This is a genomic window from Chryseobacterium sp. HNCC26DJ240, from assembly GCF_057180485.1.
This window is the reverse complement of record NZ_JBXUGK010000011.1, coordinates 1-57,671: the sequence shown is the minus strand read 5'-3', so window position 1 is coordinate 57,671 and position 57,671 is coordinate 1. Positions and strand designations below refer to the sequence as shown.

The 57,671-nt window shown below is 36.6% G+C and carries 57 protein-coding genes and 1 tRNA gene (1 of these 58 running past the window's edge); 49 read left to right on the top strand and 9 right to left on the bottom strand.

What is annotated here, in order from left to right; genetic code table 11:
• Both AC2A1G_RS19710 and AC2A1G_RS19705 read left to right on the top strand, forming a co-directional pair.
• A protein-coding gene (locus AC2A1G_RS19710) for a RagB/SusD family nutrient uptake outer membrane protein (RefSeq protein WP_484048590.1) crosses the window boundary here: on the top strand, positions 1-954 show its 3' portion. Its footprint begins 423 nt before the window's first position; 954 of the gene's 1,377 nt are visible here — the last part of the coding sequence; its start codon lies off the left edge, out of view; the stop codon is at positions 952-954.
• Between the two features lies 1 nt (position 955).
• Positions 956-3,454 (top strand): alpha/beta hydrolase family protein, encoded by a 2,499-nt coding sequence (locus tag AC2A1G_RS19705; RefSeq protein WP_484048589.1) that lies wholly within the window; start codon positions 956-958, stop codon positions 3,452-3,454.
• A gap of 19 nt (positions 3,455-3,473) precedes the next feature.
• Here AC2A1G_RS19705 and AC2A1G_RS19700 read toward each other — a convergent pair whose 3' ends face one another.
• From AC2A1G_RS19700 to AC2A1G_RS19685, 4 genes are read right to left on the bottom strand one after another with little or no spacing between them, the layout of a single operon-like run.
• Positions 3,474-3,701 (bottom strand): DUF6520 family protein, encoded by a 228-nt coding sequence (locus tag AC2A1G_RS19700; protein WP_484048588.1) that lies wholly within the window; start codon positions 3,699-3,701, stop codon positions 3,474-3,476.
• A 55-nt stretch (positions 3,702-3,756) separates the two neighbouring features.
• Entirely contained in the window at positions 3,757-5,268 is a 1,512-nt protein-coding gene (locus AC2A1G_RS19695) for a MauE/DoxX family redox-associated membrane protein (protein ID WP_484048587.1), read from the bottom strand.
• Positions 5,265-5,456 (bottom strand): hypothetical protein, encoded by a 192-nt coding sequence (locus AC2A1G_RS19690; protein ID WP_484048586.1) that lies wholly within the window; start codon positions 5,454-5,456, stop codon positions 5,265-5,267. Before AC2A1G_RS19690 ends, AC2A1G_RS19695 begins: the two co-directional genes overlap by 4 nt.
• Before the next feature lie 22 nt (positions 5,457-5,478).
• A complete protein-coding gene (locus AC2A1G_RS19685) occupies positions 5,479-5,682 on the bottom strand; it encodes a hypothetical protein (protein ID WP_484048585.1) in 204 nt (67 codons plus the stop codon).
• 272 nt (positions 5,683-5,954) lie between these two features.
• On the opposite strand from AC2A1G_RS19685, the gene AC2A1G_RS19680 reads away from it, so the two are divergent.
• The 16 genes from AC2A1G_RS19680 (at position 5,955) to AC2A1G_RS19605 (ending at position 22,588) form a co-directional block, all read left to right on the top strand.
• A complete protein-coding gene (locus tag AC2A1G_RS19680) occupies positions 5,955-7,667 on the top strand; it encodes a helix-turn-helix domain-containing protein (protein WP_484048584.1) in 1,713 nt (570 codons plus the stop codon).
• A gap of 65 nt (positions 7,668-7,732) precedes the next feature.
• The gene (locus tag AC2A1G_RS19675) at positions 7,733-8,584 is read left to right on the top strand and encodes an RteC domain-containing protein (protein WP_484048583.1); all 852 of its coding nucleotides are present in this window, start codon (positions 7,733-7,735) and stop codon (positions 8,582-8,584) included.
• A gap of 305 nt (positions 8,585-8,889) precedes the next feature.
• Positions 8,890-9,648 (top strand): hypothetical protein, encoded by a 759-nt coding sequence (locus AC2A1G_RS19670; RefSeq protein WP_484048582.1) that lies wholly within the window; start codon positions 8,890-8,892, stop codon positions 9,646-9,648.
• Positions 9,648-10,043 (top strand): DUF5675 family protein, encoded by a 396-nt coding sequence (locus tag AC2A1G_RS19665; RefSeq protein WP_484048581.1) that lies wholly within the window; start codon positions 9,648-9,650, stop codon positions 10,041-10,043. Before AC2A1G_RS19670 ends, AC2A1G_RS19665 begins: the two co-directional genes overlap by 1 nt.
• 71 nt (positions 10,044-10,114) lie before the next feature.
• Positions 10,115-10,354 carry a hypothetical protein gene (locus tag AC2A1G_RS19660; RefSeq protein WP_484048580.1) on the top strand — a complete coding sequence of 80 codons (240 nt, stop codon included), beginning with the start codon at positions 10,115-10,117 and terminating at the stop codon, positions 10,352-10,354.
• On the top strand, positions 10,341-10,517 hold the full coding sequence (locus AC2A1G_RS19655; protein ID WP_484048579.1) for a hypothetical protein: 177 nt from the start codon (positions 10,341-10,343) through the stop codon (positions 10,515-10,517). The genes AC2A1G_RS19660 and AC2A1G_RS19655 overlap by 14 nt, the downstream gene beginning before the upstream one ends.
• Positions 10,518-11,179: 662 nt before the next feature.
• The gene (locus tag AC2A1G_RS19650; protein WP_484048578.1) at positions 11,180-12,409 is read left to right on the top strand and encodes a hypothetical protein; all 1,230 of its coding nucleotides are present in this window, start codon (positions 11,180-11,182) and stop codon (positions 12,407-12,409) included.
• 411 nt (positions 12,410-12,820) lie between these two features.
• Entirely contained in the window at positions 12,821-13,492 is a 672-nt protein-coding gene (locus tag AC2A1G_RS19645) for a hypothetical protein (protein ID WP_484048577.1), read from the top strand.
• A 309-nt stretch (positions 13,493-13,801) separates the two neighbouring features.
• The gene (locus tag AC2A1G_RS19640) at positions 13,802-16,300 is read left to right on the top strand and encodes a PIG-L family deacetylase (RefSeq protein WP_484048576.1); all 2,499 of its coding nucleotides are present in this window, start codon (positions 13,802-13,804) and stop codon (positions 16,298-16,300) included.
• A gap of 100 nt (positions 16,301-16,400) precedes the next feature.
• Positions 16,401-18,092, top strand: a complete 1,692-nt coding sequence (locus AC2A1G_RS19635) for a sodium:solute symporter family protein (RefSeq protein ID WP_484048575.1) — start codon at positions 16,401-16,403, stop codon at positions 18,090-18,092.
• Between the two features lie 32 nt (positions 18,093-18,124).
• Entirely contained in the window at positions 18,125-18,643 is a 519-nt protein-coding gene (locus AC2A1G_RS19630; protein WP_484048574.1) for a DUF2911 domain-containing protein, read from the top strand.
• Between the two features lie 133 nt (positions 18,644-18,776).
• A complete protein-coding gene (locus AC2A1G_RS19625; RefSeq protein ID WP_484048573.1) occupies positions 18,777-19,913 on the top strand; it encodes a sensor histidine kinase in 1,137 nt (378 codons plus the stop codon).
• A 2-nt stretch (positions 19,914-19,915) separates the two neighbouring features.
• A complete protein-coding gene (locus tag AC2A1G_RS19620) occupies positions 19,916-20,590 on the top strand; it encodes a LytR/AlgR family response regulator transcription factor (RefSeq protein ID WP_484048572.1) in 675 nt (224 codons plus the stop codon).
• A 255-nt stretch (positions 20,591-20,845) separates the two neighbouring features.
• Positions 20,846-21,577: a dioxygenase family protein gene (locus tag AC2A1G_RS19615; RefSeq protein ID WP_484048571.1), complete on the top strand. Its 732-nt coding sequence runs from the start codon at positions 20,846-20,848 to the stop codon at positions 21,575-21,577.
• A gap of 90 nt (positions 21,578-21,667) precedes the next feature.
• Complete coding sequence (locus tag AC2A1G_RS19610) at positions 21,668-22,312, top strand: pirin family protein (RefSeq protein WP_484048570.1); 645 nt, start codon at positions 21,668-21,670, stop codon at positions 22,310-22,312.
• 12 nt (positions 22,313-22,324) lie between these two features.
• Positions 22,325-22,588 carry an immunoglobulin domain-containing protein gene (locus AC2A1G_RS19605; RefSeq protein ID WP_484048569.1) on the top strand — a complete coding sequence of 88 codons (264 nt, stop codon included), beginning with the start codon at positions 22,325-22,327 and terminating at the stop codon, positions 22,586-22,588.
• Positions 22,589-23,051: 463 nt separating this feature from the next.
• On the opposite strand, the gene AC2A1G_RS19600 is transcribed toward AC2A1G_RS19605, so the two are convergent.
• Together AC2A1G_RS19600 and AC2A1G_RS19595 are read right to left on the bottom strand one after the other, a co-directional pair.
• Entirely contained in the window at positions 23,052-25,301 is a 2,250-nt protein-coding gene (locus tag AC2A1G_RS19600; RefSeq protein ID WP_484048568.1) for a carbohydrate-binding domain-containing protein, read from the bottom strand.
• Positions 25,298-25,789: a T9SS type A sorting domain-containing protein gene (locus tag AC2A1G_RS19595; RefSeq protein ID WP_484048567.1), complete on the bottom strand. Its 492-nt coding sequence runs from the start codon at positions 25,787-25,789 to the stop codon at positions 25,298-25,300. The genes AC2A1G_RS19600 and AC2A1G_RS19595 overlap by 4 nt, the downstream gene beginning before the upstream one ends.
• 353 nt (positions 25,790-26,142) lie before the next feature.
• Here AC2A1G_RS19595 and AC2A1G_RS19590 point away from each other — a divergent pair, with 353 nt between their 5' ends.
• From AC2A1G_RS19590 to AC2A1G_RS19565, 6 genes are all read left to right on the top strand, one after another.
• On the top strand, positions 26,143-26,880 hold the full coding sequence (locus AC2A1G_RS19590) for a hypothetical protein (RefSeq protein WP_484048566.1): 738 nt from the start codon (positions 26,143-26,145) through the stop codon (positions 26,878-26,880).
• Between the two features lie 201 nt (positions 26,881-27,081).
• Positions 27,082-27,621 carry a hypothetical protein gene (locus AC2A1G_RS19585; protein ID WP_484048565.1) on the top strand — a complete coding sequence of 180 codons (540 nt, stop codon included), beginning with the start codon at positions 27,082-27,084 and terminating at the stop codon, positions 27,619-27,621.
• A 76-nt stretch (positions 27,622-27,697) separates the two neighbouring features.
• A complete protein-coding gene (locus AC2A1G_RS19580; RefSeq protein ID WP_484048564.1) occupies positions 27,698-28,861 on the top strand; it encodes an outer membrane protein assembly factor BamB family protein in 1,164 nt (387 codons plus the stop codon).
• Between the two features lie 16 nt (positions 28,862-28,877).
• Positions 28,878-29,186, top strand: coding sequence for a hypothetical protein (locus AC2A1G_RS19575; RefSeq protein WP_484048563.1), 309 nt, complete (start codon positions 28,878-28,880; stop codon positions 29,184-29,186).
• Between the two features lie 28 nt (positions 29,187-29,214).
• On the top strand, positions 29,215-29,484 hold the full coding sequence (locus tag AC2A1G_RS19570) for a hypothetical protein (RefSeq protein ID WP_484048562.1): 270 nt from the start codon (positions 29,215-29,217) through the stop codon (positions 29,482-29,484).
• A gap of 35 nt (positions 29,485-29,519) precedes the next feature.
• Positions 29,520-30,056, top strand: a complete 537-nt coding sequence (locus AC2A1G_RS19565) for a hypothetical protein (protein ID WP_484048561.1) — start codon at positions 29,520-29,522, stop codon at positions 30,054-30,056.
• 304 nt (positions 30,057-30,360) lie between these two features.
• On the opposite strand, the gene AC2A1G_RS19560 is transcribed toward AC2A1G_RS19565, so the two are convergent.
• Positions 30,361-33,282, bottom strand: coding sequence for a reprolysin-like metallopeptidase (locus AC2A1G_RS19560; RefSeq protein WP_484048560.1), 2,922 nt, complete (start codon positions 33,280-33,282; stop codon positions 30,361-30,363).
• Between the two features lie 408 nt (positions 33,283-33,690).
• Here AC2A1G_RS19560 and AC2A1G_RS19555 point away from each other — a divergent pair, with 408 nt between their 5' ends.
• The 25 genes from AC2A1G_RS19555 to AC2A1G_RS19435 all read left to right on the top strand — a co-directional run bounded on the left by AC2A1G_RS19555 (position 33,691) and on the right by AC2A1G_RS19435 (position 57,186).
• Positions 33,691-34,500, top strand: coding sequence for a polysaccharide biosynthesis/export family protein (locus AC2A1G_RS19555; protein WP_484048559.1), 810 nt, complete (start codon positions 33,691-33,693; stop codon positions 34,498-34,500).
• Between the two features lie 63 nt (positions 34,501-34,563).
• Positions 34,564-36,930 (top strand): GumC family protein, encoded by a 2,367-nt coding sequence (locus AC2A1G_RS19550; protein WP_484048558.1) that lies wholly within the window; start codon positions 34,564-34,566, stop codon positions 36,928-36,930.
• A 138-nt stretch (positions 36,931-37,068) separates the two neighbouring features.
• Complete coding sequence (locus AC2A1G_RS19545) at positions 37,069-37,413, top strand: phosphomannose isomerase type II C-terminal cupin domain (protein ID WP_191736085.1); 345 nt, start codon at positions 37,069-37,071, stop codon at positions 37,411-37,413.
• Entirely contained in the window at positions 37,410-38,402 is a 993-nt protein-coding gene (locus AC2A1G_RS19540; protein WP_484048557.1) for a mannose-1-phosphate guanylyltransferase, read from the top strand. Before AC2A1G_RS19545 ends, AC2A1G_RS19540 begins: the two co-directional genes overlap by 4 nt.
• 80 nt (positions 38,403-38,482) lie before the next feature.
• On the top strand, positions 38,483-38,884 hold the full coding sequence (locus tag AC2A1G_RS19535; protein ID WP_484048556.1) for a sugar 3,4-ketoisomerase: 402 nt from the start codon (positions 38,483-38,485) through the stop codon (positions 38,882-38,884).
• Positions 38,877-39,302: a sugar 3,4-ketoisomerase gene (locus AC2A1G_RS19530; protein WP_484048555.1), complete on the top strand. Its 426-nt coding sequence runs from the start codon at positions 38,877-38,879 to the stop codon at positions 39,300-39,302. The genes AC2A1G_RS19535 and AC2A1G_RS19530 overlap by 8 nt, the downstream gene beginning before the upstream one ends.
• Positions 39,292-39,816, top strand: coding sequence for a GNAT family N-acetyltransferase (locus AC2A1G_RS19525; RefSeq protein WP_484048554.1), 525 nt, complete (start codon positions 39,292-39,294; stop codon positions 39,814-39,816). Before AC2A1G_RS19530 ends, AC2A1G_RS19525 begins: the two co-directional genes overlap by 11 nt.
• Positions 39,817-39,823: 7 nt before the next feature.
• Positions 39,824-40,051, top strand: a complete 228-nt coding sequence (locus tag AC2A1G_RS19520) for an acyl carrier protein (RefSeq protein ID WP_484048553.1) — start codon at positions 39,824-39,826, stop codon at positions 40,049-40,051.
• Positions 40,051-41,019, top strand: coding sequence for a 3-oxoacyl-ACP synthase III family protein (locus AC2A1G_RS19515; RefSeq protein WP_484048552.1), 969 nt, complete (start codon positions 40,051-40,053; stop codon positions 41,017-41,019). The genes AC2A1G_RS19520 and AC2A1G_RS19515 overlap by 1 nt, the downstream gene beginning before the upstream one ends.
• A gap of 52 nt (positions 41,020-41,071) precedes the next feature.
• A complete protein-coding gene (locus AC2A1G_RS19510; protein ID WP_484048551.1) occupies positions 41,072-41,881 on the top strand; it encodes a glycosyltransferase family 2 protein in 810 nt (269 codons plus the stop codon).
• Positions 41,882-41,933: 52 nt separating this feature from the next.
• The gene (locus AC2A1G_RS19505) at positions 41,934-43,037 is read left to right on the top strand and encodes a DegT/DnrJ/EryC1/StrS family aminotransferase (RefSeq protein ID WP_484048550.1); all 1,104 of its coding nucleotides are present in this window, start codon (positions 41,934-41,936) and stop codon (positions 43,035-43,037) included.
• A gap of 17 nt (positions 43,038-43,054) precedes the next feature.
• Complete coding sequence (locus AC2A1G_RS19500) at positions 43,055-44,005, top strand: hypothetical protein (protein WP_484048549.1); 951 nt, start codon at positions 43,055-43,057, stop codon at positions 44,003-44,005.
• Positions 43,995-45,479: an oligosaccharide flippase family protein gene (locus tag AC2A1G_RS19495; RefSeq protein ID WP_484048548.1), complete on the top strand. Its 1,485-nt coding sequence runs from the start codon at positions 43,995-43,997 to the stop codon at positions 45,477-45,479. The genes AC2A1G_RS19500 and AC2A1G_RS19495 overlap by 11 nt, the downstream gene beginning before the upstream one ends.
• A 12-nt stretch (positions 45,480-45,491) precedes the next feature.
• Entirely contained in the window at positions 45,492-46,439 is a 948-nt protein-coding gene (locus AC2A1G_RS19490) for a glycosyltransferase (protein WP_484048547.1), read from the top strand.
• A gap of 60 nt (positions 46,440-46,499) precedes the next feature.
• Complete coding sequence (locus AC2A1G_RS19485) at positions 46,500-47,570, top strand: EpsG family protein (RefSeq protein WP_484048546.1); 1,071 nt, start codon at positions 46,500-46,502, stop codon at positions 47,568-47,570.
• A 1-nt stretch (position 47,571) separates the two neighbouring features.
• Entirely contained in the window at positions 47,572-48,435 is an 864-nt protein-coding gene (locus tag AC2A1G_RS19480; RefSeq protein WP_484048545.1) for a glycosyltransferase family 2 protein, read from the top strand.
• Positions 48,436-48,482: 47 nt separating this feature from the next.
• Positions 48,483-49,490 carry a glycosyltransferase gene (locus AC2A1G_RS19475; protein ID WP_484048544.1) on the top strand — a complete coding sequence of 336 codons (1,008 nt, stop codon included), beginning with the start codon at positions 48,483-48,485 and terminating at the stop codon, positions 49,488-49,490.
• Positions 49,491-49,534: 44 nt separating this feature from the next.
• Entirely contained in the window at positions 49,535-50,671 is a 1,137-nt protein-coding gene (locus tag AC2A1G_RS19470; RefSeq protein ID WP_484048543.1) for an N-acetyl sugar amidotransferase, read from the top strand.
• A complete protein-coding gene (hisH, locus tag AC2A1G_RS19465; protein ID WP_484048542.1) occupies positions 50,668-51,282 on the top strand; it encodes an imidazole glycerol phosphate synthase subunit HisH in 615 nt (204 codons plus the stop codon). The genes AC2A1G_RS19470 and hisH overlap by 4 nt, the downstream gene beginning before the upstream one ends.
• A 4-nt stretch (positions 51,283-51,286) precedes the next feature.
• Positions 51,287-52,051 carry an AglZ/HisF2 family acetamidino modification protein gene (locus AC2A1G_RS19460; RefSeq protein WP_484048541.1) on the top strand — a complete coding sequence of 255 codons (765 nt, stop codon included), beginning with the start codon at positions 51,287-51,289 and terminating at the stop codon, positions 52,049-52,051.
• Positions 52,052-52,053: 2 nt separating this feature from the next.
• Positions 52,054-53,085 carry a polysaccharide biosynthesis protein gene (locus tag AC2A1G_RS19455; protein WP_484048540.1) on the top strand — a complete coding sequence of 344 codons (1,032 nt, stop codon included), beginning with the start codon at positions 52,054-52,056 and terminating at the stop codon, positions 53,083-53,085.
• Positions 53,086-53,115: 30 nt separating this feature from the next.
• The gene (gene wecB, locus AC2A1G_RS19450; protein ID WP_484048539.1) at positions 53,116-54,237 is read left to right on the top strand and encodes a non-hydrolyzing UDP-N-acetylglucosamine 2-epimerase; all 1,122 of its coding nucleotides are present in this window, start codon (positions 53,116-53,118) and stop codon (positions 54,235-54,237) included.
• Positions 54,222-55,082, top strand: coding sequence for a dTDP-4-dehydrorhamnose reductase family protein (locus tag AC2A1G_RS19445; RefSeq protein ID WP_484048538.1), 861 nt, complete (start codon positions 54,222-54,224; stop codon positions 55,080-55,082). The genes wecB and AC2A1G_RS19445 overlap by 16 nt, the downstream gene beginning before the upstream one ends.
• Positions 55,082-56,293: a glycosyltransferase family 4 protein gene (locus tag AC2A1G_RS19440; protein ID WP_484048537.1), complete on the top strand. Its 1,212-nt coding sequence runs from the start codon at positions 55,082-55,084 to the stop codon at positions 56,291-56,293. The genes AC2A1G_RS19445 and AC2A1G_RS19440 overlap by 1 nt, the downstream gene beginning before the upstream one ends.
• Complete coding sequence (locus AC2A1G_RS19435; protein WP_484048536.1) at positions 56,290-57,186, top strand: NAD-dependent epimerase/dehydratase family protein; 897 nt, start codon at positions 56,290-56,292, stop codon at positions 57,184-57,186. The genes AC2A1G_RS19440 and AC2A1G_RS19435 overlap by 4 nt, the downstream gene beginning before the upstream one ends.
• A gap of 216 nt (positions 57,187-57,402) precedes the next feature.
• Here the strand turns inward: AC2A1G_RS19435 and AC2A1G_RS19430 are convergent, their stop codons facing one another.
• On the bottom strand, positions 57,403-57,537 hold the full coding sequence (locus AC2A1G_RS19430; protein ID WP_484048535.1) for a GIY-YIG nuclease family protein: 135 nt from the start codon (positions 57,535-57,537) through the stop codon (positions 57,403-57,405).
• Positions 57,538-57,581: 44 nt separating this feature from the next.
• A tRNA-Arg gene (locus AC2A1G_RS19425) sits at positions 57,582-57,655 on the bottom strand.
• Between the last annotated feature and the right edge of the window lie 16 nt (positions 57,656-57,671).

Sequence of the window (57,671 nt, the reverse complement as noted above, 5' to 3'; positions counted from 1 at the left end):
ATCACAGCTGAGGCGCTGATGATAAGGTCGCTTCTCTTTCTTTGCCTTCAGCAGATCTATGGAGACATACCGTATCCTGTCACCACAAACTACATGATCAATCAGAAAATAGAAAAAACAGACTCCGATGAAGTTCTGTACAGGATTGAAAGTGATTTGAAAGATGTGATTCCGGTACTTAAAGACACCTACCGCAACACGGAAAGAATTTTCCCGAACAGAAAGACGGCGCAGATGATTTTGGCAAAGACGCTGATAACGGCAAAAAAATACGGTGAAGCAGAATTACTCCTGAAGGAAATTGTACAGAGCCCGCTGTACAGCATGCAGAACGATATCACAAAAGTATTTGACAAATCGGGAACGCACATCATCTGGCAGCTCAAACCACGCAATGCCGGAGATTCCACAAAGGAAATTCAGGCGTACTTTTTCAGTAATTCTGCTCCGCTCACGGTGGCCTTATCACCTGCGCTGATCAGCAGTTTTCCGGCAGGCGATCTCAGAAGACAGTACTGGATCACCACTGTAATAGTAGGAGCAAATACATGGTACAGACCAAACAAATACAAGGTGCAGAGTAGCAATACTTCAGAATATTCAATTGTCTTCAGGCTGGAGGAAGCATATCTGTTACTGGCGGAATCTCTTGCTCAGCAAAACAGGATTTCGGAAGCGGTGCCTTACATTAACGCCATAAAACAGCGGGCAAATGTCGCAGTGCTGTCTACATCCGTTTCTAAGGAAACACTGATGGATGAGATTATAAAGGAAAACAGAAGGGAATTTTTTACCGAAACGGGAAACCGCTTTTTTGTTTTGAAAAGATTCGGAAGGCTAGACACTTTACAGCCCCTGAAAACAAACTGGAAAACCCATTTTCAGAACTGGCCTTTGCCTCAGAAAGAACTACTGTTAAACCCGAAACTTAATCCTCAGAACAATGGCTATTAAGATGAAAAATAAATTGCTTTTACTGATCACGGTAATTCTTTCTGCGGCAGGTTGGGCTCAGAACGGTTCAGGTTCTTTTTACGACAGCATCAGCAGCCGGTATAAAAATTACTATACCCTGGGGAATCTTCAGGTTTCACCTGACGGAAGATACACATCGGTAAAAAAATGGTACATGACCTCAAGGGATACCATGCTGATAACAGACCGTACAAAACCGGGAATGCCAATCCTGACACTGATCAGAAAAAATTCGTACTTCTCTTTTCTCGGAAAAAACAGATTATTGGCTTTCGGCGATTCGGAAGCGGAACTGATCTCGTTGCCGGATTTAAAAAAAATACAGTTTTCGCAGGTAAAACAGGTAGCCGGTTTAAAGACTGCGGGACAATACTGCATTCTGCACAATAATGGGGAAATGAAAGTATATAATGCAGAAGACAGGCAGATCTTTGAATTTCAGAATGTTAAAAATCTTCTCACTGACAACAGACAGAAGGCATTTATGCTCTGTGAAAAAAACGGACTGAAGGAAATAATTTCCCTCACCGGAAACAGCGCAAAAACGGTTTACAAGACAGATGCCCAGATCAAAAGAATTCATATCTCGGAATCGGAAAAGCACCTCATCATTACAGAAATCCTGCAGGCCAGACAGGAAATAAGGATGACCTTCGTAGATTGGGCTAATGATAAGATATCTTCATTCAGTCTCGGCTCGGCAAACGGACTCAATCTCGTAAAAGTATGGGAAACAGGAAAAGGCGAAGCATATCTGATTGATGTAACGAAAAAATCAGAGGAAGAAAAAACACTGCCGGAACTATGGTACGCAGGTGACGGAAACCTGATGGCAAAGCAGGAGTTTCCGGTGCAGCACAAATACTACAGCTGGAATACCGATGGTTCAGTGCTTGATGATATTCCCGCAGACCGGTTTCCGTTTTTTGCACCGGTCAATGATAGAAAATTCTTACTGGCATTCGATCCGTATAAAAAATACCGTTATGCAACAAGATTCCCGGCACCTGACATATACCTTTACGATATAGCAAATAAAAAGTACACACAGATATTTGAAGATTCGGAAGACCTGATGATAGCACCGCAGGGCAGATACCTGCTGAGCTTCAGTTATAAATCAAAACAGTGGATAGGAAAGGATATATCGGGGAACAGATCATTTACAGTACCAAAGCATCTTACGGCAAGACCGATATACGACGAAACGGGTGATTATGCATGGTTTGAAAGCAAAAACGGATTGTGGAAGCTCGATCTTAACAGCGGGAAAACAACACTGGTCAAAGGAACCGAAAACCTGCACGCTGCGCTTCAGGATTACAAACGTCACCTCATAGTCGATGTTGGTAACATGAATTCATGGTACATGTACAATGGCAGTAAAACGTTGCTCAAACTCAGGGATGCGGAAAACAACGCATCGTGGCATATGTACAGCAACCGTAATTTTCAGAAGATAATCCCGATGTCACCCGAAAATATCACAGATCTGAAAACGGATGATCAGATGAAATATGCTTTTTTCACGGAAGAGAATTACAGTCTGCCCTCACGGCTGGCATACAGGAAGATCTCCTCCAAAATTGAAGATAAGGTCGTTTTGGATCCCGGTAATCCCAGAGACAAAACAGCGGAGAAGATCAGACAGCAGATCATTCAGTATACAGACAGTTCCGGAAATAAGCTCAAAGGTGTTCTTTATTATCCTTCAGATTTTAAGGAAAACATGAAATACCCGATGATAGTCAGTATTTATCAGGTACAGAGCTCTACCTCGAATGACTACAGATACCCTAAGCACAGCACCATTGGTTTTGATCTCAGAACACTCACAGAAAGAGGCTATTTTGTTTACCTGCCTGATATTGTGTACAGTGCTTCGGGGTCAGGTATTTCAGCACTCGACTGTGTCAACAGATCACTCGACGCACTCGCTTCAAACAAAAATATAGATATGGAGAGGGTAGGGCTCACAGGTCATTCAATGGGTGGCTACGAAACGGTTTTTATTGCCACACAGTCAAAACGTTTCAGAACCTATATCGCGGGTGCTGCACAAACTGATGTTGTGAGAGCGTATTTCTCATTCAACTACAATATGGGTACGCCTTACATGTGGCAGTATGAGAACGGTCAGCACTTTATGAATGTGCCGTTTTCTGCCGACACTGATCTCTATTTCAGTAACAATCCGATTCATTATGTGCATAGGGTAAGTGCACCGATGCTGATCTGGACAGGCAAAAAAGATGAAAATGTACATTGGGGGCACACCATGGAATTTTTCATGGGACTGGTCAGGAACGGTAAAAAAGCGGTGGCGCTCTTTTATCCTGAGGGATTCCACAATCTGGGGAAAGAAACCGAGGAGGCAAAAGACCTCAACAGAAGAGCAATCGAATGGTGGGACTACTTCCTTAAAGATAAAAAAGAAATCGACTGGATAGACAGGGAAATGAAAAAGGACGCTGATTAGGCGTCCTCTCTTTTTAATTTTATGGAATCTTATAAAGCGGTTCACCGCACATGGTCTCCCCAACGTTTCGGAGAGTGGAACCGTCTTCTGTCCATTCACAGACTTCATCCGTTTGAATGGTGCTGCAGCTTTGTCCTGCATCCACGCAAAGTCCTTGCACTGCATCAAAGTGATATCCTGAAACGATAGCACTTGTACTGTTGTTTGCCTTTTTTGATGCAAACGCTGCTCCTGTGCCAACAAGCACGATAAAAGCAGAGAAAAATAAATTTTTCATAATAAAAAAATTAATAATTGTGTGCCTACTCTGGGTCCAGGTTTTCGGCTTCCCCTGTTAAATCTTTCGTCAGCGGCTTTCGGTAAGAATAGCGTATTAGCTTTTTCCCGATCAGTGCATAGAAATATTCTTTCCCGGCCCTATAATCGATCAGCTGATTTTCTCCCTCGTTATACAGGTAAAAACTGCCAAGATATTCCTGCGCATTGAGCTTGTAGATATCGATAACTTTTGCTTTTTTAAAATTAGATGCTAATTCATTTTTGCCCATTAAGGCAGATTGAATGAAGACCAGATTGCCTTGGGCTGAAATATTTTCATTAACCTCCAGGGGTGGTGCAGTCATTTTATGACGCCCGTCAGATAATTTCCTGGTTTTTATCCGCGCAACGTTTACGGTATCTATAGTTTTTAGGTGATGTTGTATATTTAGTTTTCTGTCACTCACTGTAAATCGGTTCCTGTAGTTGTAGAGGTAGATAACCTGAAACGGAGAATCTGTACTGCTTAATTGTCCGTCACTTTCAAAAACCCCGTCTTTGTGCTTTTCTATGATTTCGGGATAAAATGTAACCTTCGGATGATCATGGAGTGACAAGGATGCAACAGTCAGACTTTTTGATCTACTGCTAATACTTCTGATGATAAAATGACTGGAATCCTGTACGGTCAGCTGTGAAAAAAAAGCATCCTGATAACTGATGACTTTTGCATTGGGATCTCCTGTTTTGCCTCTGAAGATCACAGGAACAGTACCATCCCAAAGATAATAATGAGAGTCTTTTACCGTAATCTGAAGTGATTTGAAAGGCAGGTTCATATTTTCCGGAACAATCTTCAGCGTTGAAACTTTGGAAAAGTCTTTGGACACTGTTGTCAGTAGTTGAGGGTACTGCTTGTTTCCGAGATAAATATTCTCCTGATCTTCACCTGCAAAATAGTAATCTGAATAATCAAGAATCTTGCTCTTATCTTCACTAACAGGGTAAAGCAGGAATCTTCTTGTAAAATTATTCTCTTTCTTTACTATGTGCTCGGATGAAATAAAAAGCAATATCACAATGGAAATACTTAGTATATTACTGCTTACAATAAAGACTGAAGATTTTTGCAGAGATATATTTCTACTGCCTTTTTCGCAAAGTATAGCACAGATACCGAGGATTACACAGACAATATTGAAAATCAGGTGTTCTGTCCATCCCAGTTTTTCGAGAATCCCACCGCACGAGCAGGGTACAAAATCACTGTAGTTAAGTATGAGATAGATATATACCGTAAAAGCAGACATCAGTGCGGTAGAAGAGTAAAGTCCCGCTGTTCTCAGTTTTTCCGTACTAAGTAAAATGACAATAAGAGTTTCAAAGGCAATCACTCCATAGGATACAATATTGGCATAGGCACTGAGCAGAGGAGATTGCCCGATCTGCACCTGAAAATTTTCAAAATCAACTGCCTTGCTGAGGCCTGCGTAGCTAAACAGAAGGATAAAGAAAGCAACGGTACCTGAAATAAAATAATATCTGATATTTTTCATGGCTTTTTATTTTGTTTTTTATCATCATCAGGAAATATAAGTATCCAGTCAATAGGGGTTCCGCAGTAGTCTGGCATTGCAGTTCCGGTTTTTACAGGAACTGTAGTTTTAAAATACCCCATACTCTGCCAAAGACCGCTGGCCGGACATGGTTGACCTGTTGTACTGATGGTGGTATGGGGCTTCATAATTGTTTTTTTTGATGATAAACTAATGTCCGTTCTTCCAGTCATGTCCGTCTCTTACTGGAGGATCAGGATATAATTCTTTACCTCGGGTGCTGTCATCTTCTTTTTTTGAAACTGTTCCCGGTTCTTGAGATGCGTCTTCTGTGCCTGTAAATTCTGAATTTCTGCATTGTTGCAGAATGACAAGAAAGAGCATCATGCTCATTGCATACATTGTTTTTTTCATTGTTTTGGAATTTGAGTTAGAAATTCCGGCCGGTTTATATGAGATTCTCGGGACAAATGTAGGAGGCTCTGGAGCCCAAAAAAAAATGATTGAGGGACTGTTTTGGAAATTAAGTCGACGTAATTTCCAAAAAAAGACTGCATATGAAACACGGTAAATAGCTATGGATAAAGGTTTTCTGTCAGAAAAAACTGACAGCAGCCGATAATTGCTGGGCCTCTTATCGGATGACGCTGTTTTTTTTCTAATTTTGATAAAACACACGACCTGAGATGACAACGAAATTTTTTTATTTATTGTTTTTTATTCACTGTACTTCTGTCTGCTCTTCACAGATAAAAGAAAATTCATTCAGGGAGATACGCAGCAACTATGAAAAATTGTATACCGATGATGAAACTGCATTACCTGCGGTCAGGAAATACATTAAAAAAGCAAAAGAGGAAAAAAATTACAGGCACTGGGTACAGGGGTACAGGGATGGTGTGCAGTTCTCAAAGAATGCCCCCGATAAATTGAAATTTGCAGATTCCACAATTACGGTAGCAATCCTGTCTAAGGAAAAAGATCTGATCGCCAACGCTTATCTGGGAAAAGGAATAATATATTATTTTAATTTTAAAGAATTTCAGCATGCTCTTGTCGAATACCTTAAAGCGCAGGAATTTGCTGAGGACACGAAAGATGAATACCTCAAAAATAAAATTGTTTATCACATAGGCGTTGTAAAAAGCTATCTGGGTTTTTATGAGCCGGCTTCAGAACATTTTTTGCAGTGCATTACTTTTTTCGAAAAGCAGATGTCAGAAATCACTGAACCAATTGAGCATTTTAATAATAAAAAAGCATACCTCAACAGTCTGCATCAGCTTACCGTTGTATACAGAAACCTGGAGCAGAGGCAACGGTCAGACAGTCTTATAAAAAGAGGTCTTTCTGTAATAGGAAACAGCAAAGATTTCCGGTTGGAAAAGGCATATTTTTATAAATGCAGGGGAATTGCAGAATATCAAAAGGAAAATTACAATTCAGCACTTTTTTATCTGGATAAAGCATTACCGGTTTTGTTGCAGAGAGATGATTTTTCATGGGCCTCGGTAATCTTTTTTTATAAGGGAAATATTCTGTGGAATACGGATCAGAAAGAAAAGGCAGTCCGAAACTTTGAAAATATCGATGCTATATTTGTAAAACGACATTTTATTTGGCCGGAACTGCGTCCGGTTTACGAAAAATTGATCATGCTTGCAGAAAAAAAAAATAATATTCAGAAAGAAAGATATTATACACGGCAACTACTCGCCGTAGACGCTTTTCTCAAAAAAGATTTTGCCTACCTCTCTTCAAAAATTTATAAAAGCTATGACAGGAAAAAAGAACTGCAGGAAAAAAAACAGTGGCAAACCATAAAATTTACAGGTTTGGGTTTTGTATTTTTTTTAGGGGTATCAGCTTCCGTGTTAGTGGTATTGCTGGTTTTGCACCGCAAAAAAAAACAGGACGTAATGAAGAAGTACATATTGCTTCAGGAAAAATGGGAAAAGCGGCAGATTCCTTTACAGACCGAAAAGACCTCTTCCCGTCGTTCTTCACTGCCTGAAGAAGTAGTGAAAGATTTAACGGCGAAATTATCTGCATTCGAAACCAAAGAGGGCTTCAGACAGGTAGGTCTCACTGTTGAAATCCTGGCAAAACGTTTCAGAACAAACTCAAACTATCTGTCTGTATTCATCCATGACACAAAAGGGTTATATTTCAAACCCTATCTGATGCACTTGCGAATAAACTACATCATCAGAAAGCTCAATGAAGATGAAAATTATCTCAAACTTAAAATTACGGTTCTGGCAGAAGAGGCGGGATTTTTATACAGACAGAACTTTTCCGATGCTTTTCTTGAAATTACAGGCATGCGTCCCATTGATTATGTGAAACAGAAAAAATTGGAGGCGGATAATAAAAAAGCAGATGGAGAGCAGGAGTAATTAAGAAGCTCTGATATTTCACATTTACAGGACGATTTTGTACATTTCTTTAAAATTTTAAGGACATGGTACAGAAAAATGTATTGGCAGAAATTCATGATCTGTCACAAAAACTTGAACACGTATTAGGGACAGTTGAAAATAACAGGGAAAATTGGATTGCGTGTTGCGAATCAGCGTTAATGAAAATTGATGAATCCGTGAGAACGGCAAAATCAATGATATCATCTTATGAATTTGAATCTACGGCAGATGAGGTGTATTTCTTTAAAGTGTTAAAACCTTCTCTGATATCGAAATTTATCCTCTATACAAAAATTCTGAGCATTGAATCTTTAAAACCGGCGACCGGTGCAGAAACTCTCGTAAAATATTATGAATCGGAGCAGAAAAAACTCCATACCTTCTACAAAGACAATGCAGAATTTTACAGCTATTATCGTCGCGGTGCCACTTATCTCGATCACAAATATTTCGTACGCGATTCTTTCGATATGAAGATGAGGTTATCTGCGGGGTTTTACAATCTTGATTCTTCGTTCACCACATCACATGATCATTTGGTAGCTCATATTCTCGCCAACGTTAAATTAGAGGCATACTTACAGGAAGAATTGTATGCTGTAAAAAATGACAGACCTGAAATTACGGAATATAGGTCGGTGTTGTCGTGGTCATCATCGAAAGTTTCACTGATTGAGCTGATATACAGTCTTTATCTGATGAAATGTTTCAATGCAGGAAATATGGAACTAAGTGAAGTGATCAGAACTTTCGAAAAAACGCTGGGTGTCGATCTTTCCAATTTTCACAAAATTCTGGGTGAAATAAAACTGCGCAAAATAAACCGTACCAAATTCCTCCAGTCTCTCCATGAAAACCTTGAACAACACTTCACCGACCTCGACGGCAAATAATCTTCCATTCCAAAAAAAACTCCATCAATCCAACCCTCGCACCCCGCATCCCGCACCCAGTATCTCACTCTCAAACCCTCACACCCCGAATCCCGTACCCCTCAAACCCTCCAACTCCCCACATACTCCCACTGAATGCCCTAAAAACATTATGTTAAATCAATCCATCAAAAAATCTTTCGGTACTACCGAATGACTACCGAATAACTATCGTAACAAACCCTAATCTTTGTCTCATCAATCAAAAGTTGCAACAAAAAAAGATTGACGGATTAAAAAAAGTGTTTAACTAAAAATTTAATACAATGGCACATCAGAAAGGGATCTTTAAGATCACGGGTACCATCGGGGATGTTACCTTTTACAAATCAAAAGACGGATATCTTGTTCGTGAAAAAGGAGGGATAGACGCAAAGAGAATTGCTACAGACCCTGCTTTTCAGAGAACACGTGAAAACGGAATGGAATTCGGCAGAGCAGGGAAGGCAGGGAAAATACTGAGGGCAGCTTTAAGGCCACTGCTTACCAACGTGAAATCTTCAGGGATGGCGAGCAGGATGACGCAGATTATGATGAAAGTCATTCAGGCAGATACGGTTAGCCAGAGAGGTTTAAGAAACGTGATTGACGGTGAAGCTGAACTCCTGACGGGTTTTGATTTTAATCAGACGGGTGCATTGGCAACAACCATCCATGCACCCTACACATCATCCATAGACCGTGTGACAGGGGAGATGGCCGTCTCTATCAATCCGTTCGTTCCGTCAGACATGATTACGGCACCTCAGGGGACTACGCATTTCAAGATTACCTCGGGTGGTGCGGAGGTAGACTTTGAGCAGGAAACATTTGCAAATGCTCAGGAATCTACAGCAGTTCTTCCATATTCGGTCACAGCAACCACTTTGATTACGCATACATTATCACTGCCTGCAAATTCTACAAAACCACTGTTTTTAGCTCTGGGAATTGAGTTTTTTCAGGATATCAATGGCAGCATGTACGCATTGAAGAATGGTTCTTACAATCCGCTTGCAATTATTAAAGTAGATGGTGGAGTATAATGGAACTTATACTGTTTCGGAAATATTATCCTGAGGGTACCAACGGACAGTTGTTTGCTGATGGAGAGCACATCTGTTTTACAATTGAGCTTCCCTGGAAGGATAACAGACGCAGAGATTCGTGTATTCCGGAAGGAAAATACAGGCTGGTAAAGAGATTCAGCAAAAGGTTCGGCTGGCATTTAATGGTAGAAAATGTAAAAGGCAGATCTCTGATTCTGATTCATCCTGCCAATAACGCCATGACAGAACTTTCTGGTTGTATTGCACCAGTTACTGCGATTGCAGGTCAGGGGAAAGGATATTCTTCAAAAAAAGCTTTTGCCGCACTGAAGTTTCTTGTTTTCCCATTATTGAATGATCATAAGGAAGTTACTTTAAAAGTTACTTTGTAAAATTAAATTATTAATCCCATCAGAGCCGTTTCAAAAAGGGTAAGCGGCTCTGATTTTAAAAAAATCTTATTATGAATATACTTGAAAGATGTTCAGCACCATTGCCTGAACTGTTTAAAAAATTAAGAAACACGGGCTTAATTTTGGTGGGTGCGGGCTCTGCAGTTTTAGCTTCACAGCTGCAGGTCGCCCATAAGCTGGTCAATATTGCAGGTTACATCACCCTTGCCGGTGGGATGATTGCTGCGGTCAGTCAGTTAACGGTCAGAGAACCGGAGCCTGATGAAAATGAGAATCATGAACAGTATTGAAGTGAAAATGGGTTTTCTGGGAGGTTGCATGACCGGCTTTATTTTTTCTCCTCCCTTCGAAAACATTCTGTGGTCAGCATGTACAGCTTCTGCCGCAGCGGTGGCAAGTTATCTTACAACACTTCTGATGAAGTATCTTTGGGCACGGTACAGAAAAAAGTAGACTTTACTTCAATGATTTATCAGTAAATAAAATGCCCAATGTTTCAGGCTTCAATCAACTCACTTCAAATATCCTGAGCTTAAGCATCAAATCAATAATGCCATACGATTATTCGTGTGGCATTTTTTTAAAACAAACTCTGATTTTCTTCAGTTTCTGAAAAATATCGCTGTACAAAGTCCTTGCTGTACGAAGCCCGCTGCACGAAGTCTCTCGCTGTACGAAGTCTCCTGACTTCGTGCCCTTCGTATCATAAATATCCGCCGGGTAAATCACTGTTTCCAAATCCTACTTTGCTCCGTTCATATGAATTTTCAACAAATAATTTCTTTGTACCTCTCGCTGTACGAAGTCTCCTGACTTCGTGCCCTTTGTATCATAAATATCCGCCCGGTAAATCACTGTTTCCACATCCCACTTTGCTCAGTTCAGATGAATTTTGAGCAAATAATATGTTTGTACATCACCTGCAGTTTCTTGGTTCAGCTCGTACCGATGTGTTGGGTGGGGTAGCAGGGAACATCTTATATCTGTAAGGTGCAGAACTTGTCTCTTTTGCGCACAGAATATACATACCACAAAACTAAAAACTTAACAGTAAAGTTAAAGTATGTAGTTTATTAATTGCCTAACTTTACATTAAACTAATACAACTGAACATCATGAAAATTGGAATTTACATTTCAGGCTTGGGACAGTCTGTTGAAAATGACAGTGTAGAAAAGTATGCCGAAAGGTTGAAAAATGAATTTAAATTCAATACCCGCGGAGTAAACTACCATACAAAGTCAGAGAAAGTTATTTATATCTCAGATCGTGAGGCTACCGTAGTTACCTTATACGAGGGCAGCGGCTTCAATACCATACTGTATCGTTTTTATGAATTCAGATATCATGAATTGCTGACAGAAAAGTTCAAAAAGAAATCGGTGATTTCTAAGAGTCTTTGGCTGCTGAATCTGGTACTGGTAAATTTTCCGGTAGTGATTAAAAGAATTTTTAGTCCACAGAGCTATGCCAGACCCCTGCAGACTTTATATCTGTTTTTGATTTTTCTGCTGATTTCTTCGTTTCTTGTTCTTACTCTGCCTGCTGTTATTGATTTTATATTTTCAATTCCGGCCAACAAAAATCTTTTACTTGATTTAAAAAATAGGGCTTATCCTTCAGACATACCCTATATTTCTACAGATTACATAAGCAGTATATCCAAAACCATTCTGTCAGTTGTGGCGGTGCTTGTTCTCTTTGTACCCAATGCAAATACACTTATTACCAATCTTGCCACAGAATTTGTATGTGCTAATGATTATATCAGACATGGTGCGAGGCGGCAGATTATTCAGGGAAACTTAGAGAATTTGGTGGATTATATTACTGAACATGAAGAGTCACCAGAGATTCATTTTCACGCCTACAGTTTTGGAAGTATTCTCGCCATAGATTATCTCTACCCATACCGTACAAAACCTTCGGACAATGCAATGACATACTGCAAAGCCCTTATTACCATCGGTTCACCTTATGAATTCGTCAATTCTTATTTTAAAAATTTCTACAATAACAGAATCACGCATTTGGGAGACAATATACAGTGGGTGAATATTTACTCTGTTTCTGATGCACTTTCTACCAATTTCAGAAATGATGCTCAGGAGGGAGATGCTCAGTTTGGCGTAAAAGGCGGATTAATTAAGCCTGTTAATCTCAGCTATGAAATTACTTCATTCGAGAAAGAAGGCATTGTAAGTTTTATAATGCTCCGCAGTCTTCAGGCACATAATCATTATTGGGATCAAAGCCCTGAAGGTTCCGGATGTCAGTCTCTTATTTACGGATGGATGAGAGATAATACACTTCTCTCAGATAATCTGGTCTGTCTTCAGGCATAACATCATTGGGAAATAGAGAAATAATCCAGCTAAAGATAAGATCCCTCTAAAGCCCGGCACAATGATAAATAAAATCTCCACAATCAGGAAAGAGGTGGGAGATTTTAATGTTTTGAATTAATTTTTATCGGTTTAAAATTTCGTGGCATGAAATCTTTTTTTGTGCAGGATCCAGGTCGTCAGTTTCCTGAAGAATTTTCCTTTTTAGATGAGAATCGTAATTTTTATAATCACTTTAAAACAAATTTACTATTTCTGGTAGATTACCCTGATAACTCACTGGCGTAAAGTAAAAATTCCAAAGTTGAGAGACTTATGAAAGCGGAAGCAGCGATAAATCTAAAGTGGATTTAATTTTGCTTCATCTGTACAGGTAAATGTATAGTCAGATATAAACAAACGTAACAAAAGATGCCGATAAATCAAATACCTCCAGACGGAGGAATGTTATACAAAGAAACAGATATGGCTCAGTTTTTTCCTGAACCGTTAAATGCAATCACTGCTGTATTTTTTTTAGCCTTAGCCATTTTTTGGACAATTAAAATTAAAGGTAATTTTAAAGAATATCCCTTTTTAGCGTACTGCTTGGTTTTATTATATATTGGAGCTATTGGTGGAACGGTTTATCATTCATTCAGACAATGGCCGGTATTTATTATGATGGATTGGCTTCCCATTATGTTACTTTGTTTATCCGCAGGATTTTATTTTGTAGCGCAAAGCACCAGATGGTATTTTGCTGTGTTAATGGTTTTCGGATATCTACTGCTCATGTTTGCTTTAAGGAACTGGATTTTGATCGATAATACTTCTCTCTTCATCAACGTAAATTACGCCATCATGGCTTCATTTGTGCTTTTCTCGGTATTAAGGTACTTAATTTATACCCAATGGAAAGCAGGAAAATGGGTAGGTTTTGCTTTGTTGTCATTTGTTTTTGCACTAACTTTCCGTATAGCCGATAAATGGGAGTGGTTGAATTTCGGAACACACTTTTTATGGCATACTTTCGGAGCGATAGCGACATTTTGTATGTTTAATTATATTAATCTTACGAGGAATGAAGTTATAAAGGCATAATTGGTTTTATTTTTCTTTAAATATTAATTCATAAATAAAATGTTGTGATAGGTAATAAATTAATTCTTTAACGTCTCTTTGTCATTCTGAAAGAATCTGAGCTTCATTATTCTCAGATTGATTAGATTTCTATGAATTGACAAAAGAATTGCTGAATTTAGGGCTTTGATTATAAACGTACATCCTTAAAAAAATTTGTGTCTTTTGTGGTCTGAAAAAAATAATATTTTATACGAAATTTAGACTCAACTTCTTTTAAGTCTGAAAGAAAAACGATTTACTTATATTTGCCCCGCAAAGCAAATTCAAATGTTCAACAAAGCAATCACTGTATTTATTCTTGGCTTTTTTACGGTTTTTTGTTCGGCTCAACAAGTTCGGCCATCAAAATCATCTGAAATTTACCGCGATCTCAAAACGCTAAAACACCTACCTAAAGTTTTATACCTCGCAGCTCATCCCGATGATGAAAATACAGGATTACTGTCTTGGTTAATCAACGAGCAAAATGTAGAAACGGGCTATTTGTCTTTAACAAGAGGTGATGGCGGTCAGAATTTATTAGGAACAGAACAGGGTGCTGCCTTGGGATTGATCAGAACGCATGAGCTTTTAGAGGCAAGAAAGTTAGACGGTGCCCAACAGTTTTTCACCCGTGCAATTGATTTCGGGTTTTCTAAAAATACGACTGATACTTTTAAACAATGGGATGAAAACAGCATTACTGCTGATGTGGTTTGGGTTATCCGAAAATTCCGTCCGGATATTATCATTTGTCGTTTTCCTCCTACTGCTGCGGCAGGACACGGACAACATGCGGCTTCGGCTGTGGTTGCAGAAAAAGCTTTTAAGTTGGCAGGCGATAAAACAGCTTTTCCAAATCAACTGAAATATGTGAATTTATGGCAACCCAAACGCATATTGTGGAACACTTTCCGATTTGGTAACAACAATACGACGGCTGAAAATCAACTGAAAGTCACCGTTGGGCAATATGATGCTCAACTGGGAATGGGTTATGGTGAACTGGCTGGATTAAGCAGAAGTTTACATAAAAGTCAGGGTGCAGGAACACAGTCTGTAGCCGGAATTAAAACTGAATATTTTTCCCATGTTGATGGCGAGTCTGCAAAGTCAACACTTTTTGATGGAGTAACTAAAACCTGGACAAAAGAAGGAAGCGCTGATATTGACCAATCTTTAGATAAAATTATTGCGAATTTCAATTTCAATAATCCTGAACAGAGCTTACCTGATTTGCTTGTTTTGCGAAAAAAAGTTTTAGCATTAAAAGATTCAGATTTAAAAAATGATAAAATTAAATCTCTTGATCATATCATTTTAGGCTGTGTTGGATTTATGGGTGAAGTGGTTACCAATCAGGCTGAAGCTGTTGCGGGTGACAATTACAATTTTAAATTAAATCTAATCTCAAGAACTACAAATCCTGTTATTTTAGAAAATGTAAAATGGCTAAGTCAATCAGAAAATTTTAACAGAAAATTATCCAAAGATTCTTTAATTACCATTCAACACGATATTCAGATTCCTGCAGATGCAGCGCTTACAGAACCTTACTGGTTGGCAAAACCAGCTGTGAATGCGGCAACTTTCTCTGTTCCAAATGATACTATAATCGGTTTGCCTGAGGCGGAATCACCACTGAATGTTTTGCTTGGTTTAAAAATCGGCTCGGAAAAGTTTCATGTTAAACTTCCTTTATCTTTCAAGAAATTAGATCCGGTGCGTGGCGATGTGGTCGAAGCCTTGCGCATTGTTCCTGCATTGGAACTGAAATTTACACAACCACTTTATTTAGTCAGAGAAAATGAAGATTTACATTTGAGTTTAAATTTTAAGATTAATTCTAATAAACATTTCAGTAATGGAAAAGTAAATCTGATGTTTAACGGCGAACGACTAGGCGGAGGTGATATAAAATCAATCAATGGAAAAGATATTACCGTTGATTATGTTATTCCAAAAGCTAAATTGGCTTCAATAAAATCAAATCAGTTACAATTGGATGCCAATTTTGTTGCCGATGGAGTAACTTATAATAAAAAACAGGTATTAATTCAATATCCGCATTTACCTTCATTACAATATTTTGCGCCTGCAACAGTTGCTGTGATGAAAGGTGATATTCAGTCTAAGGTTAAAAAGGTGGGTTATGTACAAGGAGCAGGAGATTTTATTCCTGAGTTTTTACGTATTGCCGGTATTCAGGTAGATGTTCTGAAAGATGAAGATTTTTATGGCAACTTAGATGAATCTGGCGGAAATAAAAATAAACTTTCTCAATATGATGCTATCGTTCTTGGTGTTCGTGCCAATAATACGGAGAAAAAACTGGGTCGTTGGATGCCTTTTTTATGGTCTTATGTAAAAGCTGGAGGTAATTTGGTGATGCAGTACAACACCAATCAGGATACAACCGTTGACCAGTTGGGAATGTACAATTTTACGATTGCCAATAAGCGTGTTACAGAAGAAAATGCTGAGGTTAAATTTTTAAATCCAAATCATAAATTACTGAACTTTCCAAACAAAATTACTGCGGTTGATTTTAAAGGTTGGGTACAGGAGCGCGGTGCTTACTTCCCTGTTCAATGGGATGCAGCGTATGAACCACTTTTTGAAATGCACGATACAGGTGAAGAACCTTTGCAGGGATCAACTTTATATGCAAAATACGGAAAGGGTAATTTCATTTACACACCGTTGGCGTTTTTCAGACAGTTGCCTGCGGGAAATGTGGGTGCGGCTCGTTTATTTTTAAACTTTTTATCTGCACAGAAAAACTGATGAATAATCAACTTAAAAACTGGAATATTTGGTATATACTTTTAGCATTTGCATTAGTAGCTCAGATAGTATTTTATTATTTTTTTACTAAATTCTGGGCATGAGTACGATAGATTGGACAGTCCTGATTTTCACACTGGTTGCAGTGGTTGTCTACGGCGTATTCATCGGTCGTGGACAGAAAAGCAACGAATCTTACCTGAAAGCAGATAATAAAATGCCTTGGTACATTGTGTTGATAGGTATTATGGCGACTCAGGCGAGTGCCATTACGTTTCTTTCAGCACCGGGGCAGGCTTACACAGACGGGATGCGTTTCGTTCAGTATTATTTTGGTTTGCCTTTGGCGATGATTGTGATTTGTATCACTTTTATTCCGATTTTTCAGCGCTTAAATGTTTACACTGCCTATGAATATTTAGAAAACCGTTTCGATAAAAAAACAAGGGTACTAACTTCACTGCTTTTTCTTTTTTCCAGAGGTTTATCAACGGGAATCAGTATTTATGCTCCGAGTATCATCTTATCAAGCGTTTTAAACTGGAATATTTATTTGACTAATGTTTTAACAGGCGGAATTCTGTTGATTTATACCTATGTTGGCGGTGCAAAAGCGATAGCTCACACCCAAAAATTACAGTTTCTGATTATTTTGGGAACAATGGCTTTTGCAGGATATCTTCTTATTGAAAATATGCCAAATGGAATTGGCTTTAATGACGCTCTTTATCTCGCAGGAAAATCCGGAAAGCTCAATGTCATCACCACGGAATTTGACTGGAAAGACAAATACAACATCTGGAGCGGACTGATTGGTGGTTTTTTTCTGGCACTTTCATATTTCGGTACAGACCAGAGTCAGGTCGGGAGGTATATTACGGCGAAAGACAATACGAATGCAAAAATGGGCTTGCTGTTGAATGGATTGGTTAAAATTCCGATGCAGTTTGCCATTCTTCTCATCGGTGCTTTGCTTTTCGCTTTCTTTTCTTTAAAACCGGCTCCGATTTATTTCAACGAACGCTCTTATCAACATTTAAAAGAAACAAAACCTGAGCAGGCTGCCGTTTTTGAAAAGGAACATCAGGATTTGCAGACAAAATTTAATGAAGAATCGAAAGAAATTTTAAAGCTGAAAGAAACTCAATCTCCTCAACTTAAACAGACTATTCAGGATTTTAAAAATACACAAACTCAGGTAAAAGACCTGCACGGAAGGGTAGAGGAAGCTATCAATAATTCAAATTTTAATGCCGAGAAAACAGATACCAATTATATTTTCCTGTATTTCGTTAAAAATACCTTGCCTGTAGGAACGATAGGTTTGCTGTTTGCTGTCATTTTTCTGGCGAGCTGGGGCTCAATTTCGGCAGCTTTAAATTCCCTTGCGGCTTGTTCATTAAAAGATGTTCATTTGATATTTAAAAAAGAAATTCCTGACGACGAAACCGAACTTCGTTACAGTCGACTTCACACCTTAGCCTGGGGGATTTTTTCAATCGGTGTCGCAATGTTTGCCACTCAAATGGGTTCTCTTATTGAAGCGGTGAATGTTTTGGGCTCTCTTTTCTATGGACCGATTTTAGGGATTTTTCTGGTTGCATTTTATTTTAAAAAAATCAATGGAAAGAATGTATTCATATCTGCAATTTTATCGGAAATTACGGTGATTGCCATTTACAATTTCGATGTTGTTTCTTTTCTTTGGCTCAATGTAATTGGCGCAGCGGCAGTCATTTTATTTTCTGCAATTGGATTACTGTTTTATAAGCCAAAAGCAGTAAATTCGTAAAAGATAAATAAATCAAAAATTATAAAAATATTATGAATACAATTTTTAAATCGGCTACCGTTCTTGTGGCTGCAATGACTGTTTCAGTGAACGCTTTCGCTCAGGAAACTAAAAAACCTGCGAGCCCTCCTGCAACTGTAACAGGAAAAATTAAAGACGCCAATATTACCATTGCCTACAACAGTCCTTCAGTTAAAGGACGTACAATCTGGGGTGATTTGGTACCTTATGATAAAGTTTGGCGTGCCGGTGCCAATGAAGCAACTACTTTTGAAACCAGTAAAGAAATTACTGTTCAGGGTAAGAAACTTCCTGCTGGTAAATACAGCTTTTTCTTAGTTCCAAAAGCATCAGGAACCTGGACTGCAGTTTTCAACAAAGAGTCAAAACAGTGGGGCGCTTACAAATACGAAGAATCTAAAGATGCTTTGCGTGTTGATGTAAAAACTAAGGCTTTAAAAGCGACACAGGAAACTTTAGTTTATAAAGTAAACAGCAATGGATTCACAATGGATTGGGACAAGATCTCAGTTCCTGTGGAGATCAAATAAATTCAAAATTGATAAATTGAAATCCCGTTCATTCGGGATTTTTTTTGTTTTAGATTTTGGTATTGTATTTAGAGATTGCCAAAAATCCTGCGCTCAAATCGATAAATTAACTATCTTTAGGTAGTATTAAACTATGAAAAGCAGCACATTCAACCAAAGGACAGACCGTAAAAAGGTTTTTACGAATATATTTCTTATCATACTTTTATTGGCAATTCCTGTGATCTCATCGCCGGATTTTGACGGCACGCTTTCATTATTTAATTCCGAACCTTTTCAGAGAGATTTTCTGAGGTTTGTTCTGGTCATCGGTTTTTTTTATCTGAATTCTCTGGTCTTGCTTCCGAAACTTTTCAGCAGAAATAAAATTCTTGCTTTTTCAGTAATGGTGGTGTTGAGTTATGCCGTGGTTGTATTTTTACCATTTTCGTTAGTTCCGAATCATCAGGGTGGAAATGATGGCAGTCCCCAAAACGAAATGGAAATGCGAAAGCCTCCTGAGAACGATAAATTTAAAGAAAATATTCCTCCGCAATTCCCAAAAAACAGACTACAGCCGGAGCAGATGGGAGCTAAAAAAGACAATACCTTACCCAAGAAAATCTTCACTTCAATTCTGCCGTTTTTATTTTCATTTTTATCTTCCTTTTTTATTTATAAATCAAATGAGCAGCGCGAACTTGAAAAATTGAAGGCCAAATCTGATCTTTTAAACCTGAAATATCAGCTGCAGCCTCATTTTTTATTTAATATTCTCAATTCTATCTATTCACTCTCTCTGCTGAAATCGGATGATGCACCGGATGGAATACTGAAGCTTTCCAATGTAATGCGCTATGTCGTTCAGGAAAGCAGCAAAGATTTTGTAGATTTAAACAAAGAAATTGATTACATAAAAGATTACATCGCACTTCAGTTGTTGCGAACCGACAGCAGTTTAGATTTTTCCTACATAGAAATTGGTGATCTGAAAGATTTTAAAATAGCACCTTTTATTCTGATTAATTTTATTGAAAATGCCTTTAAGTATGGTTTTAATGCTGAAGAAAATTCTAAAATAGAACTGAAAATAATTGTGCAGGAATCTATTCTGAACTTCACGGTCTTTAATAACATTGTCACAGCAAATATTACCGATGAAGACAGTTTAAAAGTGGGCTTGAAGAATACTTTTGACCAGTTAAATCAGGTATATTCCGGAAAACACAGTATTATAATTGCTGAAACTGAAACTACTTATAAGGTAGATTTAACCATAAATTTAAACTGAAAATGATTAGAGCCATTGCCCTGGATGACGAAATTCTTGCCCTGAAAATTATTGAGAATTACGCGGAAAAAATTGAAAATCTGTCTCTGGAAAAAGTTTTCAATAAACAGAGTGATGCTCAGAAATTTCTGAATAAATTTCCGGTGGATTTGATTTTTCTGGATATTGAAATGCCTGCAAAAAATGGTCTGGACTTCTATAAAAATATTTCTCAGAATACCAAAGTTATTTTCACGACAGCTTTTTCAGAATATGCCGTGGATGCCTTCAGTATCAATGCGGTAGATTATCTTCTGAAACCTTTTTCTTTTGAAAGATTTAAGGTGGCAGTAGAAAAAATCAATATAAATCAGGAAAATAATGAGGTGAAACACCTTTCCATTAGGGCAGATTACAAGCTTCATAAAATCAATTACAACGACATCCAGCTAATTGAGGGTTTAGACGATTATATACAGATTCATTTGAAAGATACTACAAAAATTACCGCCCGCTCGTCGATGAAAAGTATCCTTGAAAAGCTTTCTTTAAAAGATTTTGTGCGTGTTCACCGTTCTTTCATCGTTCCTGTGAGCGATATTAAAACAATAGTGAATAAAAACATTCATATTTCAGATTTTATAATACCGATAGGCGAGACGTACAAAGAGGAAGTAATGAAAATTCTGAATAAATAAAAGTTTCGATATCTGTTTTTTCTTCAATTTTAAAAATTTGCTCTAAAAAAATGATTATAAATTTTCTATTTTTCAGGTATATTTAAATGCCTTTAAATTCTATGCTTACTGGAGATAAAGTTCTGAATAAACACTGAGAATATTCTTAACGTCTCTTAAATAACCGTCATTAACCGACACATTTTTTCTGTTCACCTCATAAATTTTTCTGTCTGCCCATTTGAAAATACTTTTGGTGCAAGAAAAATGGAAAAAATGAAAACAATCGACAGAAAAAGTTTTTTAAAAACTTTAGGAATGGCAGGTGTTGCTGCAGTGGCTGCACCCGTTTTGATGTTTTGCAGAAAAGATGATGAAGAAGATGCGGTGACAGGTATTATCAATAACAGCATTTCTACTGCATGTGCCGTAACCAACTCTGAAACCGAAGGGCCGTTTCCTACAAAATCACCTTCAGGACTGGTGCAGACCAATATTGTGAGTGACCGCACAGGAGTGCCATTTACCATTGCAATAACGGTTCAGAATGTCAATGCCAACTGTGCAAATCTGCAGGGTGCTATTGTAGACATCTGGCATTGCGACAAAGACGGAAACTACTCAGAATATGGCGGAACCGGAATGCAGTCGACCAATTATACCTCAGTTCATTTTCTGAGAGGCAGACAAACTACAGATGCCAGTGGGAAAGTGAATTTTATCTCTGTTTTTCCGGGTTGGTACAACGGAAGGGCGACTCATATTCACGTTCATGTGTATAATACAGCAGGACAGTCGCTTTTGGTGACGCAGATTGCTTTTCCGGAAGGAAATGACAGTGCAGTCGCTTTGGTAGCCGCAAGCTCCGGATACAAAGGACTGAGCGGATATACTTACAATTCAAATGACAATGTGTTCAGTGACGGAACTTCCAATGAAATGTCTGCAGTTACAGGTAATGTAAGCGGAGGTTTTGCACTGACGCACACCATAAAAGTATCAGTTTAGATTTGGTAATTTCATTTTAATAAGCGGTAAATGATGATGAAATGGATGATGCAGATGAATTCATTTATCGCTTTAATTTTTTTTTAAATTATGTTAATTCAGACACCTTCAAAAATATTCAAATCAGATTTTGCCTTTTGGAAAGAAGAAAATTCTTGCCGGATCAGAGATGTTTTTACTGAAAATGAAGATTCTAATCTCAGAAAAGTATCGGAAATTGTGATAGATGAAAATGGGAAATTCTGTTTTCAATACAAAGCAAACTGCGCAGTGATGATTTTGGTTTTGTATGGTGAAATTTTGATCAATGATTTTAAAAAGCAGGTTTCTGCACACGAGGTTTTCACTTTAAAATCTACAGAAACCGATAGTTTAACCATTAAAAATAATCTTGAAAACGAGAAAGCCGATATTTTAATTATAGAATTGAAATCCGGAAAGCACGATAATTCCTTCAGTCTCAAAGATCTGAATATTGATTTTAAAAACACGTTGATTCCGATGGCTGAAGATTTTGATTATCCGAATTTCATCGGATTGTATGATGGGAGAAAAGAAGATATATATTTAATTAATCAGTCAGACAGATCGGTTTTTGGAATGGTAATCAACGGTGCTTTTGAGTTTCAGAACAGATTACTCGAAAACAGGGATGCTGTTTGGCTGGAAGATATTGAAACTTTGGAGTTTGAAGCTCTAAGTGAAAATGCGCTATTGCTATTTTTAGAAATCTGAATAAGTTTTACATTGAAAAAAAACAGTCATAATCCTTTTCGCCAGGAAACCGTTTTTCCCATTGTTTTAGATGAAAAATCATCTGTCAGTATCGACCTTTATGAAAAAGAAGGTCAAAAAATGCTCTCTGTAATCGATCATCAGCGTCTTTCGGCAGGAAAACAGAATATCATCATATCAGGAAATCAATTGAATTCGGGAAAATATACAGCAAAAATCACCATTGAAAATTCTAAAGGTGAATTCACAGAAAATATAGAAATTATAGTTAATTAAGTAAATCTGAAAAGATTTTTTTTCATTGAGGATTGTTTAGGATCAGGACAGCGTGGAAGCTGTCCTGTTTTTTTATGTTCAAATTGTTGTGTTTTTCTCCAGTATTATATTGAGATACTGAAATAAAATATTTAAGTAAAGTCTTTTGTTTTTCTAAAACTGACGTTGCAAAATTTGGATGTTGAAAACATTTAGTATTAGAGATGTCATCCTGAGCTTGCCGAAGGATATTAAAGAAGATAATTACTATTTATTTTAAACAATTTACTTGCTATTTTTTATAAGTTTAATTTAAATTAAAAGTACATCCAGATAATACGAATATGTAAAACAGATAGTATTAGAGATGTCTCACTGAGCGTAGTCGAAGTGTTTTTCTTCAAATTATTGATTTTCATAAAAAAGCAAAACCTCCCAGCTTATAAACTGAGAGGTTTTTGACATTGATTAAAAATGTTTCTTTCTAAAATGAAACCGTGTTTACTTTTGCTGTAGTGGAGGTTGTAAATGTACTTTTTAAAGTTCCTCCGCTCGTAGAATAAGTTCCTCCTGTGTATAAACCCCATCCGGTGCTTCCGCCAACATAGCTTCCGCCTGTGTAAGTGCCTCCGAAATAAACTTTGTAGCTTGTTCCCTGAGCAAGGTTCGGACTTGAAAAATGAAAATAGTAAACGCCGTTTTTAGGTTTAAAAGTCACCATTTCGGTTCCTGCCGCATTTTCAATTTGAAAAACTGAAGTCGCTGCCAGTTGCGCACTTGATTTCAGATACATTCCCACCTGCGTCGAAGCGGTACTCATTGCTTTGGTCATATTGGCATTGGATCCCGCAGAAATCAGAATCCCGCCGTTCATCAGGAAAGTTCCGTTGTAGTCGATGCCTTCTTCGGGCTGACTTGTCGGACCGTTAACGATGGTGGTGCCTCCGGTGATGGTGATATTTCCGTTGCTGTCGATGGCGTCGCTTCCTGCAACGATTACAATGCCGCCCGTGATGTACAAATGGCTGTTGTCATTGGCCTCTGTTCCGCCGGAAACTGTTCCGTAGGTAGCGTTGATGCCATCGTTGGAAGCTGTAATATTATTCACACCGCCAGCAAAAGTAATGATGGGTGCTTCCACACCTTCACCAACGCCTGATGTTGCAGAGATAGCCGAAACGGTATTGTTTCCGCCATTTACGGTAATCGAAGCGTCTGAATGGATTCCGTCATCTGTGGATGTAAATTTATTCAGTCCGTTGTTGATCGTAATGGCTCCCGTAGCAACCAGTGTTTTGGGATGACTGTAATCTGTTCCTGAAACCAAAAATCTCGCCCCTGTTGTTGTGATATTTAAGGTTGGGCTTCCCGTCGTGCTGCCAATCGTTACCGTTCCGTCTGCTTTTAAACCTTTTCCTCCGGTTCCAGAGCTTGTTGTGGTCACAGTACCCGCATTGATCAGAAGATTTCCGTCGGCAGAAACAGCAGATGATGAATAAGAATCTAAAACCCCTGTGGTATTCGTGTAAGTCGCTCCGTTACCAGCCGTAGTGATTGTGACAGCACCTCCGTTGATGGTAATATTTTGGTCTGCAGAAATTCCTTTTCCTCCGTTGGCAGTTGAGGCTAAATTTAAATTTAAAGTTCCGCTGTTGATGATGACATTCGTATCTGTTTTTACAGCGGTAGAGTAGGAAGGATCAAAACCGCTTCCTGATGCTGTAAGGACTGCTGCGCCGGAAAGATTCGCAGTCGTGTTCCCGCCGTCAAAGGTGATGTTTCCTTTTGCGCTGATGGCTTTAGACTGAGCTCCCGTGAGAGTCAGGCTGATTGTACCTCCCGAAATATCAATCGTAGAAGTTCCGGTTTTTATACCTTTTACATCTGCTGAAGAAAGAGAAGCGGTAATATTTCCTCCCGAAACGGAAACTGCGTTGTCGCCTGCATCAATAGCGTCTGCGGTTGCAGTAATATTGACTGTTCCGTTCGTCATTGTGAATCCTTCAGAATGAAATCCGTCTGATGCAGCTGAAATTACTTTCACTGTTCCGCTTTGCACTTCAATTCCTGCTGAGGTGGAAACTCCGTGTTTTTTAATTCCTGTAAGATTTAAAATTCCTGTACCGGAAAAAATAATTTTTCCGTCCGTCTGAAGCGTTCCGTTTTTAGTACTCGTTGAGCCGTCGGTAAGCGAATTGGTTGTATTGGCCTGTGATAAAAAAGTATGAACCTGACCTCCTGTGATGTTGATTGCCGGACCTGCAGAATTCGTAAGATTGAGATTATTAAGAACAAATTGTGCAGGAAGAGTGGAGCTCATCGTTAAATTTCCGGCGGCGCTGGTACCCAATAAATTATATTCAAGATTGCTGATGGTGGCAGTTGAGACCACCTGTACATTTCCGCCGGTCGCTGTAATATTAACTCCCTGATTTGCGTAAGGATTAATGACTGTTGCGTTTTCTGTCCCTTTGTAAATAATATAAATTTTTGTCAGGTTGACAGTATTTGAGGTGAATGTAATGCTGTCGACAGCTGTTTTGGGAATATCCAAAACGGTTGTGTTTCCGGATAGTTTAAATTTAGAATAACTGGCATCCAGTTTAATGCTGTCTATAGCTGAGGTGGCAGACGCGAAAATATTGTTCCCTGAATTGTGTACCACGATGGTCTGCTGTGCCTTCAGTGCAAATGTTGTAAGGATGGCGATGATGATGTAAAGCTGCTTTCTCATTTCTTGATCATTTTAAGGGTGGTCTCATCTACCTGTACCAGATAAAATCCTGCGCTCAGGCTGCTGATATTGATGTCTTCATCAGGTTGGAAAATTCCTTTTAAAACCAGTTTTCCCGCAGAGGAATAGATTTTAACATTCATTTTCTGTTTTTTATCTGAAGAAATTCTTAAAAAATCTGAAGAAGGATTAGGGTAAAGTTTATTATGGGAAGTATTTCTTCCGATTTCCTGTGTAGCAAGATTTGCTGTAGCGAAAGTTATTTTCCGGATAATATTGGTAGGAATCGAAATATCAGATGCCGTTGAGGTTGTTTTCAGCAGCAGATTGCTTCCCGAGAAGTATAATTTCCCGCTGGTTGTTATCGTATAATCCTGAGTCGATCCTGTGTAATAGGTGACTTTCACGGTGGTCTGACCAAATACTGAGGTGCTGAGTAACACCATGCAGACCGCAAAAAGTGAGCTTAAAAAATTGAAGTTTTTCATTGTTATATTTTTACGTAACAAATATAATTTCTGCCGTTTAAGCAAAAAATATTTTGAGGTAAACGTATAAAATGTGTCGGTAAAGCAAGTGAATAGATAAACAGCAATTTTACGCAGCTGAATCAAACTGCAGCTGCGGGCGGAGACAACAGCAAGTGCCGACTGTCATGCAAAGCAAGAAAATATTCGCAAAAAAATCTTTACTGAGATATTCAGTTAAAAATCCCGAAACGCTTTAAAGTTCTGACTACAATACATTGAAAAGTTTTAATTCGTATTATAAGAATAAGATTCAGCAGAAATTACCGTTATAAAGCTCAATTACCACGAAAATTAAAATGCATCATTCGACTATGAGATTATTTTTAAATCTTTTTACAGCAGCAGTATGCTTTTCAGCAAATATGTTCTCTGCACAATCTGCTTATTCATTGGGAATCATTTTGGGTTCAGGTTTGAATATCTTTAGAAACAGCCTTTCAGCAGATAAAAATCATTTCAAAGCAAAGACTCCTTTGTCACTCAATCTTGGAGTGCGGCTCTCGAAAAATCTGGATGAAGAAAACAAATTATTTGCAGATCTTTTGCTTACCAGGAAGAAAATAGAATATGCATACAAGCTGAATGAGCCCGAAATACCTTTCGTAAACGATGATATTGTTGGTCAGAAATATGATTGTATTTCATTACTGGTGGGGTATAGAAGACTATTCCCGTACAGGGAAAACAAATTGTATGTTGAGGCAGCTGCCGGTGCAGATTTTAATAATAATGTAATGTCTTACAACCGTGGCAATGGTCAGGCAGTGCAGGAGATCAGCGAACCCATTTATTATGAAAGTCTCTATCAGACCAATTTAGGTGAGAAAACCTACACCATCAGTGGAAGTGTAGGTTTTGGTTTAAATTTCGGCTACCGAAATCAATACGATATAGGATTGTCTTTTTATTTTCCGGTTCAGAAAATTCAGGATAAAGAATCTCTGTTACAATATGTTTGGACTTACAAAAACAAAGAATACAGGCATCAGCTGAATTATCTGGGATCTGTTTGGTATCCCAGCCTTAAAATGACTTATTATCTGTTCTAAAAAGGTGTTTTCTAAAAGCTATTCACATTTCAATTTAAAACTACCGCAAAAGGGTGATTTTTCGGCGTCATAAACTTTGGTATATTTCACTGCTGAAAGTTTGGTGAGAACTGTTATTAGGCTAATACCTGAACTTCCCGGCATTTTTAGTGAGTGATTTCCATAACAGAATCGCTTTCATTTATTTAAAAATACATTACCATGAAAAAACTGTTGGTCATTCTTATAATTTTTGCCTCTACACTGATGTATTCTCAGAACAGGCTGAAAGAAGTTTTTGGTTACAGTGTAATAACCCATTTTCCGAAAGAAGGTGCAGGTGATTACGTTTATAAAAAAGATTTCTCAGACAATGATTATCTTGTGGTTTCCGGTCCGGCAATAGAAAACCGACCAATCATAATGGAGCTGGAAGTAAAAAATGGTCTTGCAAAATTATACATGCATATTAAAAATAACGGCAATCCAAAAACATCTCTCAGCTTTTCAAAAGTTAAATTTAAACTTCATGATGATGAGGTTTCTTACGTAATTAAAGAGTCTGGCAATAGTGAAAATCTTAAATATCGCTGGTTTCAGATAGATGATGATATGCTGAGGCTGATAAAGCATTCGGTTGATAAAGGATGTCAGATTTCTTATCTGTTTGAAAAAAATTCTGAGACCGGTGTTATCGGAAAAGAAAATCTGAAGAGTATAGACGAGATGGTTCAGATTGTCAACATTATGTCACAGCCTTAAATATATTGATAGTTAAAGATGGTGCATTTCCAATTTAAATGTTTTTTTTAAAATCATTCCATTCACATGATGAAATATGATTAAAGTTTTAAAATTTCTGCCCTTAATTTTTACAGCTTCTCTGTTTTCGCAGAAGCAGCTTTACCGTTCTGATTTTCCTTTGGACAGCACAGAAAACATGTCTTTTAAAGGTTCGATAATAATGTCATCCGGTAAAATCATTTTTAATGCAGATAATTTTACCATTTACAGTCTTGATAAAGAGAAAAATACGGTAATTTGGGAAAGAAAAATCGGCTGGCGATCAGATGCTGGTCCGTATATTTTTGAAAATTCTTTCCTCTATGGAAATTACGATGGCAATACCCGCAAAGTTCATCAGTATGACATCAGTACAGGCAAAACAATAAGAGAATTGGAGCTACAGTCTGTTACGACCCAACCTTATTTTAAAAATTCCATAATGTACACTACGGCCAATGCAGACGGTGGAAAATTATTAGCTTATGATCTGGAAAATAACAGGATTTTGTGGCAGAAAAACATCAATTTCGGATCTGAAATTCAGCCTATTTTCTTAAATGATAGAATTATTACCAATTTAGAAGACGATTTGTGGTTTGAAATAGATTACAGCGGAAATTTTTTAAAGTATAAATCTGAAATTTCAACGTATGTGGAAGACAAAAAGGTGGATGCCAAGAAGTTTCATTTTCTAACTCAAGATAATACGTCCATCACGAAAGAATGGCTTGAGAAGAATAAACTGGCAAATTCAGATTTTAAAATCGAAAAAAATCAGAATTATACTTTTCTTTTGAGTGAAAAATATTTAACCGCCATCGGGAAAAAAGGAAAACAAAAATTACAAATCAATTTAGAAACAATAGTTCCGCCGGAAGAGTACGAAAACGAGGCTTTATCATCAATTGTAAGTTCGGAAAATGAAAAACTTTGGTTTGTCTTTCAGAATCATTTAGTTCATTACGACAGCAAGAAAGAAAAAGTACTCAGAAATGTTTATTTAAATAACTGGCAACCGCATCAGCTTATTCTGGATGGCAGAAATATCTGGCTGATCTCCAAAAATGACGGACAGCTCTATCATCTGGATTTTGAACCTGATGAAGAGCTCAACAGAAAGATGGATCGTGAAAATGCCATGCGAGAATACTATAAATGCGATCCGCCCAATCATGAGAAAATAAAAGCAGCGAAAGAGGCAGAAAAAAATTATTAGATTTTAAATCATGAAAATGTACATTCTGATAAAAGATAATGTTCCCGACAAGTTGGTTCCCGTCATCGCTGCACATGCTTCGCTGGCTTGCTATTTAAAATTTGAAACCGATGAAAATATGAGAAAATGGATCAGCGGAATATTCAGAAAAGTAGTTTGTGTGGTGAATGAAACAGAGTTTGAAAGTTTTAAGAACGAAGAAAATCATATTGTTCTTACCGAATCATCACTTGATAACAAAGAAGTTTGTCTGGTATTTTGCCCAAGAGAAGAGTATTCTAAGAAATTTAAATTCTTAAAAATGTGGACGCCACAGAATGTTTAAAAGATGATAAATAAATAGAAACAAAATCATGACAGAAAATTTCTACGAAGCATTTGAAAAATATATTCTCAACCAAAAAGTAGTTGGATGGGGATTTCAGCATGAAATAAAAGTAATTCTCCCGAATGGTTATTCTGCTTTTCCGGCTGGTTATTTTACCGAATATGAAAATGGTTATAAATTGATTGCAAGTGGGGCAACATTGCATAAAACCAACGTTCAGGAAGCGATGATTCTCAACCCCGACGGAGTGCCTGTAGCCAGAGATACAGAAGATATCAGACCGTGGGAGTTTTAAATTTTTCAGGAAAAAAAGCTTTTGTTTAAAATCACATGACAAAACCTGCGAAGTTTACTAAAGAAGAAAAGAAATTCTGGCAACGGCATTACCGCATTGAAAAACCGGACAGAATTCCTGCCGATTGGTATCGCTTACATTCTGCTGACTCAGATTTTGATGATGAATATTTCTATTTTTTGAGTTTGCGTTTGTTTTCTCTTGAAGATATCTATCTGAAAGACTCCCAAATTACTGATGAGGCCATAAAATATATGTTGAATTTTAAAAATCTACATACTCTTTTTCTTCGCAAAAACAGATTTCTCACAAAGCAAAGCATTCCATATTTCAATCAGATGCAAAACCTTATAAGATTGAATATTACCCGAACAGAAATCACTTTAGCAGATCTTTGCGAATTTTTAGATAATCCCAGCTTGCGTAAAATATTTATAGAGTCAGATGAAACTGAAGAAGAAATTGAGGCAATGGCATCAATCTTAAAGATCAAAGTTCCCAATTGCAGCATCTATCTCAATTGTTGTCATTCTACAGATGTTTTTGGTATTTCGAATAAGCCGATTTTTTGATTTAATTTAAACTCAAAACTTTGTTACCAAAAAATTCTTTCTTTAAACCAAAGTGATTTTTAATTTAATTTTAAATTAAATACAGGCATCTGACTTTTTTGAATCTTCGATTTCATCTGAAAAATTTAACTTTTAGGTGACCATTTAAAAATAACTTTTTATAATAAAAAAAGAGCTTATCACGGATGTTGAAATCACATGATAAGCTCCTTAATAATATCCGAAAAACAAATTCTGTGTAGAAGTACAAACTGTTTTAAGTCGCTCTTCTTCTGAAAATTTATTTTACTCGTGGGATGATTTATTATTTTTTAATAAATTTAGATTTAAACAAATCTTTTCCTTTCTCTTCGATGGTAATAATATATCCTCCTTTTATCAATCGTGAAACATTAATTTGTCCTGATTTGATATTTCCACTGTCGACTAACTGTCCGGCTGCACTGTAAATTTTATAATCAGCTTTATCAGACACTTTTGTGATGTTCAACACATCCGATGCAGGATTTGGATACAGCTGAATTTCATCTTGATTAATAGTGAGTTCATTCGTAGATAATGTTCCGGAAGTAACCATTACATTATAATCTTCAACTTCACCGTAGGTATAAGAGGTACATGCTGTAGCGAGAGCATTGTAGCGTAATGCTACTCTCATTTTCAGAGTTTTGTTTTGAACTGCTGTGGCAGGTACGGTAAAAGTACCACTTACAGTAGCTACAGTACTTGCTGCCGAACTCATTACCATTTCAGTAGTGTTGTCAAAAGTTCCGTCTCTGTTGAAATCAATCCATACTCTTACCCCTTCAGGATAAATATCTGCCGGCCATGTTTTCGTTACAGAAACCGTGTTGGTGGCAGAACCAGCGACTAAATTAATCAGTTTTGTCGCGTCGGGTCCGTAATCTGTGTAGGTGTTAGATCCGGAAGTGTTGTTGACGTTAGCTAGTGTTACATTAGAAATATACTCTTCAGATGCATCTGCTGAGGTCAGTGCACAGTAAGTTACAGCTGAAGCCGTAATAAACTGAACGCTTGTAGAGTAGACTCCAGGAGTGCCTGAGCATACCGCGGCAACCTCTACTTCATATTTTACTCCTTCTTCCAGACTGTTTAAAACTACAGAATTGGTAGTAGAAGTTGTTTGCTGCCATGCTGCGTCAGTTGGTTTTTTGTATCGGATCTGGTAAGTAGCTCCCACAATAGTGTTCCAGTTAACAGATGCTGACGATGATGTGATATTACTCACAACAATTCCCGTAGGAGCGCTTCCGTCACAAGTTGCTGCTGTGGCTACTGAAACCTGTTTTACAGCATAGAAAATATTTCCGATAGATGAAATTCTGACTTTAATATTCTGTCCGTTTAAAGCCACCGGAAAAGTAAAGGATTCTGTTCCGTCATTTGGAGTAGAAGCCGCAAGTGTAGTCCAGTTTGTACCGTTGTTTGTAGTGTAATCAATTTTTACATTGGCAGAATTGAAAGGGGTAACGGCAGTACCTGCAACATCCCATGTTACAGGAGACGCAACATTATGGTAAACCTGGGAAGTATTTATTTTAAATGGTCCCTGATTACTTACAGTTACTGTTGTAATTTCACTTTGTGTCTGTTGTGAAGTTGAAACAGGGTTGTTGTCTCGTACAGTCAGTACAAAGTTCGTTGTTCTTGCAACATTAGATACCGTTTCCCAATCTGCTGGAACAGTAAGGTTTCCTGCTAATACAGAAGATAATTTAGGGAAATATCTTGTGTTTCCCGTAGCGGTAGGCGTTAATGATCTGAATAATGCGCCTGTTGAGTTGTTTCCGGTAACTCCGGTTACAGGAGTGCTGGCGCTGTCAAACTGTTCCCATGTGTATGTCATAGGATCATTTTCAGGATCTGTAGCAGTTCCTGTAAGCACAAATGCTGTTCCTTTTGGAATTGTGTAATCCGAAAGAGCACCAATGACAGGCGGATTGTTGGAAACATTCGTCTCAATATCGCAGGTTGTGTCTTTCAGATTATCTTCAATCTGTAAAATACTTGCTACATGGAAATAAGCATCAGAATGAGCTTGAACATCAGTTGCTCCGGTAATTCCTGCGTATCCCATGATAGTGGATCCTGATCCTGGTTCCATGTTGACCCCGGTTCCTTCAAGGTTCATAGAAAATGTATGATTACCACCCAACTGGTGGCCCATCTCATGAGCTACGTAATCGATATCAAAATTATCTCCCTGTGGAATGGCATCCGCAGGGGAAGTAAATCCTGATCCTTTTCCTTCGGGTTCTGCTGTTGTAGGATCGGTACACACACAACCTATACATCCCGCGTTTCCTCCGCCTCCCGAAGCTCCAAATAAATGACCGATGTCATAATTAGCATTTCCTACGTTGGCGGTTAAGGTATTTTGTAATTCAAGATTCCAGGCACCACCAGCTCCGGCTGTAGCTGCGGAGTAAGGATCTGTAGCAGCATTTGTATAGATTACGCCAGGATAATCCTGTACAAATAAATGCAGGGCAAAATCTTTTTCAAAAATACCGTTTACTCTGGTCATGGTAGCATTAATCGCAGTAAGAGCACCTGCCACAGTGCCTCCGTGAAACTGAGTGTATTCACCCGTTACAGACATCGCAAGTCTCATGGTTCTGTACTTTCTGTCAGAAGATTTTGCAAAGTCGGTTGGGTTTTTATCGAATGTTTTACCTTTTGCATACAAAGCATCGATTTGCTTTTTAGACAAAGCACTTTCATTCATACTGCAGAGAAAGCCTCCCGGAGTTTTATCTGTTTTAGGATGAACTCCATAAACTGTTTTATCAGAGTTGGCTGGTTCAATAAACTGATAGACACCATCCTTGATGATCATAGATTGAAAATCGTTGGGAGCAAGCGAAAATCTCAGGTATTTGGATGGATCGTCAACGCCAACTCCTACATAAGAACCCAGTTGATATCGGTCTGCGATAGTTTTCACAACAACCGGAAAACTGTAAACGGCAAACTTTTCTACTTTACCTTCCAGAGTAGGCAGAGAGATTTCTACAGGCTTTGCATTTCTGCCCATTTCTTGAGCATCTTTAAGTTGAATTTGAATTTTTTCTAAATCAAGCTTGTAGTAACTTTTTACATTAGAAGATTTCTCAGATCTTCCATTAAATGTAGTTGGGGACCACTGAGAAAACGCGGTTACACCAATTAAACTACATAAAAACGTAGTAATGAATTTATTCATATTAAAGATTTTTTTTTGGTTTAATAAATGTAAGGAAAGATTTTTGAAAAATAATTAGAAAAGTTCTGTATTTTAAAATTTTATATGACAATACAAAGCTTTTAACGATTTTGAACATATATATTACGCTGAAAAAGCATGTCTTTGGATTTTTTAATGCTTAGTATGCCCGTCAAAGTAATATTAGCGTATTACGGAAATTGATTGTGATTTAAAGTAAGTATGATTTTTTTCTATATTGCATTGTTTTGGAATATTTATCGATACTTTTGCACGCTATTTATACTGATTCAAAATTGTGATATTTTGGAAAGTATTTTTTCCTGTTAAAGAATATTAACAGTTAATTTTAGCCTTAGATTTTAATTTATAAATAATAATCCTATTTTTGTGAAAATTTTAGACATAATGACTGGTAAAAAGTTCTTTTTATATGGTTTTACAGCTTTTGTGATGGCATCTTGTACCGCAAGGCAGGAAATCAATTATATGACTGATATAGACAATATGGCATTGGATAATGCAATAAAAAACAGCCGCAGTACGCTACAGCCTGGCGATCAGTTAATTGTAAATATTTCTGCTCGCGACATGGATGCGGTAAGACCATTCAATCAGAATTATTCATCATCTGCTACAGTTACTCAGTATTCAATACCGAGCTCCAATAATCTTCCGCAGCAGTTACCGGTTTCAGGCCCTACTTATTTTGTGGATACCGACTACAATATTGTTTTCCCACAGCTAGGTAAAATCAATACTCAGGGAGAAAATATTGAGACATTTAGAAACAAACTTTCCGGTTTATTGGAGAAATACATAAAAGATCCGATTGTAGATGTGAAACTGGTCAATTTCAAAGTTTCGATTTCCGGAGAAGTGGCAAAACCGGGAACTTATGTTTTTCCTGAAGGCAACGCTACGGTATGGAGTGCTTTGGCATTGGCAGGTGATCTTACGCCTTACGGAATCAGACAGAATGTTTTGCTGATCAGAAATGTAGATGGGCAGATTACAAAACAGAGATTAGATCTTACGAGTGCAAGCTTTATGAATTCGCCGTATTATTATCTTAAACAAAACGACATCATCTACGTACAGCCGAACTCCAACAGAGAAAAAGCGGCAAGAGTAGACCCGAATTTAGGTCTTTACATCTCGGTGTCATCAGTTGTAGCATCGCTGATTATTGGAATTATCTCGTTGACGAGAAGATAAGCAAATCCGAAGATATGCAAATAGCATAAAAATATAAATAAAATTAAATTTTAAACATTAAGAGTGGATCAAAAATATTCGCAGGAAATTAAGCAGAAAGATACTTTTAATCTCCGGGAGATTCTTAAGCCTTACATATTTAGATGGTATTGGTTTGTCATTACTGCTGTAATTGCAGTGATAGGAGCTTGGTTTTTTCTTCGCTACTCGATACCGGTTTACAGTACTGAGTCTACATTGCTCATTAAAGAAGTCAATAAATCGGCATCTGGTTCACCTGAAATGGCAATTATGTCTGAGCTTGGAGGTATGGGGAGCATGGGCACCAATTCCGTTGATAATGAAATAGAGATTTTACGGTCAAAAAAACTCATGATGTCTGTGGTAAAGGAACTTGGTCTTGAAACAAGTATCTATTCTCAGGGCAAAATCATGGAACAGGAGCTTTATTATGATACAGCTCCTTTTGTAGTTAGGGTAATTAGCGAAAAAATAGAAGGTACTTATCCTGGCCATGAAGTATACGCAAAAATTGAGAATAATAAGATTACACTTAAATCAGAAGATTTCAAAAAAGATATAGTTGCAGATTTTAACAGGGCGGTTTCTATGCCTTTCGGGGTGATAATGTTCCAGAAAAATCCTAAATATGATCTCAAGCATGGTGCGGGAAACACTTACCGTTTGGCATTTGCTTCAGCGATAGACAGAACCCGTGATTTATTAGGTAGCCTCAGTATTGATCTCGTAAAGGAAGAGTCTACGGTACTTAAAATATCAATGAATTATCCTGTAGCTAAAAAAGCAGAAAATATTCTGAACAGACTTGCAGTAAATTACAACCGTGAAGCGGTTTTGGATAAGAATTCTGAAGCTCAGAAAACAGCAGAATTTATTGACGGCAGAGTAAGGATTATTGGAGAGGAATTAGGGAAAGTTGAGGATCAAAAAGAAAATTTTAAGGAGAAAAACAGTATTACTGATATTAAAACAGAAGCTGAACTTTCTCTACAGACAGCAGCAGAGTCGCGTCAGGTACAGATAAGAACAGAATCTCAGCTCGAATTGGTAAGCAGTCTTCTTTCTTATCTCAACAGGCAGGGTAGCTATCAGATACTTCCTTTGAATGTAGGTCTTGATGATTCAAATACTTCCGCAGATATTGCAATGTATAACCAATTGGTGTCTGAAAGGAATAGATTGTTGGAAAGCTCTACAACCTTAAATCCTGTGGTACAGGATGTCAGCAAACAAATTGCTAATATGCGTACATCAATTGCTGAAAGCTTAAACAAAAGCCGATCTGCCTTACAGATCAGCAAAAACAATTTCTTGGGCGAACAAAACAGATTGGCTGGAAGAATCTCCAGAGTTCCGCTACAGGAAAAAATGTTCAGAAGCATAGAGAGACAACAAACCATTAAAGAAGAACTCTACCTTCTTTTATTACAGAAAAGAGAGGAAGCTGCCATTTCATTGGCTATTGCAGCTCCAAAAGCAAGAATCGTCGATGATGCACTTACTGCTCCTGCTCCGGTTTCTCCAAAGAGGCAGATGATCTATCTTTCGGCTTTGGTTATTGGTCTTCTACTGCCTTTGGGGGTAATCTACCTTATAGAATTATTCAATGATAAAGTAAGATCGAAACATGACCTCGAGAAACTTTCTGGCGGTAAACCAGTGATTGGAGAACTTCCTTCTTTAATTAAGGGAGAACCAGAATTGGTACAGCTGAATGATCTGTCACCACTTGCAGAGGCCTTCAGAATATTGATTACAAATATCAACTTCATGCTGCCTAAAAACAAAAAAGGGAGTGTTATTTTTGTGACTTCTACTGTAAAAGGAGAAGGAAAAACCTTTGCATCCGTAAATCTTGCGCTTACGTTGGCAACACCAAGAAAAAAGGTTATTATTATAGGCTCAGATATTAGAAATCCTCAATTGCAGAGATATAATGATACAAGAAAAGGACTTACAGGACTTTCAGAATTCATGTATGATGATCAGATGATAAAGGAAACAATCATTCACCAAAGTTCGTTTAACCCATACTGTGACGTAATTTATTCGGGAGCAATCACACCTAATCCTACAGAATTATTATCAAACGGACGATACGAAGTTCTGATAGAATCTCTGAAACCCGACTACGATTATATTATTCTTGATACTGCACCTTTGATGTTGGTAACAGATTCTTTCCTTATCGCCGATGTTGCAGATATGACGATGTATGTTACACGTTCAAATTATACCGAAAAAGAACTTATAGGCTTTGCTAATGAGCAGGTAGAGCAGAAGAAAATAAAAAATGTAGCGTTTGTCCTGAATGATGTGAGCAGAAGTAACAGTGGCTACGGCAACAAATATGGTTACGGCTACGGAGCAAAGCAGAAAAAAACCTGGAGAAATTGGTTTAGAAAATAATTTTTTGACAAAAAGTTTTCACTCCTTTAAAAAGAGGATGCTTCATTAATAAATTATAGTAACTAAAATTTCAGTTAAGAATTTTTAATTTGATTAAATTCTTAATCTCCTATCTTTGTATAATCAATTAGATTTAGGATGTTAGAACATGACGTAAGACCCTGGGGCGAATACTGGGTTTTGGAAGATGCGGAAACGCACAAAGTAAAAAGAATTTTGGTCTATCCTGGAGGGAGATTATCTCTGCAGTACCACCACCACCGTGCTGAAGTATGGACAATTGTTTCCGGTACAGGAACAATTACCATCAATGATGAAATCAGAGACTACGGTATTGGAGAGGTAGCACAGATTCCTTTGGGAGCACACCACAGAATGGAAAATAAAACCGCCGAACCTGTTGTTTTTATTGAAGTGCAGTACGGAACCTACTTCGGTGAAGACGATATTGTGAGAGTGGAAGATGACTACAACAGAGCATGAAAATATTTAATGTAATATTGTCAGGAGGTGTTGGGAGCAGGCTTTGGCCGCTGTCAAGAAGAAACCATCCCAAGCAGTTCCTCAAAGTTTTTGAAGGAAAATCTCTGTTTGAATTAACGGCTGAAAGAAATAAAAAGGTTGTTGATGAATTGATGGTGGTCGGAAATTCAGATCATATCGAATGGAGTAAAGATTTATTGAAAGATATCGACCTTCCCAAAACATTTATAACGGAGACCATCGCAAGGAATACAGCTGCAGCTATAGGATTTGCCGCTTTGGCGGTCGATGCGGATGATGTATTGATCATTACTCCTTCAGATCATCTGATTCAGAATCAGGAAGCTTACGAAAAATCATTACTGGAGGCTGTAGAGCTTGCCAAAAAAGACTATGTGGTTACTTTTGGTGTAGTTCCTACAAAACCGGAAACCGGATACGGTTATATTGAATACGAGGGAAAAGATGTACTTTCTTTCAGAGAGAAACCCAATACGGAAACGGCTCAGGAGTTTTTAGACAGAGGAACTTTTCTATGGAATTCAGGAATGTTTTGCTTTAAAGCAGGTGTTCTCTTAGATGAATTGAAGAAATATCAGCCCGAAGTTTTCGAAAAATCTCTGGAAGCCTGGCAAAAATCTGAAAACAATTTGCTTGATGAAGAATCTTGCAGACAGATACCTTCTATCAGCATAGATTATGCGGTGATGGAACGCTCAAAGCAAATCAAAGTAGTTCCTGCGAATTTCAGATGGAACGACTTGGGTTCGTTTGAGTCTTTATACGATTATCTTCGCACCAACGGTCATGCTGTAGACGAAAACGGCAATATGGTGATTGGAACAGAGATTTTCACAGCATTCGTAGGTATGAAAGACTGTATTTTAGTACATACACCAGATGCAATCTTAGTTCTGCAGAAAGAAAAATCTCAGGATGTAAAGAAAATCTACAGCCAGCTGGAGAAATACCAGTCTACTTTAAGATAATATAGCAAAAATTTAAAATTAGTACTCATACTGAATTTGTTCAGTTGTTTAAGATTAAATAATTTTTATTACAGTAAATGATGGAAACGCCTAGAATGATTGATCTTCCAAAGATTTTAGACAAAAGAGGAAATTTATCCTTTTTTGAATATCCTGGTCAGTTACCATTTGAAATCGAAAGATCTTATTGGATTTACGATGTGCCTGGAGGGGAAGTACGAGGTAGTCATGCTTTTAAAAACCAACAAGAATTCATCGTAGCACTTTCTGGAAGTTTCGATATTGTTCTTCATAATGGAGAAAAAGAAGAAAGATTCTCTTTAAACAGATCATATAACGGTCTTTTGATTCCTAAAATGTTTTGGCGAAAACTGGAAAATTTTTCCACAAATTCTGTAGCATTGATTGTGTCAGATAAAAAGTACGATGAAGACGATTACATCAGAGATTTTGAAACTTTCAAAAATTTAAAAAATGGATAAATCTTCGGTATTTGACTGCTCAATAATTGATTTGGGAAAAATCAGTTTTGATGAAGGAAATCTTACAATTGTAGAAAATAATTCCTCATTTCCATTTAATGTGAAAAGAGTGTTTTATCTTTATGATATTGCCGGTGGCGAAAGCAGAGGTGCACATGCACACCGAGAATGTCATCAGTTTCTTATCGCAGCAGGTGGAAGCTTTGAAGTAAGTCTGGATGATGGGAAATACAAACGTCAGGTTTTTTTAAACAGACCCAATATCGGTTTGCACATCTTACCAGGTGTCTGGGCGTCTGAAGTAAATTTCTCTTCGGGTGCGATATGTCTTGTTTTGGCATCACACACATACAACGAAGCAGACTACATTAGGAATTATGATAATTTTTTAGACCTGAAACAGAGCAATGAAGATTGAAAAGTATAATATTAGCCTAAAAACGGTAGAGGAGGAAGATGCAGGTTTGATTATTGATTTCAGAACTGATGAGAAGCGAAGCAGATTTATTTCAGCTACCAATAACGATATCACCCGCCAGAAAGAATGGATCAGGGAATATAAACTGAAAGAAGAAAAAGAAAAAGAATACTATTTTATTGCTGAGGATCAGGACAGCACAAAATTTGCTACCTACCGTGTCTACAACATGGAAGATGATATTTGTGAAATTGGAAGCTGGGTATCTGCTCCAAACTATGCCAATGCAAATAATTCAGTAAAAGTAGACATCATAATAAAAGAATTTGTTTTTGACGTATTAGGCTACCAAAAATTAAAATTTCAGGTATACAAAGAAAACAGAACGGTGGTAAAATACCATAAACTCTTTGCACCGGAGATTGTAGAAGAAACTGAAGATAATTTAATTTTTCATCTTTCAAAAGAAAATTTTTTTGAAAACAGAAACAGAATCTTTAAAAATATTAAATAGAACTAAAATGGATATACACGATTTTATTATAAAATTTAAAGAGCAGCTTGAAAATAACAAAGTAGAAATTACCCCTGAAACAGACTATGCAAAGGCTTCGTTTTGGGATTCTTTAACTTCTATGGTCATCTCTGTAATGATAGAAGACGACTATCAGGTACAGATAAGTCCTGAAGAGATAAATGAATACAATTCTGTACAGGAACTTTTTGACGATATTCTCAGCAAAAAATAATGGAGAGTTTTATTAAAGCAATATCAACTTATGTTCCTTCTGTAGAGATTACAAATGAAGATATTGCACTGCGTTTTCCGGAATGGGACAGCGAAAAGATTTTTAACAAAATAGGAATCAAGAAAAGGTATATCGCAGAGCCAGATGAGATGGTTTCGGATATGGCGGTAAAAGCAATCCAGAAGATGGTTGAAGAATTTGAAGTAGATCTCAATTCTGTAGATTATCTTATAGTTTGTACACAGTCTCCAGATTATCAGTTACCTACAACAGCATGTCTGGTGCAGGAAAAGGTAGGGTTGGGCAGAAACTGTGCGGCAATAGACATTAATCAGGGCTGTTCAGGCTATATTTATGGACTTTCTTTAGCATCTTCTTTAGTTGCATCGGGAAACTTTAAAAACGTAATTCTGGTAACAGCAGATATGTATTCTAAAGCTATACATCCTGATGATAAAGGTAATATAAGCCTTTTTGGAGATGCTGCAACAGCATCTTTGATCTCAACAGAAGGTAAGTTTGCAATAGGTAAATTTACTTTGGGGTCAGACGGAGCGGGCGCTGAAAATCTGATCATCAAAAACGGAGCTGCAAAATATCCCAAAGACGGCCTCGAAGAAAATTTGGATAATTTTCTTCACATGAATGGTTCCGCAATTTTCGATTTTACATCGAAAAATGTACCTGCTTTGGTCGATGCCAATCTCGTAGCGAATTCTTTATCCAAAGAACAAATCAATCTGTTTGTATTTCATCAGGCCAATACATTTATGTTGAATTTCCTTCGTAAGAGAATAGGAATTCACGAAGACCGTTTTCTTCTCAATATGGAAAATTACGGAAATACAGTATCATCATCTATCCCGCTGGCATTTAAAGAAGAATTCAGAAATGAACTTAAAAGTGTAATGTTGGTAGGTTTTGGCGTTGGATATTCCTGGGGTGCGGTAACTATTACTGCTAATTAGGTCTTGGTTTTTAAAGATAAAGGATATGCTGCTTAAATTGAAATTAAAGCTGATGAAGGTTATTTATTTTTTCACGTATGTGGCAAAGATTCCTTCAGATTTTTACAGGCTGCATTTCGATTCTCTGGTAAAAACGCAGTTACTTGATCCGGAATCTATTCCAGTAATTATTATCAATTACAATCAGCTTTTTTATCTGAAAAAAAATATTGAAGCGCTAAAAAAAAAACACTTCAGAAAAATTGTTATAATCGACAATAATTCTTCATATCCAGCTCTTCTGGAATATTACAAAGAAATTTCAAACGATCCGCAGATTGATTTGTTGCAGTTGAAAGAAAACTTAGGGCACCTTGTTCTCTACAAAAAAAGAGAAATTTTTAACAAATACTGTAAAGGTTTTTATTTTCTTACAGATGCTGATATTGTGCTAAATGAAAAGTTGCCGTCGGATTTTAGAAATGTAATGCTAGACACACTTTTAGAGCGGTATTATTTTCTTACAAAAGTAGGAGTAGCCCTTGATATATCCAATATTCCAGATAGTTATCCTTTAAAAAATAAAGTCTTGCTGTGGGAAAATAAATTTTGGGCTAAACCTTTAAAAAAAGATTTTTATTACGCTGAAATCGATACTACTTTTGCACTCTACAAACCGGCATTTCATCACTCAAAGTTTTCAGATTTTGTAAAAGGGATAAGAATTGCCGGCGACTATACTGCTTTGCATGGAGGCTGGTATCTGAATCCTGAAAAACCAACAGAAGAACAGAGGTTTTATTTTAAAAACAATATTTCTTCTTCCTGGATATTTGAAGAAGACGGATCTTTAAAAGAAAGCAAAACAAACAGTACGTATTAGATTTTGCACTTACCGATACGAAGTTAAAATAATTTAGAATAAAAAAAATCAAATGATAAAGTTTTTAGATTTACAGAAAATTAATCTTTTGCATCAGCAGGAGATAGAGGAGAGATTACTCACAGTGTTCAGGTCAGGATGGTATCTTCTTGGTAATGAAGTGAAAACTTTTGAAAATAATCTGGCAAAATATATTGGAAGCAGGTATGCGATTGGGGTAGCCAATGGTTTGGATGCTTTGAGGCTGATTTTGCGTGCCTATATAGAGATGGGCTTAATGAAGCAGGGCGACGAAATCATTGTTCCGGCAAATACTTATATAGCATCAATATTGGCAATATCAGATAACGGTTTGGTTCCTGTTTTAGTAGAGCCAAGCGATAAAGACTTCAATATCGATTGTACAAAGATTGAGGAAAAAATCACTGAAAAAACAAAGGGCATTTTGATTGTACATTTGTATGGTAGAGTGGTCTTTTCAGAAGATTTAATACAACTTAAAGATAAATACGGGCTTAAAATTATTGAAGACAATGCGCAGGCAATAGGTGCTGAATGGAATAACCTGAAAGCCGGAAATCTCGGTGATGCATCAGGCTTCAGTTTCTATCCCGGAAAAAATCTTGGTGCACTGGGAGATGCAGGTGCTGTAACTACTAATGACGAAGAATTGGCAAAAACCATCAGAGCAGTGGCCAACTATGGTTCAAACCAAAAATATATCAACATTTACCAAGGTTTAAACTCAAGGTTAGACGAAATTCAGGCGGCGGTTCTTGACGTGAAACTGAAATATATTAATCAGGAAAATCAGCTTCGCAGAAATATCGCAGAAAAGTATTCTCAGGAGATTTCAAACCCGCTGATTACGCTTCCTGAACAGCCTGAAAATGGAATTGAACACGTTTGGCATTTGTATGTGGTGAGAACATCCCGCAGAGAGGCTTTACAGAAATATCTTTTAGACAACGGAGTTCAGACGCTTATCCATTACCCAATTCCTCCCCACAAGCAAGAGGCTTACAAAGAGTGGAATAATGTTAGTTTTCCGCTGACTGAGAAGATTCATGAAGAAGTTTTATCTTTACCAATCAGTCCTGTAATGACAGAAGCAGAAACAGATACTGTAATCAGTCTGCTAAATGCATTTAAGTAAATTCACCTTTGGTATACATGAAAGAAAATATTAAAAAAAAGATTCTCAGCTTCCTCGACAGCAGAGGTTTTCAGAGAAAACCAATATTGCAGGAAGATAAAAAAGATGAGTTGTACGACGAGATGAAAAAAATGTTCAGGTCGGACAATAAAAATATTATTTCTGTTATCTTTTCAAAAGACAGGGCCATGCAGCTGGATGGCTTTTTGGCATCCTATTTTGAAAACGTAGCCAATTTTTCAGAGATTGTAGTGCTTTACCATACGGTAAATGAAGATCATGAAAAATCTTATCAGGATTTAAAAAAAATCTATGAAGATAAGCCGGTGCGATTTGTAAAAGAAACTTCTTTCAGGTCTCAGTTACTGGAGATTTTAGAAGTTACAGACGCAGGAAGAGTATTCTTCTATGTGGATGATATGATTTTTACAAAGAAAATAGACTACCGTTGGTTTGAAGAAATAGACCCTCTTGAGAATATTGTAAGTTTATCGAGAGGCAAAGACTTTGTCTACAGTACGGTTTTGGCTAAAGAGCTTCAGCTCCCTTTCATTTCGAAATACAATGAAAATTTATTTGTATTTAAATGGAATGAAATAAAAGAATATTCAGATTGGTCTTATCCTTTGGGAGTTTCCGGATACATGTTTTCGCGCCCTGAAATGCTTCAGATGCTCAAAGTATCAGCTTTCAAAGCACCCAACTCTTTAGAACACAGCATGCAGGGTTTTTATTCCTACTTTATCAACAGAGGCGGGATCTGCCTTGAAAAGGTTGTGACTCCCTGCGTACACACCAATATTACACAGACAGAAGGTTACAACAATGTTCTCGGTCATTTTTCTCTGGAAGAACTTTTGGTTTTATGGAATGAAAATAAAAGAATAGACTACCACGAATTCCAGGGGCTTTCAGTTTCTGAAGCAGAAATGAAAAAATATAATTTTATCTCAAGAGATGAGCAATAGCGAGTATAAAAGTAATTTTAAAACTACACTGGCTTTCGGCGGGATGCAGATTATCTCTGTGCTCGTATCTGTTCTACGAGGTAAAATGGTCGCCGTCTTTCTGGGTGCTGCGGGCATGGGAATCAATAATTTATATCTCAATGCAATCAACCTGATTTCTACATTTTCAGGTTTTGGATTAGAATTAAGTGCCGTAAGAGATATTTCTGAAAGTTCTAATGATAAAAAAAACATTGGTAGAAATATCAGACTGGCTTCCAGAATTTTTTTATATACATCTATTTTTGGTGCAATTATCACCATTGCGCTGTCTCCTTGGCTAAGTGAGTGGACATTTGATAATGACCAGCATATTCTTCCTTTTATTATCCTGTCTCTATTTGTCTTTTTTACCGGAATGTACAAATTTCAGCAGACGGTAATGCGGGGTTTGAGGCAGATTAATATGATTCTGAAATCAGGAATCTATGGAGCTGTAGCAGGTTTGGTATTTAGCTTTCCTGTGTATTATATTTTAGGGAAAGACGGCATCGTTTGGGGGATTTTAATCGGTGTGGTAGCTAATTTTATTACCAGCTATATTTTTTATGTAAAAATTAAACCTGTAAAAGTTACAATAAGCCGTACTGAAATCTTTGATAAAGGAAAAGTGCTCATGGGTTTCGGAATGATGCTGGTGCTTTCAGTGTTGATTGGTCTTTTTGCTAAATTCATTATCAGTGTTTTCATCGGTAAAATGGGAGACGTAAAAGATGTAGGATATTACACCGCGGCTGTAGGAATCAGCACGCAGTATATAGGCTTTATACTTTCTTCTCTAAGCGCAGATTATTTCCCGAGAATTTCTGCGGTACATTCAGATTCTTCAAAACTGAACTCGGTAGTAAACGAACAGATTGAGATTGTACTTTTGTTGGCAACTCCATTATTGATTATCATGCTGATTAGCTCTCCATTACTGATTACCTTATTGCTGAGCAAGGAGTTTTTGGTAATTAAAGATTTTATAAGATATATTGCGCTGGGATCATTCTTACAGGTAGCTTCCTACTGTCAGGGATATATATCTTTCGCTAAAAACGATAAAAAAACCTATTTTTTTCTGGAAGGATTTTTCTCTAATATTTTACAGGTAGGTCTTACGCTTATCTGCTATAAATTTTGGGGAATACTGGGCTTGGGTATCGCATTTTTAGCTATTTACGTAGTCTACTTTTTCGTAATCAATATCGTAGTAAGTAAACTGTACGGTTATAAAAGTACGGGCGAAAACAGAAGAATATTTCTCATTATGTTTCTTTTTATTTTTTCGGCATTTTCTGTCTTTTTCTATTTGAAAGAAAGCATATATTCTTATGTTTTGAGCTGTTTAATTCTTATATTCAATTTGCTTTACTGCTACTATTGTATCAGTCAAAAGATGGACATCAGAAAGATGATCATGTCGAAACTGAAAAAAGATAAGACCGCATAAAATAATTATAAAATGAATCCATTGGTATCTGTAGGCGTCGTGTCTTTCAATTCTTCACAATACGTCATTGAAACACTTGAAAGCATCAAAAATCAGATTTATAATCCGATTGAGCTTATCATTTCCGATGACTGCTCTCAGGACGATACCGTGGCAGTATGCAAAAGATGGGTAGCCGAAAACAAAAGTTACTTCACAGAATGTACCATCATTGAATCTGAAAAAAATACCGGAATTCCTGCCAACTGCAACCGGGCTGTAAAAGCATCATCAGGAAAATGGATAAAACTGATTGCAGCAGACGATGTACTCACTGAAAACGGCATCAGTGACATGATCGATTTTGCTGTGAAAAATCCTTCAGCAAAAGCAATACATTCCCAATCTGAGTATTATCAGGATAATTTTGAAGAAAATAATTTGATTCTCATTAGTGACAAAACCGATGAACTCTTCAATAATATTAAAATTTCATCTTCACAGCAGTTTACAATTCTTCTACAGGGTTGTCACGTAAATACACCCACAGTGATGATCATGAAAAAAGTGTACGAAGATCTTGGAGGTTTTGATGAAGCAATCAAGACTGTAGAAGACTGGCCTATGTGGCTTCACCTCACCAAAAATGGAGTCAAATTTTGGTATTTACCGAAAGTTACAGTGAAGTACAGAGTTCACAGCAAATCTGCAACTTATATAGATAGGGATGCTATGCTGATTACAAAGCAGCAGCTTATGGAAGCCGATGTTTATGAAAGATATATTTCCTGCGAATTAACGGGAATCAGAAAATTTCTGGAAGAGGCAGAAAATAAAAGAGTGCGGTTTTTACCGAAAATGGGATTCAGAAAACGTACTTTCATCGGGAAAATGATTAATTTTACCACGTATAATTTACTTAATTTTTTTAGAGTACGTATTAAAAAATCTGAACTTAAAAAACTTTCTAACGAAATATAATTATAATATCCATCACCATAACATTAATTCAAAAGAATACTTACATCTTTACTGCTACAAATGAACTTTATCATACTTTTTACATTTTTTTTGCTCATACTTTCTCTGGTACTTCAGCTGTACAGTGGAGGCAAAAATGTAAATTCAGTACTTGCACTCGCAGTCGTTTTCGTATTTTGTGGGCTCATTACTTTTTCAGCAGATTACTGGGCTTATAAGTACTATCATGTAAATCAGGAAACAGCGCACATGGAGCCGATGTTTGGTTTTATAAGTAAATATTTTGACAGAGATAATTTTGCTGGACTATTCAGATTTTATGTCTTCTGCTACAGTTTTTTACTGGTATGGATAGTGAAAATTTTCTATAAAAATCCACTCATTATTGTTTTGCTGTATGTGCCGATAGTATTTGTATTTTATACAGCACAAATCAGGTTTTTTATGGGCTATTTCCCGGCAATTCTTGCACTGTATTATTTTTTACACAAGAAAAATAATCTGATAGCTGCTCTGCTGTTTATATTTGCTGTACTTAATCATACATCCTTATATCTTCTCCTTTTGTTTATACCTTACTATAAACTGAAAAATGCTGTATTAGGGAAATATACTATTTACTTTGCTGTACTCATTCTTATTATATTTCTTCTTTCTTATTTTGTATTTAAATTTAATATTGGAGGAGAAAGCAGAGTTGGTCTTTACACTGTGTCAAAAAGAGTTTCAAGCTTTACAGGAGGTGTTTTTTACTTTTTTCCCTATCTGGTCCTGTTCCTTTACATCAATTTTTTGGTGCAGTCGAGATTAAAAAATGATCCGGAATATCTCTCAGATGGAAATTTAAAGATATTATATTATCTCACCATATTTCCTTTTACCTTTTTACTAATCTCTTTTTTTGTTCAGGTAATTGGTCACAGGTTTATCATATCTGCATCCTTGTTTGCTATTATTTTGTTTTTCAGGATGAAACCAACTTTTCAGGAAAAAATATATTTTATAATCATCATGATTTTTATGTATTTCTATACATTTATACTTCCTCCTATGGTTATTAAAGACAACAATGTTCCTGTAATGATCAAAACAATATATTCAAACGAATTTTTCAAAAATTATTTTCTTTAAAATGAAGATCAGTATTATAATCGTGACCTATCACTCTGAAAATCTTATAGAAGAATGTATTGCTTCTCTTTTCCGATATAATGATCTGTCAGCAGAAGAAATAGAGATTATAGTGGTAGACAACAGTGGTGAAGAAGGCTTCGGGAAAATGAGATTACTTCTTGAAAATAAATTCGGAGATGACGGTATTATTCTTATTAAAAATCATAACGGAGGCTATGGTCAGGGCAATAATGTGGGAATCAGAAAGGCAACTGGCGAAATTCTGCTGATAATGAATCCAGATGTGAGACTTACAGAACCGCTTTTCCTCAAAACAATCAAGCATTTTGAAAATCAGGAAGTGGCATCAGTTGGTTACAGCCAAATTGGTGGACAAAATCTATCATATTTCATCAAGCCGGAATATTTTCTGCCTGTGATATCTGCCGTACACACAAAATTGATGAATAAATTCAGGATTTTTTCAGATAGACACTTTTCTCTGTCGGGGGCGTGTGTCTTTTTCAGAAAATCTGCATTTTTGGAAATAGGACTATATGATGAGAAAATGTATATGTACTACGAAGAACCGGATGTTTCAAACCGGTTGCGTAAGAAAAATAAGATATCAGTGTATGATAACACCTCCTCATATATACATCTTGTAGGAGAAACCACCAGCTTCAACCCTAAATTATTAGATTTTGCTTCTCAGTCACTCAAGACTTATTTTATGAAGCATGGTTTTAAATTTAGACCTTACATCCAAAAAAGATTATTTGAACTTAAAATACAAAGCTTCTATGCTAAATTTTTTGGGCAAAAAGAAAGGCAGGAAATGATACTTGCCTATACTAAAAGTTTGAAAAACACTATTAAATAAAGAATTTCAACGAATGAAACTGTATTTTAGCCTTAATACTTAGCAAAATGTTACTCATAGACGCTATTTATATCAACGACAGCGGCGGGAAGATTCTGCTCGACTATCTTTTGCAGGAGCTCGAAAAATCCGGCAGAAAATGTATGTACCTTCTTGATAAAAGAGTGGAAGGGAAAGTGTCTTTTCTCCAGAATACTACAAATGAAGTCTACTTTTTAGAGGGTTCGCTGTACAAGAGGCATTTATTTTATTTAAAGCACAGGAACAGAATAAGTTCAGCATTATGTTTCGGAGATTTACCGCCAAGTCTGAAGCTTAAAGCACGGGTTTACACCTATTTTCATTCTGAATTATACATTAGAGTTCCTCAGGATTCTTCATTGAAATATAAATCCATATTCTTCCTGAAAAGATCTGTATTGAGATTTCTTTTGAAAAATAGTGACTTTTGGATGTTACAGACAGAAACTATCTCTGGAAATTTCAGAAATAAATTTAAAATTCCAGAAAATAAAACGCTGTTACTGCCTTTTTATCCACCACTTTCAAAACCCTTTGAAAGCATCAGAGAAAAAGACAGTTTTGTTTTTGTAAGCAACGCAGTACCTCATAAAAATCATGTAAGGCTCATCAACGCATTTTGTAAATTTTATGATCAGGAGAAAAGAGGTAAGCTTACAATTACTGTAGACTCTTTCTATCAGCATTTAATTCATTTAATTGAAGAAAAACAAAAACAGGGGTATCCTATTGTAAATATCGGTTTCATTAAAAGAGAAAAACTTGCGGAAGTGTACAGTTCTGCAGAATATTTGGTTTACCCTTCACTGGCAGAAAGTTTTGGTCTTGCGATACTTGAGGCGATGGATTGCGGCTGTAAGGTGATTGGTGCAGACTTGCCATATCTATATGCAGTATGTGAACCTTCTTTAACATTTGACCCATTCGATGAAAATTCTATTTCAAAAACATTATCTTTATCGCTCAAAGGTCATCTAAAACCATCTGTGGGTAAAGCAAACAATGAAATAGAAGCCTTATTAAAAACACTTTAGAAAAAAAGTAAGTTCAAATAGAGATTTTAAAGCACACACCATTGATGTACAGTCCCAGAATATGTTCCCGAACGGTAATGGATGATACAGATCCTAAAATAGTTTTCAACGAGAAAGGTGAAAGTGATTATGTGACCAATTTTAATGAAAATATTCTACCTTCATGGAATTATGGTAATGACGATTCCGGCTACATTTTAAAAGTAGCAGAAAAAATAAAGAAGAGCAGAAAAAACAACAGCTACGACTGTATTATAGGAATCAGCGGGGGGCTAGACAGTTCTTACATGCTTTATATAGCCAAAGAAGTCATGGGTTTGAGACCTTTGGCATTTCATGTAGATGCAGGCTGGAATTCAAGCCAGGCAGTTTCCAATATTGAAAAACTAGTCAAAGGTTTGGGAATAGATCTGTATACCGAGGTTATAGACTGGGAAGAAATGAAAGATTTGCAGCTTGCATTTTTAAAATCACAAATTCCAGATCAGGATCTTCCTCAGGATATTGCATTTTTTTCTGCACTTTACAGATATGCAAGAAAAAACAATATCAAATATATTTTAACGGGTGCCAACTTTTCTACAGAATGCTGTAAAGAACCAGAAGACTGGGGAGCTTATGCAGGAATAGACAAGAGATTGATTACAGATATTCACAGAAAATTCGGAAAAAAAGCACTTAAAAAATTTCCTATAATAGATATTTTTGAATACAAAATATATTACAAATATTTTGTGGGAATGCATGTGTTTAATCCGCTCAATCATATCAGGTTTTTGAAAGAAGATGCCGAAAATACTTTAGGAACGAAATTGGGATGGGAGAAATTCGGACATAAACACCACGAATCTGTATTTACCAGATTTTTTGAAGACTTTTGGCTTCCGAGAAAATTTGGTTTTGACAGGCGTAAGGTTCATTTTTCAAGTTTGATTCTTACAGGACAAATGACACGCAATGAGGCACTCGAAAGATTAAAATTTCCTGAAATGGCAGAACAGGATATTGCCAATGAATTTGAATATGTTGCCCATAAATTAGATTTAACCGTTGAGGAATTACAGAATATTTTTGAAGGTGAAAATAAAACATTCAGAGATTATAAAAATAAAAGAAATTGGATAGGTTTGGGAGCTAAAATCCTTAAAAGCCTGGGTTTAGAAAAGAGACTTTTCAGATGATTACAGTAGTTGATTATGGCATCGGGAATACCAAAGCTTTTGTTAATGTTTATGAAAGACTGCATATTCCTGTAAAAATTGCCAGAAATTTAGATGATTTACAGAACGCCGAAAAACTGATTTTACCGGGAGTCGGCAGTTTTGATTCTGCAATGAAAAATCTTGAAGAGTCAGGGATGAAAGAGACCCTGAATCAACTGGTACTTGAAGCTAAAGTACCTGTGTTGGGTGTTTGTCTTGGTATGCAGATTATGGCAGAAAAGAGCGAAGAAGGTGCTTGCCAAGGTCTTGGGTGGATAAAAGGACAGGTTAAAAAAATTGATCCTGAAAAAGTACCTCATCAAAGCAAATTACCACACATGGGCTGGAATGAAGTTCGTTTTTTAAAAGAAAATGCACTGATAAATAATCTTGGAAACAACAGCCTTTTCTATTTTCTGCATTCATACTACATCGATTGCCATTATCAAAACCAGATTTTGGGAGTAACAGAATTTGCTGGCGATTTTGCTTCTGCAGTACAGAATGATAACATTTACGGAACACAATTTCATCCTGAAAAAAGTCATTCTTGCGGAGAAAAATTATTGTTTAACTTTGCTAAATTATAGTTGAATGATAAGGCCAAGAATAATTCCGAGTTTATTGATACGAGATAAAGGTCTTGTAAAAACAGTCAACTTTAATAATGAAAAATACATTGGTGATCCGCTCAATGCAGTGCGTATTTTTAATGAGAAAGAAGTCGACGAAATCGTTATCTTTGATATAGATGCTTCTGTAAAAAATAACGAACCGGATTTTAATCTGATAGAAAAAATAGCAAGACAGTCCAGAATGCCGGTTTGCTATGGTGGAGGGGTGAAATCCGAAGCAACAGCACAAAAAATACTTGAGCTGGGAGTAGAAAAAATAGCGCTCTCATCTTTGTTTTTTGAGAATGTGAACATCGTTTCCGGAATGGTTATGAAAATGGGTTCTCAAAGTGTTGTTTTGGTTTTAGATGTAAGAAAAAAAAGTGAAAATCAGTACGCAGTTCATATTCATAACGGTACTGTTGAGATAAAAGAAGATCTCATCTCCATCATTTCAAAAGCGGAAGAAATAGGAATAGGAGAGATTATTATCAACTCCATTGACAAAGACGGAACAATGGAAGGCTACGATTTTGCTTTGCTCGAAAAAGTACGCAATACCACATCGTTACCCTTGAGTTTTCTGGGTGGAGCAGGAAACCTGGATGATATAAAAAAAGTTATAGAAAAACACGGAAATGTGGGAGTGGCTGCAGGCAGTCTTTTTGTGTATTGTGACAGTAAAAAAGCTGTACTCATTACCTATCCCTCAAAAGACGAAAAAAATAATTTATTCAAATACTAAACATGCAAATTAATAATAAAATATTACTGATAACCGGTGGTACAGGCTCATTTGGAACTGCTGTTCTCGATAGGTTTTTAGCCACTGATCATTTTAAAGAAATCCGGATTTTTTCAAGAGACGAAAAAAAGCAGGAAGATATGAGGAATTTCTATAAAAATGAGAAAATCAAGTATTTTATTGGTGACGTCAGAGATTTCAGCAGTGTAGATTATGCAATGAAAGATGTGGATTATGTTTTTCATGCAGCAGCTTTGAAACAGGTTCCATCATGCGAATTTTTTCCTATGCAGGCGGTTAAAACCAACGTAGAAGGTACCCAGAACGTTATCAGAGCAGCGTCTTACAATAAAGTAAAAAAGGTTATTTGCCTTTCTACCGATAAAGCAGCTTATCCTATCAATGCTATGGGTATTTCTAAAGCAATGATGGAAAAAGTTGCGGTAGCCGAAGCCAGAAATCTGAAAGATACAGTCGTTTGTTTAACCAGATATGGAAATGTAATGGCGTCACGGGGATCTGTGATACCATTGTTTCTTTCACAGATTGAAAGTAACGAAGATATTACGATTACAGATCCTAATATGACCCGTTTTTTAATGTCTTTGGATGAAGCTGTAGAATTGGTATTATTTGCATTCGAGCATGGTAACGCAGGAGATTTGTTTGTTAATAAAGCCCCTGCTGCTACAATTGGTGATCTCGCTCAGGCGATTTTAGAACTGAAGAATGCAAAAAACAAAGTGAAAATTATCGGAACCAGACATGGTGAAAAACTATACGAAACGCTTTGTACCCGTGAGGAAATGATGAACGCTGAAGATATGGGCGATTTTTACAGAATTCCATCAGATAACAGAGATTTGAATTATGCGAAGTATTTTTCTGAAGGAAATAGGATTGATGTACCGATGGAAGATTATAATTCTCACAATACGAAAAGAGAAAATGTGGAGGGAGTAAAAAGTTTACTTAAAAAATTGGAACTTTTTCAAACGAAAAATCAGGGAAATCCTGAAACATCAGTATTCTGATAATGTAGAAGGAAAAGATAAATTAAACAAATGAAGAAATTAAAAGTAGCAACGATTCTCGGTACCAGGCCCGAAATTATTCGTCTTGCTGAGTGTATTAAAAAATGTGATATTTATTTTGATCATATTCTGATTCACACAGGTCAAAATTATGACTACGAACTCAACGAAATATTTTTTGAAGATCTTGAATTAAGAAAACCCGATTATTTCCTGAATGTTGTAGGAAGTCATCTTGGAGAAACGATAGGAAATGTAATTTCAAAATCCTTCGAAATTTTAGCTCAGGAAAAACCGGATGCTCTTTTGGTTTTGGGTGATACAAACAGTGTTTTAAGTACGATTGCTGCCAAAAGATTAAAAATCCCAATCTTCCACATGGAAGCAGGAAACAGGTGTTTTGATCAAAATGTTCCTGAAGAAATTAATAGAAAAATATCAGACCATATCAGTGATATTAATCTTACTTATACAGAAAATAGCAGAAGATATCTTTTAAGCGAAGGGTTTAGAAAAGATCATGTATTCGTTACGGGTTCACCATTAAAGGAAGTTTTAAACAAATACGCAGATAAAATTGAAAACAGCAATGTTGTAGAGCAGTTATCTTTAAAGGAAAATAATTTTATCGTAGTAAGCGCGCACCGCGAAGAAAATATCGATCTCGACAATCATTTTGAAATATTATCTGAATCTATCAACGCTGTAGCTGAAAAATACCAGATGCCGGTGATTTTCTCAACACATCCGCGTACTAAAAACAGAATTGAAAAAAATAAAATTCAGTTTCATCCTTTGGTTAAAAATGTAGTACCACTTGGTTTTTTCGATTATGTAAAACTGCAGAGCAAATCATTTATTGTGCTTTCAGACAGTGGTACAATCAGTGAAGAATCTGCTATGATGGGATTTCCAGCAATTAGTATTCGTACAAGTACCGAAAGACCTGAAGCTATAGATGCAGGTACAATTGTTTTAGGAGGAATTTCAAAAGATCAGATGCTCAATGCAATCGAAATTTCAAAAGGACTTTTTGATCCTGATATAAATCTTCCATTCGAATATGAAGTTACCAATACGTCAGATCGTGTAATTAAAGCTATTCAAAGCTATTCTTCTATCGTTGATAAAGTAATATGGAACAAAAAATAAAAAAAATTCTGGTTTTAGGAGTTAAAGGAATGGCAGGTCACGTAATTTATAATTATCTGACAAAAAATTCTGCTTTGGAAGTCTTTGGAATTGCCCGGGATATTGCTGAAAGCAAAAACCTGATTTCATTAGATGTTTCAGACACAATAAATTTAGAAAAAATAATTATTGATAATAAATTCGATGTGGTGATTAACTGCATTGGTATTTTAAATAAAGATGCTGAAAACCATCCTGCGAAAGCCATCTGGTTTAATAGTTATTTTCCACACTTTTTAGAACAAATCACCGCAAATTCAGATACCAGAATTTTCCATATTAGCACAGATTGTGTTTTTAATGGAAAAAAAGGTAATTATGCAGAAAATGATGTAAAAGACGGCGAAGGATTCTATGCCCAGTCAAAAGCTTTGGGAGAAATAGAAAATAAAAAAGATCTTACAATCCGAACGTCAATAATTGGTCCCGAACTGAACAAAAACGGAATCGGACTTTTCCATTGGTTTATGAATCAGACTGGCGAAATCAAAGGTTATACTTCTGCCATCTGGAGCGGTGTCACTACTTTGGAGTTGGCAAAAGCTGTTGAATTTTTTATCCAAAATAATCAGAGTGGTTTAGCACATCTTACCAATGGAATTCCAATCAATAAATATGATTTAATTTCATTATTTAAAGAGATTTGGGAAAAAAATACTATTGCAATTCTGCCTTATGACGAAAAAAAAGTAGATAAATCCTTAAAAAAATCCTTAGCTTTACCATATAATGTGCCTGATTACAAAAAAATGTTGCAGGAGCAGCATTTGTGGATGACGGAACATAGAAATTTATACAGCTATTAATGAGGATTTTAGTTATCTCTCAGTATTTTTGGCCTGAGAATTTTAAGATTAACGATATATGTCTGGGGCTTAAAGAAAGAGGACATCACATAGAGGTTCTTACTGCAATTCCCAATTATCCTGCAGGAAAATTTTTTGAAGGCTATTCTTTTTTTGGGAATAAAGATGAGGTTTGGAATGATATTAAAATTCATAGAAGTAAGATTTTTGCACGAGGTAATGGTGGTTTTAAATTAATGCTCAATTATTTCTCCTTCGTTTTTTTCGGAAGTCTTAAAGCTAAAAAATTAAAAGGAAATTTTGATTGCATTTTCGTGTATGAACCATCACCTATCACTGTGGGAATTCCGGCCATTGTAGCTTCCAGAAAGCTCAAAATTCCGTATTATTTTTGGGTTCAGGATTTGTGGCCCGAAAGTCTTACCGCAGCGGGTGGTATAGAAAATAAATATGTTCTTGGTTTTTTTCACAAAATCACCCAGATCATTTATAAAAATGCTGAAAAAGTATTGGTGCAGTCTAAAGGCTTTAAAAATTATATAATCAATCAGAAAACAGATCCCGGAAAGATTATATTTTATCCTAATTCTACAGAAAATTTTTACAGACCCGTAGAACCAGAGATTAAATTTACAGAAAAATTACCATCAGGATTTTGCATCACCTTTGCAGGGAATCTGGGAGAAGCTCAAAGTCTTCTCACCGTTTTGCAGGCGGCTATTATTGTAAAAGAAAAAGGTTTTTCAGATATAAAATGGGTTTTTCTCGGTAATGGCAGACAGCGTCACCAGCTTGAGCAGTTTGTAGATGATAATAGTCTTGGTGATGTAGTTAGTTTTTTGGGAGCTTATCCTTCAGCAGATATGCCGGGCTTTTTTGCGGCTAGTGATGTATTGATTTCCAGTCTTAAAAAAGATAAAATTTTTGCACTCACCATTCCTTCAAAAATTCAGTCTTATCTGGCTTGTGGTAAACCTATTTTGGCTTCACTTGATGGCGAGGGTGCTAATATTGTGGAAAAAGCAAATGCTGGATATGCTTCAGCTGCAGAAAATGCCGCAGAGCTTGCAGAAAATGCTGTCAAAATATATAATATTTCAGAAAGTGAGAGAAAAGAAATGGGGAAGAATGCTTTGGCGTACTACAAGAAAGAATTTGAGCGTGAAATGCTTTTGGATAAACTTATTTTAATTTTACAAGGAAAAGTATGAAAATAACCATCACAGGTATTACCGGGTTTGTGGGGCAAAACCTGTCGAAATACTTATTAGAAAACTCTTTTGAGGTAGAGGGGCTTTCTCTCAGGAACAGCTGGGCTTTCCCCGTTGATACAGATGCTATTGTTCATCTTGCAGGCAAAGCTCACGATACCTCAAACACATCAGAGGAAAATGAATATTTTAAGATCAACAGAGATTTAACCATTCAGCTTTTTGAGAAGTTTCTAAATTCAGATGTAAAAGATTTTTTCTATTTCAGTTCCGTGAAAGCAACTGCTGATACAATTGATGAGATTTTGGATGAAAATCACATTTCAAATCCCAAAACTCCATACGGGAAATCTAAACTCGAAGCAGAAAATTATTTGCTAAGTCAAACTTTACCTGAAAGCAAAAGATTGTTTATTATCCGTCCCTGCATGATTCACGGACCGGGAAATAAAGGCAATCTCAATTTACTGTATAAAGTTGTAGAAAAGGGGATTCCTTGGCCTTTAGCGGCTTTTCACAACCAAAGATCATTTTTGAGTATTGATAACTTAAATTATTTAATACTCGAAATGCTTAAAAATAAAAGTATTCCCTCAGGAATCTATAATTTTGCTGATGATGAAAGTCTTTCAACCAACGAGCTGATTACTGTAATCAATTCTGTGGTAGGGAAGAAACCGAAGCTTTGGAATATTTCTAAAAATCTTATAGAAAAAACAGCATCATTTGGTGATAAATTAAAATTACCTCTGAATTCTGAAAGATTAAAAAAACTGACAGAGTCCTATGTCGTTTCTAATAAGAAAATAAAATCTGCTTTAGGAATTGAAAACCTTCCATTAAAAGCAGAAAGTGGTCTCAAAAAAACATTGAAAACTTTTGAAAAACCATAACAGAAGACACTTACTCTTGAAAATATATTCAATTAAGTTTAATCGAAAAATTTAATTCTAAATGATATAGAGGTTTATTGGATTTGGTTCAATAAACCTTTTTTATAACTCTTGAGTTGTTGGATTTTTTTTCATAAAAAAGAGAAACCATTTTATTTCCAGCTATCTTCTAAAGGCTTCAGATTTTGAACCAAAATTTTCAGAATAAACCAAGATCTAGTCTTTTGCTTTGGAAGTAAATCCTTTATGATCAGATAAGTGTTTTCTTAATCTTTCTTGTAGCGGTTCGCAAGAATGACCAATGTAATACTTATTTAAAAATTTTGAGTAAAGAATATAGCAGAAACACATAAACGAAGATAAAAAAAACTCACAAAAAAATTGTGAGTTTTCAGTGAGCGCGTCAGGATTCGAACCTGAGACCGTCTGCTTAGAAGGCAGATGCTCTATCCAGCTGAGCTACGCACCCATTTGTAATTTTGTGA

Excerpts from the sequence above, each read along its gene's own strand:
- AC2A1G_RS19705 (WP_484048589.1), top strand. The coding sequence starts at position 956 with ATGAAAAATAAATTGCTTTTACTGATCACGGTAATTCTTTCTGCGGCA.
- AC2A1G_RS19695 (WP_484048587.1), bottom strand. The coding sequence starts at position 5,268 with ATGAAAAATATCAGATATTATTTTATTTCAGGTACCGTTGCTTTCTTT.
- AC2A1G_RS19690 (WP_484048586.1), bottom strand. The coding sequence starts at position 5,456 with ATGAAGCCCCATACCACCATCAGTACAACAGGTCAACCATGTCCGGCC.
- AC2A1G_RS19685 (WP_484048585.1), bottom strand. The coding sequence starts at position 5,682 with ATGAAAAAAACAATGTATGCAATGAGCATGATGCTCTTTCTTGTCATT.
- AC2A1G_RS19680 (WP_484048584.1), top strand. The coding sequence starts at position 5,955 with ATGACAACGAAATTTTTTTATTTATTGTTTTTTATTCACTGTACTTCT.
- AC2A1G_RS19675 (WP_484048583.1), top strand. The coding sequence starts at position 7,733 with ATGGTACAGAAAAATGTATTGGCAGAAATTCATGATCTGTCACAAAAA.
- AC2A1G_RS19670 (WP_484048582.1), top strand. The coding sequence starts at position 8,890 with ATGGCACATCAGAAAGGGATCTTTAAGATCACGGGTACCATCGGGGAT.
- AC2A1G_RS19665 (WP_484048581.1), top strand. The coding sequence starts at position 9,648 with ATGGAACTTATACTGTTTCGGAAATATTATCCTGAGGGTACCAACGGA.
- AC2A1G_RS19660 (WP_484048580.1), top strand. The coding sequence starts at position 10,115 with ATGAATATACTTGAAAGATGTTCAGCACCATTGCCTGAACTGTTTAAA.
- AC2A1G_RS19655 (WP_484048579.1), top strand. The coding sequence starts at position 10,341 with ATGAACAGTATTGAAGTGAAAATGGGTTTTCTGGGAGGTTGCATGACC.
- AC2A1G_RS19650 (WP_484048578.1), top strand. The coding sequence starts at position 11,180 with ATGAAAATTGGAATTTACATTTCAGGCTTGGGACAGTCTGTTGAAAAT.
- AC2A1G_RS19645 (WP_484048577.1), top strand. The coding sequence starts at position 12,821 with ATGCCGATAAATCAAATACCTCCAGACGGAGGAATGTTATACAAAGAA.
- AC2A1G_RS19640 (WP_484048576.1), top strand. The coding sequence starts at position 13,802 with ATGTTCAACAAAGCAATCACTGTATTTATTCTTGGCTTTTTTACGGTT.
- AC2A1G_RS19635 (WP_484048575.1), top strand. The coding sequence starts at position 16,401 with ATGAGTACGATAGATTGGACAGTCCTGATTTTCACACTGGTTGCAGTG.
- AC2A1G_RS19630 (WP_484048574.1), top strand. The coding sequence starts at position 18,125 with ATGAATACAATTTTTAAATCGGCTACCGTTCTTGTGGCTGCAATGACT.
- AC2A1G_RS19625 (WP_484048573.1), top strand. The coding sequence starts at position 18,777 with ATGAAAAGCAGCACATTCAACCAAAGGACAGACCGTAAAAAGGTTTTT.
- AC2A1G_RS19620 (WP_484048572.1), top strand. The coding sequence starts at position 19,916 with ATGATTAGAGCCATTGCCCTGGATGACGAAATTCTTGCCCTGAAAATT.
- AC2A1G_RS19615 (WP_484048571.1), top strand. The coding sequence starts at position 20,846 with ATGAAAACAATCGACAGAAAAAGTTTTTTAAAAACTTTAGGAATGGCA.
- AC2A1G_RS19610 (WP_484048570.1), top strand. The coding sequence starts at position 21,668 with ATGTTAATTCAGACACCTTCAAAAATATTCAAATCAGATTTTGCCTTT.
- AC2A1G_RS19600 (WP_484048568.1), bottom strand. The coding sequence starts at position 25,301 with ATGAGAAAGCAGCTTTACATCATCATCGCCATCCTTACAACATTTGCA.
- AC2A1G_RS19595 (WP_484048567.1), bottom strand. The coding sequence starts at position 25,789 with ATGAAAAACTTCAATTTTTTAAGCTCACTTTTTGCGGTCTGCATGGTG.
- AC2A1G_RS19590 (WP_484048566.1), top strand. The coding sequence starts at position 26,143 with ATGAGATTATTTTTAAATCTTTTTACAGCAGCAGTATGCTTTTCAGCA.
- AC2A1G_RS19585 (WP_484048565.1), top strand. The coding sequence starts at position 27,082 with ATGAAAAAACTGTTGGTCATTCTTATAATTTTTGCCTCTACACTGATG.
- AC2A1G_RS19580 (WP_484048564.1), top strand. The coding sequence starts at position 27,698 with ATGATTAAAGTTTTAAAATTTCTGCCCTTAATTTTTACAGCTTCTCTG.
- AC2A1G_RS19575 (WP_484048563.1), top strand. The coding sequence starts at position 28,878 with ATGTACATTCTGATAAAAGATAATGTTCCCGACAAGTTGGTTCCCGTC.
- AC2A1G_RS19570 (WP_484048562.1), top strand. The coding sequence starts at position 29,215 with ATGACAGAAAATTTCTACGAAGCATTTGAAAAATATATTCTCAACCAA.
- AC2A1G_RS19565 (WP_484048561.1), top strand. The coding sequence starts at position 29,520 with ATGACAAAACCTGCGAAGTTTACTAAAGAAGAAAAGAAATTCTGGCAA.
- AC2A1G_RS19560 (WP_484048560.1), bottom strand. The coding sequence starts at position 33,282 with ATGAATAAATTCATTACTACGTTTTTATGTAGTTTAATTGGTGTAACC.
- AC2A1G_RS19555 (WP_484048559.1), top strand. The coding sequence starts at position 33,691 with ATGACTGGTAAAAAGTTCTTTTTATATGGTTTTACAGCTTTTGTGATG.
- AC2A1G_RS19545 (WP_191736085.1), top strand. The coding sequence starts at position 37,069 with ATGTTAGAACATGACGTAAGACCCTGGGGCGAATACTGGGTTTTGGAA.
- AC2A1G_RS19540 (WP_484048557.1), top strand. The coding sequence starts at position 37,410 with ATGAAAATATTTAATGTAATATTGTCAGGAGGTGTTGGGAGCAGGCTT.
- AC2A1G_RS19535 (WP_484048556.1), top strand. The coding sequence starts at position 38,483 with ATGGAAACGCCTAGAATGATTGATCTTCCAAAGATTTTAGACAAAAGA.
- AC2A1G_RS19530 (WP_484048555.1), top strand. The coding sequence starts at position 38,877 with ATGGATAAATCTTCGGTATTTGACTGCTCAATAATTGATTTGGGAAAA.
- AC2A1G_RS19525 (WP_484048554.1), top strand. The coding sequence starts at position 39,292 with ATGAAGATTGAAAAGTATAATATTAGCCTAAAAACGGTAGAGGAGGAA.
- AC2A1G_RS19520 (WP_484048553.1), top strand. The coding sequence starts at position 39,824 with ATGGATATACACGATTTTATTATAAAATTTAAAGAGCAGCTTGAAAAT.
- AC2A1G_RS19515 (WP_484048552.1), top strand. The coding sequence starts at position 40,051 with ATGGAGAGTTTTATTAAAGCAATATCAACTTATGTTCCTTCTGTAGAG.
- AC2A1G_RS19510 (WP_484048551.1), top strand. The coding sequence starts at position 41,072 with ATGAAGGTTATTTATTTTTTCACGTATGTGGCAAAGATTCCTTCAGAT.
- AC2A1G_RS19505 (WP_484048550.1), top strand. The coding sequence starts at position 41,934 with ATGATAAAGTTTTTAGATTTACAGAAAATTAATCTTTTGCATCAGCAG.
- AC2A1G_RS19500 (WP_484048549.1), top strand. The coding sequence starts at position 43,055 with ATGAAAGAAAATATTAAAAAAAAGATTCTCAGCTTCCTCGACAGCAGA.
- AC2A1G_RS19495 (WP_484048548.1), top strand. The coding sequence starts at position 43,995 with ATGAGCAATAGCGAGTATAAAAGTAATTTTAAAACTACACTGGCTTTC.
- AC2A1G_RS19490 (WP_484048547.1), top strand. The coding sequence starts at position 45,492 with ATGAATCCATTGGTATCTGTAGGCGTCGTGTCTTTCAATTCTTCACAA.
- AC2A1G_RS19485 (WP_484048546.1), top strand. The coding sequence starts at position 46,500 with ATGAACTTTATCATACTTTTTACATTTTTTTTGCTCATACTTTCTCTG.
- AC2A1G_RS19480 (WP_484048545.1), top strand. The coding sequence starts at position 47,572 with ATGAAGATCAGTATTATAATCGTGACCTATCACTCTGAAAATCTTATA.
- AC2A1G_RS19475 (WP_484048544.1), top strand. The coding sequence starts at position 48,483 with ATGTTACTCATAGACGCTATTTATATCAACGACAGCGGCGGGAAGATT.
- AC2A1G_RS19470 (WP_484048543.1), top strand. The coding sequence starts at position 49,535 with ATGTACAGTCCCAGAATATGTTCCCGAACGGTAATGGATGATACAGAT.
- hisH (WP_484048542.1), top strand. The coding sequence starts at position 50,668 with ATGATTACAGTAGTTGATTATGGCATCGGGAATACCAAAGCTTTTGTT.
- AC2A1G_RS19460 (WP_484048541.1), top strand. The coding sequence starts at position 51,287 with ATGATAAGGCCAAGAATAATTCCGAGTTTATTGATACGAGATAAAGGT.
- AC2A1G_RS19455 (WP_484048540.1), top strand. The coding sequence starts at position 52,054 with ATGCAAATTAATAATAAAATATTACTGATAACCGGTGGTACAGGCTCA.
- wecB (WP_484048539.1), top strand. The coding sequence starts at position 53,116 with ATGAAGAAATTAAAAGTAGCAACGATTCTCGGTACCAGGCCCGAAATT.
- AC2A1G_RS19445 (WP_484048538.1), top strand. The coding sequence starts at position 54,222 with ATGGAACAAAAAATAAAAAAAATTCTGGTTTTAGGAGTTAAAGGAATG.
- AC2A1G_RS19440 (WP_484048537.1), top strand. The coding sequence starts at position 55,082 with ATGAGGATTTTAGTTATCTCTCAGTATTTTTGGCCTGAGAATTTTAAG.
- AC2A1G_RS19435 (WP_484048536.1), top strand. The coding sequence starts at position 56,290 with ATGAAAATAACCATCACAGGTATTACCGGGTTTGTGGGGCAAAACCTG.
- AC2A1G_RS19430 (WP_484048535.1), bottom strand. The coding sequence starts at position 57,537 with ATGTGTTTCTGCTATATTCTTTACTCAAAATTTTTAAATAAGTATTAC.